This window comes from Salinibacterium sp. SWN139, from assembly GCF_015864625.1.
In the GTDB taxonomy this organism is placed as follows: domain Bacteria; phylum Actinomycetota; class Actinomycetes; order Actinomycetales; family Microbacteriaceae; genus Rhodoglobus.
The window spans coordinates 456171-513841 of sequence record NZ_JADYWV010000001.1 but is presented as its reverse complement, the minus strand read 5'-3'; the positions used below and the strand labels follow the sequence as shown (position 1 = coordinate 513841).

Sequence of the window (57671 nt, the reverse complement as noted above, 5' to 3'; positions counted from 1 at the left end):
ACGGCACGGCGCCAGTCCAGTTCGAAGGACTGTGCTGAGCGGCGATCAGCGCCCACTCACCTGACCGCGCGCTCCACTGTCGAGAATTCGGATCCCGCTGCAACGTTGGCCCCGCATCGAGCGCGATCTGTACGGTCGTGCTTGCCCCGCGCTGCACCATCACTTTCTGAAAGCCCACTAGTTGGGCGACCGGATGCTCGGCCGCCACGTCAGCAGCGTAAAGCTGTACGACTGTGGAGCCGTCGCGGTCGCCGGTGTTGGTGACGAACACACGAGCGGTACCGCCAGCATCGGCGAACGTGTGGTCGAGTAGTTCGTGCGTGATCGTCGTGTAGCCCAGGCCGAATCCGAAGGGGAAGGCGGGAGTGCTGCCGGTGACATCGAGGTGGCGTTGACCCCAGGCGTCGTCATAGACCACCGCCTTTGCTGCACTATCGAATAGAGGCAGCTGAGCGGCGTCGCGCGGGATGACGAACGGCAACCGACCTCCGGGTTCGGTGTCTCCCGTGAGCATGCTCGCGAGGGCATGCCCGCCCTCCATACCGCCGTACCAGGCGAGAACCAGCGCGGGAACGCGATCCCGCCAGGCGTCGGTCACGATCGCGCTGCCGCCGATCAGTACCACAACGGTGCGCGGGTTGGCCGCGGAGACAGCACGAATGAGGCTCGCGTCCGAAGGACGAAGTTCGAGCGAGTTCCGATCGCCGCCGCGAACGAAGCGTGCCGCGAGGTGTGCCAGGCCGGTGAAGATGCGGCGAGATAACCCCGAGGTGAACGCGCGCCCGAGGATGCCCACATCGACTCCCCCGGTGACCACCGACTCCCCCTCGTCGTGCTGGTCGAGCCCGACGACGACGATAGCGATCTCTGCCTGCGCAGCGAGCGTCGCGGCAGCGCTCTCGTTTTGCCCGGTGGCGGTCGTGATGTGGGCCGCAGGGAACGCTTCGCGTACTCCTTGCAGCGGGGAAACGGTCGACGGCGGACGAACGCGCGAGGAGCCATGGTCGCCCAGGTTCGCTTCGTCAGCGAGCCGCCCGATGACGGCGAGCCGGCGTGTGGTGCGCGGCAACGGCAGCAGGGGCGTCTCATCAACAGCATCGTTCTTGAGCAGCACGATGGACTCGGCGGCAGCCTGAAGCGCGAGAGCCCGGTGCGCGGGAGACGCGATGACGGTCGCGCTCGGCTCCTGCTGCTCGCGCGTGGCCGCATGCAGAATGCTGGTGCGCAGGATGCGGTGGGCCGACTGCAGCACGGTCGCGCGGTCGAGCTCGCCGCTACGGAGAGCCGCGGGCAGGGCGCGAGCCCGCAGCATCCGCAACGGCATCTCGATATCCATGCCGGCTTTGAGGCTGGCGACGGCGTCGTGAGTGCCGAACACCCAGTCGCTCGTGACGAAGCCCGTGAAGCCCCACTCGTCGCGCAGTATGTCTGTCAGTAGCGCGCGATTGACATCCATATACTCGCCGCGCACCCGGTTGTAGGCGCTCATGATTGAGTCGGCTCCGGCATCCACCGTCGCTTTGAAATGGGGCAAGTACACTTCGTGCAGCGCGTGGTCGTCGACGGCGACATCCACTTCGAAGCGTTCGTTCTCCATAGAGTTGAGCGCAAAATGTTTCACGCAGGCCATCGTGTGCACCCGAACGCCGCGGGTGAGGGCCGAGCCCATCTGGCCGACGAGTACCGGGTCTTCGCCGTAGCATTCCTGCGCGCGACCCCAGGCCGGATGCCGCAGCAGGTTCACGCACACCGATGCCGAGTAGTTGGCGCCCCGCGCGCGGGTCTCAGCACCAATCGCTTCGCCGACTCGCTGCTCAAGTTCTGGGTTCCACGTTGCTGCCCGCGCCATAGTCACGGGGAACGCTGTGGCCGCGCCGATCACGACGCCCCGAGCGCCGTCGCTGAACCGGATGCCGGGGATGCCGAGCCGCGCTACCGCACCGGCCACGAATGGCCGCCGCCCGAGAAGGGCCGGGATGAAGGGGAGGAGTCGCCGGGGAGAGTCGCCGTCGAGCAGTCCAAGCAGCTCTTTGTCGGTCAGCAGTCTGATGAGTTGGGCTGAGGCCTCATCCGCATCGATTGTGCCGGCGCGAACAGCAGCCACCGCTTCCTCGAAGGCGTGGACTGAAGCCCTCAATGCGACGGGTTCGGCTACGTCACTGATCAGTTCTTCGCCACCGCGCTGCCCACCGCCGTTCGCATTCATCATGCTTCGAATTCTGCACCCTGTAGCTGTGTTCACCCACCATGGCAGGCAGGCAGAACGCCCGCTGCACCCCCATACTGGGGGCCGAGACCACTTGGGTTAACTGAGAGAACTTCGTTATGTTTGTATCAACCCGTGACGCATTACTGCGCTTCTCCTATGTCTGGATCTCCTCTTTGCCTTCAGCCTCCCGTACGCCGTCCCGTTCACTTCGACTGTTTGCAGGAGCAGCCGTCGCAGCCGTCATGCTTGCCGGCTGCACGAGCCAGGGCAGTTCTGCGGATGCACTGCAGAAGGCCTGCGTCGACACCACCGCCTCGGCTATCAAGCTCATTGACGCCGGCGACTCGTGCGGTGCCGGTTTTGTCGAAGCAGTCTTCATGACCGACGCTGCCGCGGACGGCGAAGACGGGAAAAACGGCACTGATGGTAGCGACGGAGCTGATGGCGCCGACGGTCTCAATGGCGCAACAGGACTCACCGGGGCGAACGGAGGCACCGCGCTCAGAGGACCGACGGGAGCCACTGGCGCCGCGGGTGCAGACGGCACTGATGGTACCGATGGTACTGACGGCACTACAGGACTCACCGGAGCGACCGGCCCCATCGGCCTCACCGGCGCCACAGGCCTCACCGGCGCAACGGGCACCAACGGCGCTGACGGCCCGGCCGGCCCGCAGGGGCCTCAGGGCGACGCGGGCCCAATAGGCGAAACGGGAGCTGCCGGCGCAACTGGCGCGACCGGTAATTCCGCTCTCTCCAACAGCTTCGGAAGTAGCGTTAATCGCGCGGGTGACGGCGGAACCTACGAATGCTATCTGGGCACCCTCTCATTGACAGCATCAAGCTACGCCGGTGAAGGCATCGTGGCCGATGGGCGTGAACTGTCAATTGCAAACAACACTGCACTCTTCTCGCTTCTAGGGACCACCTACGGCGGTGATGGTCGCACCACCTTCAACATTCCCGACATGAGCGCGGTCACGCCTAACAACATGACGTGGACACTCTGCCACCTAGGAATCTTCCCGAGTCGCAACTAATCACCGCCAACAGCGTCGTCGACACTTGGCGAGCTCCGTGTGACACGCAGACTAGAATTCTGACGTGGAAGACACTTACGAACTCGAACTCCGTAGCGTTCCCTTTGAGCACGCCGACTCGGTCATGCTGCGTTCAGCGCAGCGCGCTGAGCTCACAGCACGGTACGGAACCGAAGACAGCGAACCCGGCGTCAAGCCGAACGCGGATTCGGTTGTCGTCTTCTTGATCGCCTACGTCGATGGTGTTCCGGCTGGGTGCGGCGGGCTCCGCCAGCTCAGCGAAGAGATCTTTGAAGTGAAGCGGATGTACGTCACACCCGCCCAGCGCGGCACCGGCATTGCGGTCGCTGTGCTTAAGGGACTCGAGGAGTGGGCTCGCGCCCAGTCGGCGACGACCCTCGCCCTCGAAACCGGAACCGCCCAACCCGATGCCATGCGCTTCTACGAGCGCGAGGGCTACACCCCCATCGAGAACTTCGGCGACTATGTGGGCGAAGAACTAAGCGTCTGCTACGCCAAAAACCTGTAGCCGGGCCAGCATCGCCACTGTCTCGCGGCAGCGAGCCGCACTCTGAGCCTGCTCCGGTCTGGCGCAACCCCGGCATCCGCTTAGGCTAGGGCGGTGCTCGCTCTTGTCGCTCTCGCCGTCGTTATAGGAGCACTCTCCCAACGCATCACCGGCATGGGGTTCGCGCTCGTAGCGTCGCCGCTGATCGTGATTTTGCTCGGCCCCTTCGACGGCGTGCTCGTCGTGAACCTGTGCGGTGTCGTCTCATCGCTGCTCATCATCCCCCGCGTCTGGCGTCACATCGAGTGGCGCACCCTGGCGTGGCTGGCGATCCCGGCCGTCGCGGCCATCATCCCGGGCTCACTGCTCGTTACCCGCCTTCCCGGCTCCGTGCTGCAGCTCAGCGTTGGCGTGCTCGTGATCGTGGCTCTCACCGCGACGTTGCTCATCACGCGCGCGGAACATATCGTTCCGGCCCGCCCGGCGGCAATTGTGGCGGGGGCAGCATCAGGTTTCATGAATACGGCGGCGGGCGTCGGCGGCCCGGCCCTCAGCATCTACGCGGTGCTGATGCGCTGGCCTCAAGTGAACTTCGCGGCCACGCTGCAGCCCTACTTCGTGATCGTGGGTACGGCATCCCTCGTCACGAAGGCGTTCTTCTCGGGCGGCGTGCTTCCTGATCTAGATGTCGCCAGCTGGATCCTCATCATCGGCTCACTGCTAGTCGGGCTCGCGCTGGGCGAAGTGCTCACTCGCCATGTCAGCCACCGGGCTGCTCGCATCGCGGTGATTATCGTGGCCTATGTCGGAGGTACGGTCGCTGTGATCGACGGGGCACTCGGTCTCTCGGTTTAACGAACGGATGCCCGGCCCCAAGGTTCTGGGGCCGGGCATCCGTTGTTCGACGCCGCGTTAGCGCTGCCGCTTCAGCTCAGTGTTACTCGGCGGGGCCGACTCCGACGGGGTCAGCTTCCTCGTTGGCGGTGTCGCCATTGCCGGGAACCGTCTTGCGCAGGGTGGCGCCGAGTTCGGCATCCACGCTGCCCCAGTACCAGTAGAAACGCTCGAGGATCTCGGGAACGGTGATGCCGCGGCCCTGTCCGGTGAGGGTTTCGATGAAGCGAGCCTTCGACTCTGCCGAGAAGACATCGCGGTAGAGCGTTCCGGCCTGGCCGAAGTCGTCGTCTTCGGAGTGCAGGGTCTGAGCGCTGCGCATGAGTTCGCCGTCGCTTGCCCAGCCGCCTTCGCCAGCCAGCTCGGGCTGAGCTGCCGGTCCACCGAACGAGTTCGGCGTGTACGTGCGTGCTGCAGCGTCACCGATCTTGTAGTTCATGGCGCCTTCGTGCTGGTAATTGCGCGCTTCGGAGGCGTGAGGCTGGTTGACGGGGAGCTGGTTGTAGTTGGCTCCGATGCGGTTGCGCTGGGCATCCGGGTAGGAGAACACACGAGCCATCAGCATCTTGTCGGGGCTGATGTCGGTGCCGGGAACCATGTTCGACGGCGAGAACGCTGACTGCTCGATCTGCGCGAAGAAGTTCTCCGGGTTGCGGTTGAGCGTGAAGTGGCCAACCGGAATCAGCGGGTAGTCATCGTGAGACCAAGTCTTGGTCATGTCGAAGGGGTTGAAGCGGTAGGTCTTGGCTTCTTCGTAGGGCATGACCTGAACCGAGACATCCCACGTGGGGAAGTCGCCCTTGGCGATGGAATCGAAGAGGTCGCGACGGTAGTAGTCGGCGTCTTCTCCGGCGATGCGCTCGGCATCCGCGGCTTCCATCAGCTCTACGCCCTGGCGGGAGTGGAAGTGGTACTGCACCCAGAAGCGCTCACCGGCGGCGTTGATCCACTGGTAGGTGTGCGATCCGTAGCCGTTGATGTGGCGCCACGACTTGCTGAGACCGCGGTCGCCCATGAGGTACGTGACCTGGTGGGCGCTTTCGGGCGAGAGGGTCCAGAAGTCCCACTGCATGTCGGCGTTGCGCAGACCCGAGTCGCCCATGCGCTTCTGCGAGTGGATGAAGTCGGGGAACTTCATGGCATCACGCAAGAAGAAGATGGGGGTGTTGTTTCCGACAATGTCGTAGTTGCCCTCGGTGCTGTAGAAACGCAGTGCGAATCCACGAACGTCGCGCCAGGTGTCGGGCGAGCCCTGTTCACCGGCTACCGACGAAATGCGGAGGATGGTTTCGCTCTTAGTGCCCTTTTGGAAGACGGCGGCCTTCGTGAACTGCGACACGTCTTCGGTGACGACGAACTCTCCGAATGCTCCACCACCCTTGGCGTGGGGGTTGCGCTCCGGCACACGCTCGCGGTTGAACGCGGCGAGCTTCTCGACCAAGAAGCGGTCGTGAAGTGCGGTTACGCCATCGGGACCCGTGGTGAGCGAATGTTCGTCGCTCGCAATGGGTGCGCCGGCCTGGGTTGTCGTGGGTTCAGTCACGATGTCTCCTTTATGTGGGGGTGATTAGTGGCGAATTGAAGATGGGGCGACAGCGTAGACGGCTCTGTCTGTGTTGTTCAGTCTGCGCTCTTTTGGGTGAGAGCGTTCTGGCAATCGGGGCAAACGCCCCAGAAGTTCACTTCGGCGGTGTGCACGGTGAACCCGCCGGCATCGGATGGTGTGAGGCACGGCGCGTAACCAACAACACAGTCCACGTCGCGCACAGCACTGCATTCGGTGCACACGATGTGGTGATGGTTGTCGCCAATGCGGCGTTCATAGAGAGCGGATGACCCTGCCGGTTCGATCTTGCGCAGCAAGCCCGCCGCAGTGAGCGCCGCCAGCACTCCGTACACGGCTTGGAGGGAGGTACCGGGCACACTCGGCAGTACAGCCCCGAAGATCGTGTCGGCATCGGAGTGCGGGATGTCGGTGAGGGCGGTCAGCACAGCGACGCGGGGCTCGGTCACTTTGAGACCGGCCTCTCGCAGAGTGTCGGCGAGCGCCGCATCCGTCACTGTTTCCATGGGTACGACGGTATCAGTTGTTTTGAATAACTCAAGACAACTTGCGGTGAATTCGTAGCTCTCGTCGCGACCGAAGACCCCAAGAATCGATGACAAACTTTGCCATCGTGCGTACAGTGAAGGAATGGCAACGATGAATGTGTCCCTCCCTGACGCTTTGAAGCAGTTCGTTGAAGAACAGGTAAGTGAGCACGGGTACGGCACGAGTAGCGAGTTCGTGCGCAACTTGATCCGGCATGAGCATGCTCGCACGCAACTGCGTGCACTCGTCGTGGAGGGGATGACGTCGGGGCCAGGATCCGAACTCGATGATGCGTACTTCCACCAGCTTCGTGAGCGAATCAACAACCACGGCGTCGACACCCTGTGACGTCCCGCCGCGTCGTCACGACCAGACGCGCCAATGAGGATATCGACTCTGCCGTGGAGCACTATCTGGCAGAGGGCGCCGCTGACGCCGCAATGGCGTTTGTTGATGCGCTGGAGAAGGCACGCGACCTACTCGGGTCGCAACCGTCGATCGGGTCGCCGCGGTTCGCAGTCGAGCTAGGCATGCCGGAGCTTCGAGGGCTTGCGTTGCAAAAGTTCCCCTACGTCGCGTTCTACACAGATGACTCCGATGCAGTGCGCATCCACCGCATCCTTCATACTCGGCGCGATATCCCCATGGAACTCTCCGATCTATGACGCGACGCGTATGCAGTGGCGGGAGAACAGGCACGAAACGGTCGAAGTTTTCACTCTGACGACCTCCACTCGACCAGCGGCGCATCTTTGCGCACGTAGAGCGGATGCCGCGGGTGACCATCCTTGGTGAGTCCGAGTGTGTGCAACTGCGGCAGAACAGCCATCGCCTGAGCTACACGCTTCGGGGACGCGTTGGCGCCCCATCCCGCGACGACGGTTCCCGTCAGGTTGCCGAGCACGCTGTCATTTTCGGGGCCAACGGGATCAGCCGCCGCGAGCATCACCTTCGGGTCCTTGGTGCGGAACGCATAGAGGTTGAGAATCACCATCCCGCCATATCCGTCGCGTTTGGCAAAGCCAACGCAGCGTCGCAGCGTCGGATCGAGGTGCTCGGCATCGGCAGTGCTCGGATTGAGCAGCACGAACGTGATCGTCGGAAGCGTCGGATCCCAGACGCGAGTCAACGAATAACGGTAGTCGCCACGGATATCTGCAGTCGCAGAGACAAACTCGGTCATCGGGTCTCCTTCGGCCAATTCATCCTGTCACACCGCACTCTCCGGCCAGGCGCACTCACCGTCCGAGCCAACGCTGCGAACCCAACTTGTCTGAGGTGTAGAGTTTTGAGGCAGACAAAAACAGCGATCGGAGCACCTGCATGGCATCAGCAGTGCAACACGGTCGGCTTGCAGCGCAGGCAGCCGAAGTGCTACTCGGGCGCATCCGTGCTGGCGAATGGGCCCTGGGGCACAAGCTGCCGGGCGAGACAACGCTGGCCCTCGAGATCGGGGTCGGTCGCTCCACGCTGCGGGAGGCCATCCGTGAACTTGCCGGCAAAGGCGTGCTCGAAAGCCGTCAAGGCTCCGGCGTCTTTGTGATCTCGACCGACATCGCCGAGGACTGGGATGTCGTGCTGCGCCGAGTCTCCGTCGCATCCGTCCTCGAAGCTCGGGTTGCCATCGAGGCCGAAGCTGCCGCCCTCGCGGCACATCGACGCACTCCCTCAGACTTGCGTGCGATGCGCCGAGCACTCGCTCGTCGCTCGGGCTCGCACCACACGGCCGAAGAGTTTGCGGGCGTCGACATGGCGCTTCACCGGGAAGTCGTCGCGGCATCCCACAATGAAGTGCTGCTCGAACTGTTCGACGGCTTCGTGCCGCGAGTGCGGGAAGCGATGATCGAGATGCTGAAGCTGCGGCCCATCCACGACTACGAAGCAGACCAAGCCGCCCACAGCGCGCTGGTCGAAGCGATCGCTAAACGCAACCCGGCCGCCGCGGCCGAGCGCAGCCGGGCGCACCTCACCGGCGCGCATCGAGCCCTCTCATGAACAACAGCACCCTGATCAGCGAAAGCACCCTCGTGAACGAAAGCACCCCCGTGAGTCCCAACGACTCCGCGAGCGGCAACCCCATCGTCGTCGAGCTGCGCGGCGTCACGTTCCGCCGCGGCGAGCGCACCATCCTCCGCGAGGTCGACCTCACCGTGCGCGCGGGCGAGCACTGGGCACTCCTCGGGCCCAACGGCGCCGGCAAGAGCACCATTCTCGGCTTCGTCGGCGCCTCAGCGCACCCCACCTCCGGAACCGTGGACATCCTCGGGCAACGCCTCGGGCGGGTCGAACTGCAGGCGCTGCGTCGCTCGATCGGGCACGTCAACCCGCGTCATCCGCTTCACGCTCCCCTCACGATTCGGGATGTCGTGCTCACCGGCCTCACCGGGTCTCTCGAGATTCCCGCGCGCTGGGATCCCACCGCGCAGCAGGCAAACCGCGCGACAGAGCTCATCGAACAGATGGGCCTGGCCGGCAAGGAAGCCCACCGTTGGCCGACCCTGTCGCAAGGAGAACGCGGCCGAGCCCTCATCGCGCGCGCACTGATCGCCGAACCTGACCTGCTGCTCCTCGACGAACCCAGCACTGGGTTGGATGTCGCGGCGCGTGAGCAACTCCTCGAAACCGTCGATGGGCTCACCGCCAATTTTCCGCGACTGGCCTCGATTCTGGTGACGCATCACCTCGAAGAACTGCCCTCCACGACATCCCATGCCGCCTTGATTGCAGACGGCCGGATCTCACAGGCCGGGCCAGCCGAACAGGTGCTGACCACCGAAAACGTCACGACCGCGTTCGCGCATCCGATTCGCGTCGGCCAACACGACGGGCGCTGGTTCGCGCTGCCAGGCCGTAAGCGCTCGATCGATCTCGCCGCGGTCTAATCCGGCGATCATCTAGTCAGAATCACCGTCACGACGTAAGGTGAGCAAATGCCACGTCTACGCAGTGTCTTCGGCTTGTCGGTCATCGCCGTGCTTGTGGCGGGATGCGCAGCGGTAGCGAATGACAGCGTTGCCGCTCCGGAACCATCGCTATCCACCTCCCCGTCTCCCGCCGCCACGAAGGTGGATGCTGCCGCCGTCGCGAAGGCAGACTCGTGGCTAGATGGCGCGGTCCTGCCGCCCGACGCGGTCCCCTCCGAAAGCGCCCCGGCAACCACACCGCCGTTCGCCTACTCGTACTATGCGTGGCCGTGCTCGCCCATGGAGACGCGGACGGGATACTGGATAATCACGGGGGCCGACGTTGTCGATACCGCGAACTGGCTCAAGGAGCATCCGACCGCTGGGCTGATCGACCCCGGGGCGCTAGCGCTATCCGGCGGGCCGGAAATAGACAGCGCGACCCTCGGCAACGTTCCGGAACAAGACTCCCTCGAAGGCATCGCCTACACCGTGAACCGCACCGCAGACGGCGTCGCCGTGCGCGCGGAAATCGGAGTCTTCACGGAAGATACCGTCTACCCAGAACCTCCCGACGGTGGGCGCTGGGGCGGGCCTGGCCAGGGCTAACTGCTCGAACTGCGCACGCAGCACTCGACCGTCATCTACTTTCATCCACTCGCGGAGGACCCAACTATGCGAAACCGAATCTGGGCCGTGACAAGCGGCCTGTTGGGCGCGGCCATTCTTGTGGTGCTGTTTTTCTACGGCATCCAGTACGGCACCTGGATTGATGAAGCGGGGCCACTTAATGCGGCGCCTCCCTCATTCCTACTCCCCTTCATCGTTGGGGGCATTGCCGGAGTCATCATGATCGGGGGCTTCGTCGTCAGCTTGGCTGGGCTCAACAACGAGTCGCGCTCCGCTGAGTGACGCTTATGGTTTCCCCATGAAGACGCGAAAGCTACTGCCGGTCGCTGGCGTGATCATTGCGGTCATCGCCGTGGCGACCCTTTCGGGGCGTTGGCTCGACACCGCCATCTGGGGCGCCGACGGCGCTCGCGTCATCGACACGACGAAGCAGCTCATCCGCGCTGCAGCCTCGGGTGATCAAGATGCGCTCGCTTGCGAAGACTTTGCAGGGGATTTTGGCGACCCGAAAGCCTGGAACGGATTGAGTGCCGGAGAGCCCGAAAAGTTCGATGCGGCCACGTCCCTCGACCGACCGTCGCTCGACGCCTCGTGGAGCATCAACCTCGAAGGATCGAGCGAGACTAGCGACGTCAGCCCAAGTTTTGTCTTCTACCGCGAGGTCGAAGACGGTCTGTGCGTAGCGGACGTCAGATGGTGAACGACGGGCCTGAGCCACTTGAAGAGGAGTGGGGCACCGCCCTTGAGCCCGAAAGCGGAGATTCCCCTAAGGTATGAGACGGACGATCACTCAACTTATGGCAGGGGACTCATATGGCCTACATCCGTCAGTACGGCTTCTTCCGACACCTCCGCAGCACGCCAACGGCACATATCGTTCACCTCAAGAAGGGCGCAGTGGCCCACGAAGGCGTAGGCACTGCCTTCTACTTTCGCGCGTTGACCGCCGCCATTAGCGAGGTTCCGACCGCTGAGAGCGAGCTGCCGCTCGTGTTCCATGCGCGCACCGTTGACTTTCAGGATGTCGCCGTCGGCGCCACCATCACCTATCGGTATGCCGACCCCAGCCTTGCTGCGCGCAGCATCGACTTCGCCATCGACACCGAGACCGGACAGTGGATCTCCGATCCGCTCGCGCAGGTGTCCTCCCGCATCACTGAGCTTGCTCAGCAGTACGCGTTGGAGAGCATCGCCACGATGAAACTCCTCGACCTGTTGGCGGCCGGGTTGCCGACGGTGCGCCAAGCGATGACTGATGGGCTTGCCTCAGATCAGCGTCTCGCCAAGACATCCATTCTCGTCATCGGCGTTCGCGTGGTGAGCATCAAACCGCAAGCTGAACTCGCTTCGGCTCTCGAAACTCCAGTACGCGAACAAGTGCAGCAGAATGCCGACAAAGCGACTTTCGAGCGCCGCGCCGTCGCCGTCGAGCGCGAGCGTGCGATCGCCGAGAACGAGCTGCAGAGCAAGATCGAGCTGGCCAAGCGCGAGGAGCTGCTCGTCGGCCAAGAGGGTGCCAACGCGCTCAAGCGTGCGAAAGAGGCGGCTGCCTCCGAGAAAGTGAGATCGGAGAGCGCTGCGGAAAACGTCCGAGTCATGGGCGCCGCCACAGCTGACGCAGAGAAGGCGCGGCTTGCAGCATTTGAGGGGATCGAATCCGAGGTACTGCTTGCACTCGCCGCGAATTCGCTCGCAGAAAACCTCCCCGAGATCGGCACCCTGAACCTGTCCCCTGACGTTCTGAGCCAAGCGTTGAGTCGCATCGCAGGCACGCAGAAGAGCTAGCGATGGCGCTCGCGCCTCGGGTCGTGCTCGTTCATCGACGCACGGAATTCACCGAACTACTTCAGCGGCATTCCACGGTCGGGCAAGCCGAATTCTTTCTTGCCTCCCGCGGTCGCAGCATCGAGGAGGTCCGCGAGCGGCACGAAGTGCTCGCTTCCGCACTGGCCTCGGTCTCGAACGCGCTGCCGGCCGAGCTGCGGCAAGCGAGAGTCGAACGCGCTGATCTCGACCGTTACCCGTTTTCGCCGGAAGACATCGTGGTGATCATCGGGCAGGATGGGCTCGTCGCGAACGTCGCCAAATACCTCACCGGGCAACCAGTGATCGGCATCGACCCCGAACCGGCACGCAACTCGGGCGCGCTCTCAAGGTTCGCCCCCTCGGATGCCGTGGAACTCATCCAAGCGACAATCCATCGCCGTCTGCAGTTCAGTCAGCGCACCATGGTCGAAGGCGTGCTCGACGACGGGCAGCGGCTCGTGGCGCTCAACGAGTTGTACTTTGGCAACCGCGGCCACCAGTCGGCGCGCTATGCGATCACCCTCCCCAACGGTGCACGCGAGGAGCAATCCTCCTCCGGCATCATCATCGCCACCGGCACAGGAAGTACCGGATGGTCAACCTCCATCGCCTCGGACCGCGACTTGACTGCAGAGCTTCCGTCGGCGGCCTCTGACCACCTGCGTTGGTACATCCGCGAAGCGTGGCCATCGCCATCCACCGGCCGTTACCTCACCGACGGGACTCTCACCAGCAACGAGCACCTCGAAGTCGTCGTCCAGTCAGACTCCCTCGTGCTGTTCGGAGACGGCATCGAAGCAGACCATCTCTCCATCGGGTGGGGTCAGAAGCTCACCATCGGTAGGAGCAGCCGCACTCTCACCCTCGCGTAGCCGGTGCCTTCGATCTCCGTGATCTCCGTGTTTTCCGCAGTGAGCAGCCGATAATATTGCACGATGATAGGACCTGAGGGCGCGTGGGGAGCGGTGCTCGAAACGATGTCCTGGGTCGGACTCGTCCCCGGCGTCCCGCTGCTCATCTTCGGGTGGTTTCTCACTCTGCGGGCATGCAAGTGGATCGCGACCACTGCCGAAGTATTCGAAGCCGGCGGCTTCCAGGGCTTTCGCTGGTCCGATGGCGACGGCAGGCAGTACTCCATCCTTCACGAGCCGTCAGAAGTTCCCATCATGGATGTCGGCGCTCAAGTCGCTCTGTATTACGACCAGTGCCATCGCTCGCGATGGAGTCTCACGCGGCCCCGCCGCACGAACGCCGCCATCCTCATCGGCTCAATCCTCACCGCAATCGGCCTCCTGAGCATCGTTGCGGGATTTGCGCTGATGGGCTTCTGAGCCAGAGATCTAGCCGCCCCCTCAGCGTCGAGTCGGTGAGCTCACGCGCTGGCCGTTCGAATGCTATCAATGCTAGCATTGTAACTATCTAACGAGAGGGGCACTGATGGCTACCCTAATGATTCGCGATCTGGACGACGACGTGAAGGCCCGCCTACGCGTCCAAGCTGCCGAGAACGGCCGCTCCATGGAGGCCGAAGCTCGAGCGCTTCTCGCAGTCGGAGTAAATGGGCGGCGACCTTCGCGTGGCCTCGGCTCATTCATCCGGGATCAATTCGCTGAGATCGGCGGGGTCGATTTGGAAACCCCGGTGCGGGATGAGCCCGCGCGCGCGGCGGACTTCAGCGCGTGATCGTTCTCGACACGAATGTCATCTCCGAATTGGTGAAACCAGCGCCAAGCCAGCAGGTCATCGAGTGGATTGATGCCCAAGATTCGGCAGGCTTAGTCATTACAGCGCTGACTGCAGCCGAGGTGCGAGCGGGCGTTGCGCTCCTACCCGATGGCCGCAGAAAGCAAGATGTTGGCGTGCGGATGGAGTCGCTACTCACCGAGACGTTCGCTGGCTTCGTTCTTGCCTTCGACATCGACTCTTCGGACCACTATGCGGACATCGTCGCCAGCCGAAGCCGTGCGGGCCGACCGATCAGCACCTTCGACGCACAAATCGCCGCCGTCTGCCGCCAGCACGATGCCGTCTTGGCAACCCGCAACACCGCAGACTTCACCGACACCGGCGTCTCTCTGCTCAACCCTTGGAAGAGGCACTGATCGCACGTGACGCGCGGGGAAAGCCAGGAAACCGCTACTTTCCGTCGACCACAGCGTTGCGGCGACGCTTGCGTGCAGTCACGTCGCGCAGACCGACCGTTAGCAGCGTGACTGCGAGGGCTGTTGCAATGAAGGCCGTCGCGAACTCCCACCATTCTGCGGCACCAGCGAGCAACCAAATCGCGAGAATTCCCACTGGGACGCTGAACACTACTTTGAGCCAAGCGTAAACCTGTGAGTAGCTCTCATTTCTATTGGTCATGCGCCAACTATAAGCACTGCCGCCGTAGAGATCTAGCCCGCGCTCCCGAGGGCCGCTCACTGCATCCGCGGAAACCGCAAATCACCTCTTCGTCCGGGTGATCGACCACGGTAGCGGTCGTCGGGAAGCCGAGACCACCGGCGAAGACCCACTGGCCCTCAGCCTGCAGCCGTTCGTTGAAAACGTCGATGGCGGCCATCTCGGATGGGGTGGCCAGGCTGGCCGAATCATGGATCACTGACAACAAATAGTGCATTTCGAAGCCGCTCCCTAGTCAACGGGGCGCCCTTCTGGGCTGCCTCTCATCTCTACTACGAACAACTCTGCCCCGATCCGACCCCCAGCGCCAGATAACTTCACCATCGCGCAGAGCGCTCATCGGATTAGGGGCCTGGCCTGCTGGGGCTCGTCGAGCCCTCGCCTAGGTAGACTGGAGGCGGCCGGCGTGAGCACCCCGGCATCCACAATCTTCTGGGAGAAGCCCCTCGTGACTGACGTCTCAACCAATTCCCGCCAGCATGTTGCCGACACGGTATCGAACGCGATGGCTACGCCCGAGAAAGAGCAGCCCTACGGCGCCCTCGGCCTCAAGCCAGACGAGTACGCGAAGATCCGTGAAATTCTGGGCCGCCGCCCCACGAGCGGCGAGCTTGCCATGTACTCCGTCATGTGGAGTGAGCACTGCTCCTACAAGTCCTCGAAGAACTACCTTCGCCAGTTCGGCAAGAAGGTCAGCGAGAACATGACCAAGAACCTCATGGTCGGCATGGGCGAAAACGCCGGCGTCATTGACGTTGGCGAAGGTTGGGCTGTGACCTTCAAGATCGAAAGCCACAACCACCCCAGCTACATCGAACCCTTCCAGGGTGCTGCAACCGGCGTCGGCGGCATCGTTCGCGACATCATCTCGATGGGTGCTCGCCCCGTTGCTGTGATGGATGCGCTCCGCTTCGGCGCCATCGACAATCCAGACACCGCTCGCGTCGCCAAGGGCGTCGTCTCAGGCATCAGCTTTTACGGCAACTGCCTCGGCCTGCCCAACATCGGCGGCGAAACGTACTTCGACTCCGTCTACCAAGCGAACCCGCTCGTCAACGCACTAGCCGTGGGAGTGCTGCGCCACGAAGACCTGCACCTGGCCAACGCTCGCGGCGTGGGCAACAAGGTTGTGCTGTTCGGTGCCCGCACCGGTGGCGATGGCATCGGCGGAGCATCCATCCTCGCTTCGGATTCCTTCTCCGAAGGCGGGCCCACCAAGCGTCCCGCCGTTCAGGTCGGCGACCCCTTCGCCGAGAAGGTGCTGATTGAGTGCTGCCTCGAACTCTTCCAGGGCGACCTCGTGGAGGGCATCCAAGACCTCGGTGCTGCCGGCATCAGCTGCGCGACGAGCGAGCTCGCCTCCAACGGTGACGGTGGAATGTTCATCGAACTCGAGAAGGTTCTGCTGCGCGACCCCACGCTCACGGCAGAAGAAATTCTGATGTCCGAGAGCCAAGAACGCATGATGGCGATCGTGAAGCCCGAGAAGCTCGAAGGCTTCCTCAAGGTTGTTGAGAAGTGGGATGTCGAAACCAGCGTGCTCGGTGAAGTCACCGACACCGGCCGCCTCATCATCAACTGGCACGACGAAGAGATCGTGAACGTCGAGCCGCGCACCGTCGCCATCGATGGCCCCGTCTACGACCGCCCCGTCGCGTACCCGAAGTGGATCGACAAGCTTCAGGCCGACAGCGCCTCCGGCCTCGCTCGCCCCAAGGACGGCACCGAACTGCGCGACCAGATGCTGCAGCTACTCGCGAGCCCCAACCTCGCCGACAAGAGCTGGATCACCGACCAATACGACCGCTACGTTCTCGGCAACACCGCCCTAAGCTTCCCGGATGACGCCGGCATGGTGCGCATCGACGAAGAGAGCGGTCTCGGCTTCTCTGTCGCGACCGACGCCAACGGTCGCTTCTGCCAGCTCGACCCTTACGCCGGAGCCCAGCTTGCTCTTGCGGAAGCGTTCCGCAACGTGGCCGCCACCGGCGCCAACCCCGTCGCCGTCAGTGACTGCCTCAACTTCGGCAGCCCCGAGAACCCCGAAGTGATGTGGCAGTTCAGCAAGGCCGTTGAAGGTCTCGCGGATGCCTGCCTCGAGATGGAAATCCCCGTCACCGGCGGGAACGTCTCGTTCTACAACCAGACCGGCGATGTGCCCATCCACCCGACCCCCGTGGTCGCGGTGCTCGGCCTGATCCGTGACGTTGCTGAGCGCATCCCGAGCGGCTGGCAAGACGAAGGCAACAACATCTACCTGCTTGGCACCACCGCGCTTGAGCTAGACGGCTCGGCCTGGGCCGGCACAATTCACGACCACCTCGGTGGCCTGCCGCCCAAGGTTGACCTCGCTGCCGAGCGTCGCCTCGCTGACCTCATCAAGGCCGGCAACGAGCAGAACATCATCGCCAGCGCGCACGACCTCGCCGACGGTGGGCTCGCTCAGACTCTCGCCGAATCCGTCATGCGCTTTGGCGTTGGCGCACGCGTCTGGTTGGGCGAACTGCTCGAGCGTGACGACATCGATGCCGCAACCGCCCTCTTCAGCGAATCAACCGGCCGCATGGTCGTCTCGATCCCGCGCGAAGACGACGTGAAATTCCGCGGACTCTGCGAAGGCCGCGGCTACCCTGCCGTGCGCATCGGAGTCACGGATGCCGCCTCCCCCGCCCTCGAAATCCAGGACCAGTTCACCCTGACCCTCGAAGAGCTGCTCACCGCACACCGCGGAACGCTCGCGGAGGCTTTCGGCGCCTAACGTGCAACTGATCAAGAGGGTCTACGGCGAGGTCACGGCCGCGCTCGCCCTCGGGGTGATCGCACTCGTCGTCGTGCGCGCCATCGCGGAATCACAACCGTGGTGGCTCGCCGCTGCCCTGCCGTGGGCTGCGTATGCGCTCTATTTGGCGCTGCTGATGCCCGGCCTTGTTGTTGCTCAGCGCCGGCATCCGTGGGTTCAACTCTCGGTGGCGGTCGTCGGCGTTCTCGCGTCGTTCGCGGCCGGGCCGTTCGCGGTGCTCGTTGCCGTTCTCGGCCTGGCCGTGATTCTCGGATACAACTACTGGTACTCGGTGCAGCACGTCTCGACCAAGCCTGTGCGCGTCGACGAGCCCCTGCCGCTGTTTCCGCTCACCACCGTGGATGGCGCTGCCGTCGACAGCAGCGTCTTCACCCAGCAACCGCACGTGCTCATGTTCATTCGCGGCAACTGGTGCCCGTTCTGCATGGCTCAGGTAGCCCAGATCGCCGACCAGTATCGCGAGCTCGATCGCCGCGGAGTCGCCGTCGCGATCATCAGCCCCCAAAAGCCCGCCGACACCGTCGAGCTCTCGCACCGCTTCGACATCCCCGTCAGCTTCTACATCGATACGGATGCCGCCGCCGCCGCAGCCCTCGACCTCGTGCAACCCGGCGGAACGCCCGTCATCTTCAGCGCGGGAGGACCCGCGGATGGCGATACCGTCGTGCCAACCGTGATCATCACCGACGCGACCGGCACAGTGCTCTGGGCCGAGCAGACCGACAACCACCGGGTGCGGCCCGAGCCGACAACGTTCCTCGACGTGCTCGATCAGCACGGCATCCGCGCGCGCTAGCCTGCTGCGTGCCTACTTGGCGGAATCGGGCTCGCTGCCCGACGCGATCTGCTCGTGGTGGTGAATGACCTCGGCGACGACGAAGTTGAACCACTTCTCGGCGAAGGCCGGGTCGAGGTGCGACTCTTCGGCGAGTGACTTGAGGCGGGCGATCTGGTCGCGCTCACGATTGGGGTCTGACGCGGGCAGGCCTTTGGTGGCTTTGAGATGACCGACTTGCTGCGTGTATTTGAAGCGCTCGGCCAGCAAATGGATGAGCGCCGCGTCGATGTTGTCGATGCTTCGGCGGGCGCCCAGAAGTTGCTCGCGCACTTCGGGGTCGACGTTGTCGTTGTGGGCCTGATCTCCTGCTGCCATACAACGACTTTAGGGGTTCTGAAGGCTGCGTGTTTGCCACATGACGCGCCCACCGCCGAGCGAAGGTGGAAGACTGGTTTTCATGAACGATCGCGCAGGCACGACAGCCCAGGCATCCGACCTCATTGATGCGACCGAGTTGGTGGCGGCGTATTACGCGCTGGTTCCGGATGTTTCGGTGCCCGAGCAGCGGGTGGTGTTCGGCACGAGCGGCCACCGTGGCTCCGCGCTCGACACTGCTTTCAATGAAGTGCACATCGCCGCCATCACGCAGGCGATCGTGGAATATCGTGCCAGCCAGGGCATCACGGGCCCGCTGTTCATCGGGCGCGATACCCATGCGCTCTCGCAGCCCGCCGAGACCACCGCTCTCGACGTGCTCGCCGCTAACGGCGTGCTGGCGCTGAAGGATGAGTTCGACGACTACGTTCCGACGCCCGCGCTGAGCCACGCGATCATCGCCTACAACGCAGCAGGCAACGACGACATGGCCGACGGCATCATCATCACCCCCAGCCACAACCCGCCCCGCGATGGTGGCTTCAAGTACAACCCGCCGCACGGTGGCCCCGCCGATAGCGACGCGACCGGCTGGATCGCAGACCGCGCGAACACGATCATTGCCGACGGCAATACGGCTGTGAAGCACGTGGGCGACGCCGGGGCTGAGAACACGGCAGCGGGCAGCTACGACTTCCGCGGGCGCTACGTTGACGACCTCGAGAACATCATTGACATCGACGCCATTCGCACGGCCGGCATCCGCATCGGCGCGGATCCACTGGGCGGTGCGAGCGTCAACTATTGGAAGTTGATCGCCGAGAAGTACGACCTCAACCTCACGGTCGTGAACCCCGACGTTGACCCGACCTGGGCGTTTATGACGCTCGACTGGGACGGCAAAATTCGCATGGACCCGTCGTCGAAGTCGGCCATGGCCTCTGTGGTCGCCCGCCGTGACGAGTTCGACATTCTCACCGGCAACGACGCTGACGCCGACCGCCACGGCATCGTCACGCCCGACGCCGGCCTTATGAACCCCAACCACTACTTGGCCGTGGCCATCCAGTACCTCTACACGCACCGCGAAGGCTGGAACCCGGATGCCGCCGTCGGCAAGACCCTCGTCTCCAGTTCCATGATCGACCGGGTTGCTGCCGCGATGGGCCGCGACCTGATCGAGGTGCCCGTCGGTTTCAAGTGGTTTGTGCCAGGACTCGTCGATGGCTCGGTCGCCTTCGGCGGCGAAGAGAGCGCGGGCGCAAGCTTCCTGCGCAAAGACGGCTCCGTGTGGACCACCGACAAAGACGGCATCCTGCTGGCCCTGTTGGCCGCCGAGATTCTGGCGGTCACCGGCAAGACGCCATCCGTTCTGTACGCAGAGCTCGTAGAAGAGTTCGGTGACCCGGCCTACGAACGCGTGGATGCCGTGGCCAGCAAGGAGCAGAAGGCCAAGCTGGGCAAGTTGAGTGGGGCTGCAATCACGGCCACCGAATTGGCGGGCGACCCCATCACGGCGAAGCTCTCGGAGGCTCCCGGAAACGGCGCCGCGATCGGCGGCGTGAAAGTGACGACGGAGTTTGCGTGGTTCGCTGCACGCCCCAGCGGCACCGAAGACGTCTACAAGATCTACGCCGAGTCGTTCAAGGGCGCCGAGCACTTGCGGCTCGTGCAGGCCGAAGCAAAGGCGATCGTCGACGCTGCGCTCAACGGCTAGCCTTCCGGGCCCCCAGCGCGGGGAGCTTAAGCCGCCCCTGCGCCAACAGCACGCCCAGAATCACGAGTAGTGCGCCGACGGGCTCGTGCCACGACATGGTCTCTTTGAGGATGACGGTGCCGAGGATCACGCCGATCACGGGCGTGATGTAGGTGACGGTCGAGGTGCGGGTCGGGCCCCATTCGGCGAGCACCCGGTAGTTCCAGACGTAGGCCATGCCGGTGCCGAGTACTCCGAGCGCGAGCAGGCTGGCGACGACCGGGAGGGTGAGGTTGACTGGGCCGGTCGCGATGATCGGGGTGAGCATCAGGTAGATGACGGCGGCGATGCCGATGTTCATGGTCGCGGAAGTGACACCGGGCACCTTGTACGGTGCCACGAATTTGCGCTGATAACTCATCGCGGCGCCGTAGCAGAGCGCTGCGCCGAGGCACGCAAGCTGGCCCAGCAGGCTGCCGCTGATGTCGCCGGCTTGCCACGGGGCGATGATCACGAGCACCCCAAAGATGCCGAGCGTGACGCCCGCAATCTGCGAGCGCGACAGCTTCTCGACTCGAAATACGAGAGTCGCAAAGATCGCCGTCATGATGGGCGTTGTCGCGTTGTAGATGCTCGCGAGGCCCGAACTCACGTATTGCTCCGCCCACGCGAAGAGCAGGTACGGGAACACTGCAAAGAGGAACGCGAGCACCGTGAAGTGCGCCCACACGATGGGCTTGCGCGGCAGCTTGCGGCGGCTAACCGCAAACACCACGACAAGCGCGAGCGCGCCGAGCACCGCCCGACTCCAAGCGACCTGGCCGAAGCTCACGCCATCCAGCGCCACCTTGATGAAGAGAAAGCTCGAGCCCCACACGAGCCCTGCCCCGGCAAAGCGCAACCAGGTTCCGAGCGGGGATGCCGTGTCATGCTTCTCGACCCGGCCTGCGGGGGCAACGGGGGCGCTCACGAGCGCGGCTCCTGCTCGGCAGCATCACGGGAGGTCGCGCTGGGCTTCGAAGCCCCGTCAAGGCGCGCGAGCAGCCCGGCCTTCACGCCCGGCCAGTCGCTCTCGATCACGGAGTACACGGCGGTGTCGCGCCACGAGCCGTCGGCCCGCAGCAGGTGTCGGCGCAGGATGCCCTCGAAGGTGGCGCCGAGCTTGAGGATGGCGGCGCGCGAACGGGCGTTGATGGAGTCCGCTTGGAGGCGCACCCGGTTATAGCCGTTGTCGAAGGCGAAACCCAGCAGCAGAAGTTTCGTTTCAGGGTTCACCGTGGTTCCCCAGACGTTCGGTGCGTAGGCGGTCCATCCGATGTGCGCGTTGGCGTTGGCCTCGTCGAGGTCCCCGAGGGTGCTGACGCCCACGATACGGCCGGCATCGGGGCCAGAGTTCAAGCGGATAGCGAACGGCAGCCGGTCGGCGTAACCGAGGTAGCCAGCGCGCAACCATTCCACGAAGGATGCTTCGTCGGCGGGCAATCCAGCCGGGCCACCACCATAGCCACCGGCAAAGACCGCGGGCACACCGAGGGCAGACCAGAGGTCAGCGAGGTGCTCTTCGGTCAGGGGTTCAACGGAGACGAAGGATCCCTGAAGGATGCGAGGTTGCGGGCGCGTTACGGTCACTCACAAATACTCCCACCCTGCGGAGCCCCCACACCCGCGCTTTTCGGACTTTCACCCACCGATTACGGCCTTTCAGTCCAGCAATCCCCGATTGGCTCCCCCTCGGCACGTCATCCGCTCCATCCGCCAACGCAGAAGCGGCACGCCCCGGATCTCTCCGATGCGTGCCGCTTGCGTGCGAGCTAACTGCAGAAGTGCTTAGTCAACGAGGTCGTGACGAACGATGATTTCGTCGCGGCCGGGGCCAACGCCGATCGCTGACATGCGGGCGCCGCTCATTGCTTCAATGGCAAGCACGTAGTCTTGCGCGTTCTTGGGCAGGTCTTCGAAGGTGCGTGCGCCGGTGATGTCTTCGTCCCAGCCGGGGAACTCTTCGTAGATCGGCACCGAGTGGTGGAAGTCGGACTGCGATACCGGCATCTCGTCGAAGCGCACACCGTCAACGTCATACGCGACACAGACAGGAATCGTCTTGAGGCCAGTGAGCACGTCGAGCTTAGTGAGCACGAAGTCGGTGACACCGTTCACGCGCGCCGTGTAGCGGGCGATGGGAGCGTCGTACCAACCACAGCGACGCGGACGTCCGGTGGTGGTTCCGAACTCAAAACCGTGGGAACGCAAGAACTCGCCAGACTCATCGTGCAGTTCGGTCGGGAACGGGCCAGCGCCGACACGGGTTGTGTAGGCCTTGACGATTCCGATGATGCGCTCGAGGCGGTTGGGGGCAACGCCCGAACCGGTAGCCGCGCCACCGGAGGTGGAGTTGGACGACGTGACGAACGGGTATGTGCCGTGGTCAACATCCAGCATCGTGGCCTGGCCACCCTCGAAGAGCACAATCTCGCCGTCGTCGAGTGCCTTGTTCAGCAGCAGACCGGTGTCGGCGACCATGGGGCGCAAACGGTCGGCATAGCTGAGCAGTTCGGTGACGATCTCTTCAACCTCGATTGCGCGACGATTGTAGACCTTCACGAGCAGGTGGTTCTTCTGGTCGAGAGCGCCCTCGACCTTTTGACGAAGAATGTTCTCGTCAAAGAGGTCTTGAATCCGGATGCCGACACGGTTGATCTTGTCGGCATACGCCGGACCAATTCCGCGACCGGTCGTACCGATCTGACGCTTGCCGAGGAAGCGTTCCGTCACCTTGTCGAGGGTGCGGTGGTAGTTGGTGATCACGTGCGCGTTGGCGCTCACCAGCAGCTTCGACACGTCAACGCCGCGGGCGATGAGAGCGTCGAGCTCTTCGAACAGCACCTCGACGTCGATGACGACACCGTTGGAGATGATCGGGGTGACGCCTTCAGTGAGGATGCCCGACGGCAGAAGGTGAAGAGCGTACTTTTCATCACCGATCACGACCGTGTGTCCGGCGTTGTTTCCGCCGTTGAATTTGACGACATAGTCGATGCGGCTACCGAGGAGGTCGGTTGCTTTTCCCTTGCCCTCGTCGCCCCATTGGGCGCCGATGATGACGATTGCTGGCATGGTGGATCCCTTCGAAGAAGTGGGGGGATTACACCTCAGTCTACCCGAGAGCAGTCTTGTGCTTGTCGTAGCGATTTCTTGCGTGGCGGCGTTGCTGGGGACTCCGTGAGAATCGTGAGTGTTCGTCGCCAGCGTCGGTGGTTCGTGTCAGCATGAAGCATGTTCCGGATGCCGAACTCCCCCGTTTCCCCCGCTGAATCGCCTCGCGCCCGGTGCGCGATCGTGCCCCCGTTTTTGCTGTCGCGAATCGCGACGCTCGACGACCCCCGCTTTGAGCGCGCCGCTCATGCTGCGCGCCGATCGCTGACCGATATCGGTCACGATCACCTTGATCATGGGCGCCACGAGCACACGCTGCCGCCGCGATCGCTCCGCCCCGACGAGACTGCGGTTGCGCGCGGCACGGTCAGCCGGGCAATCTCGGATGCACAAACGGGCGAGACGCTACCGGGCGTGCTCGTGCGGTCAGAGGGCGAGCCCGAGACGGGCGACTCCTCTGTCTCAGAAGCGTACGACGGTCTTGGCCACACCTTCGCCCTGTTCTGGGAGGTGTTCGAGCGCGATTCGATCGACGACCGCTCGGCGCCGCTCGAAGCGACCGTGCACTTCGGTAAGGAGTACGACAACGCCTTCTGGGATGGCAGCCGTATGGTCTTCGGTGATGGTGATGGCGAGGTCTTCACCGGCTTCACTCGCTCGCTCAGCGTCATTGGCCACGAACTCGCGCACGGAGTCACCGAGTTCACCGCTGGCCTCGTCTACCGGGGGCAGAGTGGTGCTCTCAACGAGCACGTCTCCGATGTCTTTGGCGCCCTCGTGGAGCAGTACGCCTGGGGCCAGACCGCGGGCGAGGCATCGTGGCTCGTCGGCGAAGGCATCTTCACTGACGAGGTCGAGGGCAATGCCCTGCGCTCGCTCAAAGAGCCAGGCACCGCTTATGACGACGATGTGCTGGGCAAAGACCCGCAGCCGTCACACTGGGATGACTTCATCGTGACGCAAGAAGACAACGGTGGCGTGCACCTCAACTCGGGCATCCCCAACCGCGCCTTCTGGAGCGCCGCCGATACGCTCGGCGGCTTCGCGTGGGAACGTGCCGGTCAGATCTGGTTCGACACCCTCACGAACGGCTCGCTCACACCTCGCAGCGAGTTCTCCGAGTTCTCCGCCGCCACGATTGCGGCAGCAGCAGCCCGCTTTGGCGATGGCTCTGAGGAGCAGCGCGCGGTCGTTTCAGGCTGGGCGCTCGTTGGAGTGGTGCCGACCGCGGCCTGAGCCGCTGCGAGCTGAGCCCCCACGGTGTCAGCACTCGTCGGGTTCAGCGCTGTTCGCTCCACCCGCCTTTCGCCTCTGGAGGCCTACGATCTCGGGTACCGCACCCTGTTCGCCCGCACGACAACCGGATAGCATGCACGTGTGAAGGTACAGGTGTGGCGAAGCGGAGGGCTCCTCGGCCGACGCGTGGAGTGGGCTGTCGTTGTCGACGAGCAGCCGGACCCCGACCAGTGGTATCTGCTCATCTCCGAAATCCCGTGGAACGAGCATCCGACCGAGAACACGATGCCCGACCGCTACACCTATGAAATCCACTGCGAACCGCACGAAGCCGTCATCCCCGAGCAGCAGCTCGTCGGCCCGTGGCGAGAGCTGGTCGATCGGGTGCGTGAAGCCGACGCCAGCCCGCGACGTCCACAGCCCGAGTCGCCGCCCGGGCCCGAGTGCGACGCTGAAGCTTCACCGGCGACAGAGACCGAACGGGGACCTGACACGGTGCACGGTACTGAGAAGCAGCGCAGCCCCGACGAGCTCGACGGCGAACGTTAGCGCAGCGGGTCGAAAGCGTCGAGCAGCGGGTGCTTGTCGCCACCGGTGATCGAGTCGGCGAGAATCCGGCCCGTCAACGGTCCGAGGGTGACTCCCCACATGCCGTGACCGCCGGCGACGTGCACCCGCGGCGAGCGCGTTCCGCCCACGAGCGGCAGTCCGTCGGGAGTGCAGGGGCGTGAGCCGACCCATTCTTCTTCGCGGGCGTCCCAGTCGACGCCGTCAAACATGGGGCTGGCCGCGTTAACGATGGTCTGGATGCGGCGAGAGTCGGCGGGCGCTTCGGCCGACCGAAATTCCATCATGCCTCCCACGCGCAACCGGTCGCCGAGGGGAGTGCAGGCCACGCGCTGGGCGGGCAGGTAGATCGGGTGCGTCGGAATCACGGGTGGCTTCACGCTGAAGCTGTAGCCGCGACCTGACTGCACGACTTGGCGCACGCCAAACTGGCGGGCGAGGTCGCCAAGCCAGGTTCCGGTAGCGATGACGACCTCGTTGCTGAGCACAGCGTTCTGGCCCTCGACATCAACGGCAACTCCGGCAGCACCGAGGTCGCGGATGCCGGTCGCTTTCGCGCCTTCCACGATCGTGGCTCCGCGAGCGCGCACTGATGCCGCCAGCACCTCCATGAACGAGGGAGGGTTGATGAAACGCTGGCCATCCACGCGCAGCCCATGCGTCACGAGCTTGGAGACGCTCGGCTCAAACTCGCGCAGCTCGTCGCCGGTGATCTTCTCAAAGCTCACGTGACCGCCGCCGGCCGCGACCTCATCGAATTCGTGGGTGATGACACGGCGGTCGGATTCATTAGTGAAAGCAGCAAGGAAGGGGTCGGCGTGTTTGAGGGCTGCAGAGACTCCGCCGTCTTCCATCCGGTCGAAGGATTCGAGACTCCACTTGTTGATCTCGGCGAACGTGACCATGTTGCGGCGCCACATCTTGGGCGTCGAGTGACGCGCAAAGCCGGCGAGGAAGCGCAGCAGCGTCGAGTTGGCGGCGACCGGAACGTACACGGGCGAGGTGGGGTCGATAACCGCTTTGATGCCGACCTTGAAGATCGAGGGCTCCGGCAGCGGAAGTGTCAGTGCGGGAGCAACCCAGCCGGCGTTACCGAGCGAAGCACCAGCGGCAACGCCCGTGCGGTCGAGCACGGTGACCTCCACGCCACGCTCCTGCAAGAACCAGGCCGTTGACAGCCCTACGATTCCGGCGCCAATAATGGTGACTTTCGCGGGCTGTGTCATAGTTCCCTACTTCGTGAAGCTGACGTGCTGATTACTCCATTGTGCATCGCGACGGCCGCCGAGAGAGCAGCGTTAGTAGAAATGCACCGTGTCGACGACGTTGCGCAGGGGACGACCATCCAGGAAAGCGCTGGCATTTCGAGCGAAGAGTCGCGCAATCTGCTCTTCCTGCGCGTAGCTCAGCGCTGCAGTGTGCGGGCTCAGCAGCACGTTGTCCATCTCCCAGAGCGGGCTCGACTTCACCAGAGGTTCTGTTTCTACGACGTCGAGCGCCGCAAAGCCGACACGACCGTCTTCGAGCGCAGCGATGAGAGCCTGTTCGTCGATCACGCTGCCGCGCCCCACGTTGACCACAGTGACACCGGGCTTAACCATTGTGAAAAATTCGGCGTCGACGAGCTTTTCGGTGTGGGGCGTGCCTGGCAACGACACCACGATTCCGTCGGCGCGTTGGATCGCCGCGGGCAGGTTGTGCGGTTCGATGATCTCGGCGACTCCGGGAACCATCTCGCCGCGGCGGCTCATCCCGATGACATGGACGCCGAGCGCACTCAACTTTTCGGCGAGCGCCGATCCGATCCCGCCGAGTCCGAGCAGCAGTATCGTGTGGTCGCTGAGCTGCGCCATCGGCCACCGCTCGCTCCACTCGTGTGCCTGGCTCTGCCGAAGCAGCCGAGGGAGCGACTTGCTCGCGGCCAGCAACCCGAATAACGCAAATTCCGCGAGCGGCCCGCCATGCACTCCCGCGGAGGTGGTGAACGCCACCCGATCGAGCTCGTGCCGCGTGAAGCCCGCTTCTCGAATCTGAGCTCCACCGCCCGCCGCCATCGTCTGAACCCAGCGAAGACGGTCATTCTGCTGCACGACCTCTTTCAGCAGAGGCGTCGACAGATCGGGGATTCCGTAGAGGGCGTCGGCAGAGTTGAGCAGTTGCATAAACTGCGACTGCTGCTGCGCTGTGCGACGAAAGTCAGGATCGCCCGCGTAGTCCGCCGTAAATCGCATCGGAGGCAACAACGACTGGTCGCGAATCAGTTGCACGCGCGGTTCCAACGATTCGATCAGCGCACACAGTTCTTCGCTGAGGGGCGTGGCCACCCCGACCGTTAATCTCGTTGCTGCGATTCCCACTCGAACCGACTCCTTTAGTTGTGCCGCCGAGCCCGGGAGGCGAGTGGCGGATGTGCGGGAAACCGCTAATCAGACAGAGGGACGCAGTTCGTAGCGTTCGATCTCTGCGACCTTTTCGGCGGAGGCACTCGACGAGTCGAAGGTGTAGCCGAGCCATTCCCGCGCCAGGCGTCGTGCGAGTTCAAGCCCGACAACGCGCTGACCGAAGCACAGCACTTGGGCATTATTCGACAAAACGCTTCGCTCCACAGAGAAAGAATCGTGGGCAGTCACCGCACGGATCCCTTCCACTTTGTTGGCGGCGATCGCGACGCCAAGACCAGTGCCGCACACGAGGAGAGCGCGATCGGCTTCGCCAGCGGCAACTAGGCGAGCGGCATCCACTGCAATGTGCGGATACGCCGTGGATTCGCTTTCGGAGACTCCGACGTCGACGACGGAGGCTACACGCGGATCGGCTTCGAGATCCGCCTTCAATATCTCTTTGTACTCGAATCCGGCGTCGTCGCTACCGATAACGACGCGGATCAGCGGGGTCGTAGTGCTCATGAATCTGCCTTCCAGGCTGTGCGGGGTTGAGCGAGTGCTCCAACGATCAACGCGAATGAGGTTGCGCCAGCGTCGGGTGTTCCGATGCTGCGCTCGGCGAGTGGTCGAGCCCGGCCCTTCTTGGGCGTCAGGCTCTCTGTGGCTGCTGCTGCTAGTGCTGCAGCATCGGCCGCGTTACTCCAGGCAGCGCTGAGCTCCTCACCGCGGTCTACGTCGCGCTTGAGAGTGTGGATGAACGGCACGAGCGCGTCGACGAATGTCTTGTCGCCCACCTCAGCTCCGCCTAATTGCTGAATAGCCTCGAGGAATGCCTCGGCAGCGTCCGTTACGACAGTGGCGTCGTACTCAAGACGGTCATCGCGAATCGCTTCCGCTGCGGCTTCAAGGCCGGCACCCCAGAGAACTCCGGAGGTTCCGCCGGCGCGTGTGGCCCACTCGCGCCCGGCTTGGCGGAGGTTCCCGGCAACGCCTCCCGACGTTGAGTTGTCGACGATTCCTGCAGCGGCGTCAATACCCTTGACCATTCCGCGGCCGTGATCCCCGTCACCTGCGACCGCATCGATGTCGCCCAACTCGACAGCGTTGTCGTGCAGGACAGCGCGAACGGTCGAGACTGCAGCCACCAGCAGGGGCATCAGCGCCCGCGATGCTTCCGTAGATTCTGGGGCGGAGGCCTGAGCGATCGATGCTGCTCCCGGCTCGACCGGGGTCAGCTTGTCGAGGCCCGCGCTGATCTTTCGGTACGCCGGAGTGTAAGCGTCAGCAGTCCAGGTGCGCTCGAGTTCTTCATCGAGCCACATCAGGGTGAGCGAACAGCCGCCCATGTCGAGGCTCGTTACGAGTTCTCCGACCTCAACTCCTACTGCCGCTAAACCAGCATCCTTCAGCAATCGCGAAAGCGCCTTCCACACGACGAAGAGTTCTTCATACTTCGTCGTTCCCAACCCGTTGAGGATGACAGCGACGCGGGTCGAGTCTCCGACAGGCCGTTCGCTCAGAACACCATCGAGAAGCAATCGAGCAAGTTCATCGGCGGTGAGCCGCGGAACGTCGCGCACCCCTGGTTCGCCATGGATTCCGAGCCCAACGCTCATCGAGCCGGACGGGATGGAGAACAGCGGCTCGGCTGAACCCGGCATCGTGCATCCAGAGAATGCAACACCGAGTGAGCGAGTGGAGTCGTTCGCAGCCCGGCCAAGACGCTCAACCTCGTCGAGTGAGAGTCCTTCCGCTGCGGCAGCACCCATCACTTTGAAGACCGTAAAGTCGCCGGCAATTCCACGGCGTTGATCCGCGTCGGGCGATGAGCCCACGTCATCCGTCACGAGCACAACCCGCGTATCGATTCCTTCGCTGCGCAGACGCTCAGCCGCGATTCCAAAGTTCATCACGTCTCCGGCGTAGTTGCCGAAGCTCAAAACCACACCACGGCCCTCATTCGCAGCCTTCGCTACCGAATACACCTGTGCGGCCGACGGGGAGGTGAAGATGTTGCCGACAACGGCACCGGTCGCAAAGCCGGGGCCAACAAGACCGGCGAATGCCGGGTAGTGGCCCGATCCGCCACCGATAACAACAGCAACCTTGGGCTCACCGCGGCGATGCGCGACCACACCACCGGGTACTCCTGACAGGCGATCGGCATAGAGCTCTACAAAGCCGTCGAGAGCATCCTCGGCAAAGTCTGAAGGGTCGTTGAAAAGAACGGTCATTTGTCGCTCGCAGCAAAAAGAGTGCTGATGATCGAGTCGTCTTCTGCAGCAAGTCCCGCTGCTTCGCCCATGCGATACAGCTGCTCCGCCGCGCTCGCCAACGGAACGCTGACTTTCCGCTCGCGGGCAACGTCGCCGACAATACCCATGTCTTTGCCGATCACGTCGAGTCGCGAACGCAACGGCGGGGTTTCCCCGCGTAGCTGCTGCGCAATACGCGGACCACGGTCGGCGAACATGAACGAGGCGGCAGCGCCCGCGCCAAGAACGTCAATAACCATGTCGAGGTCAAGACCGAGCTGATGCGCCAGGGCAAGGGCTTCTGCCGCAGCGGCAGTGTGGATGCCGCACAAAAGCTGATTGACGGCCTTAAGCTGCTGGCCTTGGCCAACTTTGTCGCCCACGACGCACACGGTCGAACCGAGCGCATCGAGTACCGGCTGGGTTACCGACCGTGCCTCAGGCGAGCCACCGACCATGATCAGGAGGTCGCCGGTTTCTGCCCGAACCGGGCCACCGGAAAGGGCGGCGTCTACGCAGAGGATGCCCCGTGCGTGCAGAAGGTCGGCAGCGCGCACTAGGGCGGTTTCGCCGACAGTCGATGTGATGACTACGACTGATCCGGGCGCTAGCCCGTCCACAACTCCGCCGGTTCCAAACAATGCGGACTGAAGCTGTGCTGCATCGCGAACGATCAGTACGACGACGTCGGCACCATCCGCTGCCTGTTCGAGTGACGACGCCGGTGTAGCCCCGGCCGCTGCGGCTTTGTTGAGCGCAACAGGGTTGATGTCGTACACCTTCACGTCGAAGGATTTAGTCAAGTGGGTTGCCATCGGCAGCCCCATCGCGCCGAGTCCGATTACCGTCACGTTTGTCATTGTCAGCTCTCCAATCCGCGCACGGCGGTGCGTGCTTCTCCGAGTGCGACCGCAATCATGCGGCGCACGTAGTCTGCGTTGCGGGCCGCGACAGACAGGCCATCACCGCCGTAGTGCTCGACACAGAACGGTGCCGCGAAACCCGCAGCGATCGCCGCAGCGATGGCGGCCCGGTAGTTCATCGAGCCGAACTCCATGGGCGCGGGCACCGTGGTGACGAAGCCACGCTCGCGATCTTCGTCTCGAAAATAGTTCTTGACGTGCCAGTAGTTAGACACCGGGGCGCAGCGCGCGCTTGCTTCGAGAAAGTCCTCGATATCGCGATGCAGTCGGTACATGTTGCCAAGGTCGGGGTTAAGGCCGACGTTGGAGAGGCCTACCGACTCGACGAGTCGAAGGCCGCCATCGACAGTGCCGATCAGCGTGTCTTCATACATCTCCAGCGAGACTGCGATTCCGAGGTCGGCGGCGTGCGTGCCGAGTTCGCGGATGCGCGTGGTCGCGAGATCCCAGGTCGCGTCGTCTTGATCGTCAACCGGCCCGGGTTCGGTCCAGAACCACTGCGAAGTCTTTTGTCCTGGCAAGAGTGGTCGGTGCAGCCCGAAACTCACCAGCGGGATGCCAAGCTTGGCAGCAGCGTCGAGGGTGCGATGGCTGTAGGCGAGGTTGTCGTCGCCAGCCACCGGGTCGATCACGCTTCGTCGTATTGCTGAGATTGCAATCGGTCGAAGGTGAGCTTCTGCAATAACGGCCGACAGTTCCTCGAGTCGTGCCGACGAAAGATCGCCCGCCTGCACCCAGTTGTCGGTGACGTCGACGCTATCGATACCTTCGAATGCCACCTGGGCGAGCTGATCGAACCACGCCTCGGGGCTAGCATCCTGACTCGCTGCGAAGGGGAGCATCGCAGCGGCAATGGGCCACGATGCGCTCGAGGCGTACGTTGAATCTGTTGATGAATTGTCGCTCATTTTCCGAATCCCGCCGTCAAGCCTGCAACGAGCTGTCGACGCCCGAAGATGTACAAGGTCAAGATCGGGATCATCGACATGACCACTGCGGCCATAATCCCGGGAACGTCCACCGTGAGTTCGCTCTGAAAGCTCCAGAGCGCAAGCGGAAGAACCCGCACGGATGGGCTTTGAGTGAGCACGAGCGGAAAGAGAAATCCGTTCCAGACACCCAGAGCGTTATAGATGCCGACCGTAATCAAGGCCGGACGCGACAGCGGAAGCACAAGCTTCCACAGCATCGTCCAGTCGGTGGCGCCATCGAGACGCATCGACTCGAACAGCTCACCGGGGATATCCCGGAGAAAGTTCACCAGGATGACCACGGTGATCGGAATTGCGAAGGCGGCTGACGGAATGATCAGGGCCAGCAAAGTGTCGTAAAGCCCCATCTGAGAAAGCATGTAGAAGATAGGGATGATTGCCGCTTGGAGCGGAACGGCGAGGCCGAGCAATACCAGCGAAAATGCAGTCCGTGACACGACGTGGGTATTTCGCGCAATTGTGTACGCCGCCAGGAGCGAGACGAACACGGCGATAATGACGGCTGCAATCGTCACGATGACCGAGTTCGTAAAGTACCCGAAGAATCCCGAGTCGAAGACCTTGACATAGTTGGCGAGCGTCGGCTCGGAGGGAAGCGACAACGGTGCGTCGGAGAAGAAGGTAGTGCTGCTGCGGAAACTAGTGGTCAGAACCCAATAGAGAGGGATGACAACGATAATCAGCCAGAGCGCGCCACCCAGACCGCCAGGAATGTTGGTGTGCTTACTGAACAACGATGGCCGCCGGCGCACGGGCGCAGACTTAGTCGGCGGTGCAGTAACGGGAGGTGCAGTGACCCGCACGGGATCCACTGAAGTGGTGGTACTCATTACATTCCCTCCTGTTGACTCTTCATTTTCGAGAACCCGCTCCAGCGCGTCAGCGCAAGCGAAAGCACAAGCCCAATCAGCACGAGAACCGTGGCAATCACGCTTGCCTTGCCCATCTCTGCCGAGCGGAACCCGGTGAGGTACATGTGCAGCGGCAGCACGCGTGTCGCGTATCCCGGCCCACCGGCTGTCATCACGAAGATGAGGTCGAAGTAGGTCAACGATCCCACCACGATCAGCGTGGATGACGTCACGATGGTGTACTTCAACTGCGGAACGGTGATCGTGAAGAACTGCATGATTTTGCCGGCGCCGTCGATCGATGCCGCCTCATAAAGCGAAGCGGGGATCTGACGCACACCGCCCTGGTACAGCAGCGTGTGAAGGGGAACGAAGTGCCACGCGATCACCAGAATCACCATGATGAGCACCGTGTTTTTATCTCCGAGCCAGTTATGCGCGAGCCATCCGAAGCCGTCTTGCGTGGAGAGTCCGAAGTTAGGGTCAAGCAGGTTCTTGTAGGCGAGCGCTACCGCCGCAGACGAGAGCAGAAGCGGGACAAAGAAGATGAGTCCGGCGAAGGATCGGAACCCTCCCGAGCGCGCGATCCAGACGCCAAGAAGCATGCTGATCGGGCCCTGAACAAGCAGGCTGCCGAACATCACGGCGAACGTGATGCCGAGCGTCGTGTAGGTCACTGGGTCTGTGACGAACCAGAGCCAGTTGTCGGCTCCCAGCCACTGCGGCGTGCCGAGCCCGCTCCACTGCGTGAACGACAGAACTACTGCTCCCAGCAACGGCAGGATGGCGAAGCCACCGAACAGGAGCGCTGCGGGAAGAAGGAACCAGAGTGACGGCCCGCCCGACCGTTGTCTAGCCGCGAGCGCCGACCCACGACGGGGAGCACGGATGCCCCCCGTCGTCGTTGTTACGGTCGTCACTTGATTGTCGCGTTCATGAGCTGCATGAACTCGTCGGCGTCGATTTCCTGCAGGAACACTCGGTCGAGCTGAACCGTGAGTTCGGCGCCCTGAGCGGGTGATAGTGCTTGGTCCCAGGAGAGCTGGAAGTTCGCAGCGTCATCCGACAGATCGAAGACGAACGACTGGAAGTCGGCGTCGTCGCGCTGGTCAATCAGGTCTTTCGCGTCGCTTACCCCGGGAACGGCAGAGCGCTCAAGGACCTCACCAATGTAGGCGTCGTTCATCACTTCGGTCGCCAGGAAGTCAGTGACAGTCGCTTTATTAGCGTCTGTCGCCGCTGACGCTACCGACCAGTAGTTCGACGGGTTTCCGACGAGGTCTGTGGTGTCTCCCGAACCTGAGCCGACAGTGGGGAAGGTGACGTAGCCCAGATCGCCGCTGTCGACGAAATCAGGGGCCTTGGTCTGAATGTTTGAGTAGGCCTGAGAAAGAGCGACCATCATTGCGGCCTTGCCGGTGTAGAGCAGTGCATCCGCAGCTCCACTTCCGTAGTCGAGTGCGGCAAAGTCTGAGTTGAAGCCATCAGCCTTGACGAGGTCCTGAATCATGTCGATCGATTCCGCGATAGCGGGATCTGACCAGGCGTCGGGCTCATTAGCGACAATCGCGTCGAAGACCTCAGGGCCACCGATTCGATCGACCAGGTACGAGATGTACGGCAGCTGCGGCCATTTGCTCGCTCCAGCCAGCGCGATCGGCGCGACGCCGGCGTCGTTGAAGACCGGAACGAGATCCATCAGGTCGTCCCATGATTCGGGAGGAGTAGCTCCCACTTCTTCGAATACAGCCTTGTTGTACAGGATGACAACGGGCTGGATGTTGTTGATGGCAGCACCATAGACCGCGCCATCGAAGGTGGCGTTGTCGTTCACGGCATCGAGATAACGGTCGGTGATCTCGGGATCTTCGATGGGATCGATGTAGCCGGCGTCGACGTAGCCCTCGAGCACTCCGCCGCCCCAGCCGAACATCAAGTCGGGCCCTTGACCTGCTCCGAGAGCGATGCGGAGCTTGTCGGAGTAGCCGTCGTTTCCGAACATCTGAAGTTCGATAGGCCTGTCGGGGTTGGTTTCGTTCCAACGATCAACCGCTGCTTCGTAGGAGGCTGACTGCCCGCCCTCTACGCCCCAGACGACTGCCGTCGAAGAGCCGCCGTCGCTACCGGAGCCGCTGCATCCGGTGAGCGCGAGAACTCCCGCTGTTAGCACCGCAACGCCAGTCATAAATCTTTGTTTTTTGGCCCGCAACATATGTGTCCCAATTCTCTTCGTTGAGTTGTTTGTCGAAAATGTTTCGAAGCACTTTCGGTGTCTCGAGAGTCACACTATGGCGAGAAAGCGGGTACTGTCAAATATTTATTGCCGAGTGCAGCAAAATTATGTGAGCGAATTATTGAAAGTTTTCGAGTTCTTGGATAGTCTTTCGATCTCGGGACTAGGAGCACCATGGAAAGCACGAAAGCACAGCGGCCAACGCTGAATGACGTCGCGCAGCATGCCGGCGTTTCTATCGCTACCGCCTCAAAAGCGCTCAACGGCCGTAGCGACGTCGCGGCATCCACGCGCGCCCGAATCGAAGTCGCCATCGAAGCGACCGGGTACGGTGCCGGTCGCCCGCGCGGCGCGGCCGCAGCCCCGACGATCGAATTTCTCGTCGACAAACTCACCAGTCCGTACGCCATGGAAATTTTGCGCGGCGTCACCCTCGCTGCCGAAGAGGCTGGAATTGATGTAGTCGTTGGCCGATTTCGCCCTAGTCCCCACAAATCCGATCAGGAGGTGATTCGCCGACTCAATCGATCGGGGCGGGTGGGCGCCATCATCCTCACGGTCGATATGTCAGAGCCAACCCATCAAGCGATCTCTCGATCAGCTTTCCCGATCGTACTCATCGACCCCCTTCGCATGGATGAGTCGTCGGTCGCTTCGGTAGGCTCCACCAACTGGATCGGGGGCCGCAGCGCGACGGAGCACCTCATTGGCCTCGGCCACCGAAACATTGCGATCATTGGCGGCCCGGCTGAATCGCTCAGCGCCCGCGCCCGCGTCGATGGCTTTCGGTCCGCAGCGGATGCCGCCGGAATAGCCGTCCCGGATGATTTCATCACCCACACGAGCTTCGATCACGATGCCGCTGAACGCGTTGCTCACGAGTTGCTCAGTCGCACCGATCGCCCCACCGCCATTGTCGCCTCGAGTGATGCGCAAGCGATGGGCGTACTAGAAGCGGCGCGCCAGCTAGACATCCGCGTTCCCGAGCACCTGAGCCTTGTCGGCTATGACGACACTTATGTGGCGTCGTGGGCGAATCCCCCGCTGACCTGCGTTTATCAGCCGTTGCAGGACATCGGCAGGGTGGCTCTTCGCACCGTGCAGCAGCTCGCCGCCGGTGAGCATCTTGACTCCCACCACATCGAACTCGCTACCCGCCTCGTCGTCCGTGAATCAACGGCACCGCCTTTAGACAGGAACAACTCTTGACGACCTCCTCCGTTTCTTCCCCCACACGCTCCGCGGCTTGGCATGACACCTCGCTCTCTGATGAGCAGCGCGCAACCGCGGCACTGGAGGAAATGACGCTCGAAGAAAAGGTCGCACAACTCGTCGGCTATTGGTTTGACAAGCGTGGTGCCGGCGAAGTCGTTGCCCCGATGCAAGACACTCTCGGTGCCACCCGCCCGCCGTTCGATCAGGTTGCCCCGCTTGGGCTCGGCCACTTCACCCGCGTCATTGGCACTGAGCCGGGAACGGTTTCCGAGGTCACTCAACGGCTGAAAGAAAAGCAACAACTGGTCGTGGATGCTTCGCGGCTCGGCATCCCCGTTATTGCCCACGAAGAGTGCCTCACTGGCGTCAACTCATTGGGGGCGACGGTCTACCCGGCTCCGCTCGCCTGGGGAGCAACCTTCGATCCCGCTCTTGCCAGGAAGGTGGGCGAAACGATCGGCGCCGACCTTCGGGCTCTCGGGATACATCAGGGCCTCTCACCGGTATTGGATGTCGTGCGCGACTACCGCTGGGGTCGCGTTGAGGAAACGATCGGCGAAGACCCGGTACTCGTGGCCGCCGTCGGTTCCGCGTACACCAGCGGTTTGGAGGCCAGTGGCCTCATCGCCACGTTGAAGCACTTCGTGGCCTACTCGGCGTCAGCCTCGGGGCGCAATCACGCCCCCGTCTCGGCGGGTCCGCGTGAGATCGCGGATGTCATGCTGGTGCCGTTCGAGGTTGCGGTGCGTGACAGCGGCGTGCGCTCGGTCATGAACTCGTACAGCGATATTGACGGCGTTCCCATTGCCGCTGATCGAGCGTTACTCACCGAACTCCTTCGCGACGAGTGGGGTTTCACCGGAACGGTCATCTCTGACTACTGGGCCATCGCTTTCCTCGCCAGCGCTCACGGGGTTGCCGCTGACGCCGCTTCTGCTGGCGCGCTGTCGCTCGCGGCCGGCATGGATGTCGAGCTCCCCAACGGTATGTGCTTCCCTCCCCTCGTCGAAGCGGTGCGCTCCGGAGAGATGGACGAAGCTCTTGTCGATCGCGCGGTTCATCGCGTGCTGCTGCAGAAAGCACAGCTGGGTCTCCTTGACGAAAACCCCGAAACGGGCGGTCGGGTCATCGACCTCGACTCCGCTGACAACCGAGCCCTTGCGCGCACTGTGGCCGAAGCATCCATCGTGCTGCTGCGCAACGATGACAACCTGCTCCCCCTCGCCCCCGAGTTCTCCGGGCGCATTGCCGTGCTTGGCCCCATGGCTGCCGATCCTCGAACACTGCTCGGGTGTTACTCCTATCCCGTGCACGTACTGCCGCGCTACCCGCAGTTCGGACTGGGCATCGAGGTGCCGTCGTTCCTTGACGCCCTGAGCGCCGAGTTCCCCCACTCGACCGTCACCCACGAGGCTGGCGCCAGCATTCTCGGCCCGGAGACGGGCAACCTCGAGCGAGCCGTTGAACTGGCACGGGACGCAGACGTGGTCATTCTGACGGTGGGCGACCTGCCCGGAATGTTTGGGCGCGGAACCTCTGGTGAGGGATGCGACGCCGTCGATCTCGCGCTCCCCGGCACGCAGGCAGCACTCGTGAATGCGGTGCTCGACACCGGAGCTTCAGTAATTCTAGTCACCAACAGCGGGCGCCCCTACGCCTTCACGTACGGTGATCGCGTGCGCACTGCGGTTCAATCCTTCATCCCGGGCGAAGAAGGTGCCGGCGCAATTGTTGGCGTGCTCAGCGGTCGCGTGAACCCCGGGGGAAAGCTCCCCGTTCAGATTCCCCTCACGACGGGCGGCGGACAACACCTCTACCTGGGAGCGCCACTCACCCGCACTATCGACAAGATCTCCAACCAGTCCACCTCACCGGCATTCGCGTTCGGTCACGGGCTCAGCTACACCACGTTTTCGCTCTCCCCGGCTGTGCTCGCCGATGAGACGGTCGACATCGACGGCGCGACCACAGTGTCCGTCGACGTGAAGAACACGGGCGCGTCCGCCGGCTCCGAGACCGTTCAGGTCTACCTTTCCGACCCCGTTGCTACCGTGGCTCGACCGGTTCAGAAGCTCGTCGGTTTCGCGCGCGTTTCCCTCGAACCGGGCGAAACGGCGCACGTCTCGTTCACGATCAGCCCTGAGCTCAGCGCCTACACCGGCATCGAGATGAAGCGCATTGTCGAGCCGGGCGAGCTGATCTTCAGCGTCGGAACGTCAAGCGACACCGCAACGGACGGGCTATCGCTCACGGTGACCGGTGAATCACGAGTTGCCGGACACCACCGAATGATCATCGCGCCCGTCGCGGTAGTCGTAAGGGACTAACGGCAAAGCGAAGTGGGCCCGATCGAGTCGCGCGGGCCTACTTCGTGAAGCTGACGTGCTGGGTAATCCAGTTATGCATCGCTACGGCAGCCGCGGCTGACGCATTGATGGATCGGGTTGAACCGAACTGGCTGATCTCCACGACATCCGTGGCAGCGTCGATTGCTTCGGGAGAGAGCCCGGGGCCCTCTTGGCCGAACAGCAGCACGCAGCGCTTGGGGATGTCAAAAGTTTCGATGATGACGCTGCCGGGCACGTTGTCGATCGCGATGATCGGCAGGTCGTTCGCTTCAGTCCACTCGACGAAGGCCGCGACATCTGGATGATGCAGCACGTGCTGGTAGCGGTCAGTGACCATGGCGCCGCGTTTGTTCCAGCGCCGCCGCCCAATGATGTGCACAGTGTCGGCACCGAACGCGTTGGCGCTGCGCACGATGGAACCGATGTTCATGTCGTGCTGCCAGTTCTCGATGGCAACGTGGAACGGATGCCGCGTCACGTCAAGATCGGCAATGATCGATTCCATGTTCCAGTAGCGATACCGGTCAATAACGTTGCGACTATCCCCGCGTTCGAGCAGCGCAGGATCGTAGTGGGCGTCAGTGGGCCATTCGCCCTGCCAGGGCCCCACGCCGTTGGTCGACAGCTCGACGCTGGGGTTCGGTTCAGTCACCATTCCACGATAGTCGTCGGCGGCCCAGCGCGAGTACCGCCTCGCAGCGGCAACGCACGCTCCGGCACTGCGGCGCCAGGCGACCCCGCGCGACTAGCCTTCGTAGCGCTCGACGCGCAGCACGCAGGTGAGCTCGTCTTCGGCGACAGGAATGACAGTCTCCCAGTCGGTGGTCGCGCCGGGCTCCGTTGCGTCGACATCCACCTGGGTGAGAGCACGAGTGTCATTGGCGCCGTTGAGGAGTGAGACATAGATGCGGTAAGTGGCGCTCGCATCAGTCGAGTTCGTTACCGACCCGTTCACAACCCACTCGTCGCCGTCGCGCTCGCACTGTTCAACCGTGGAATCAGCAAGAGCACCTTCGAGGTTTTCGCCAGTGCCAGGAGCATCCGTGATGTCAGTTACCCCGGGGGTCTGCTCTGCCGCTGCCGAGCTTTCGGCTGCGTCGGGCTGTTCCTCAGTGCCGTTGGTGCATCCCGCCAGCGTGAGCGCGAGAATCGCAAGAGGAACAGCGGTAGCGGTCAGTCGTGTGCGGAGCTTCATGAATTTTCCTGTCGTTGTCTTCTGCGGGCGAGCAGGATCAGTGCGAGGCCCAGGAGCAGGGTGCCCACGCCAGTTGCGAGGGTTCCTCGGGGGTCTGACCCAGTGTAAGAGAGCGCCTTGGTAGGTAGCTGCAAACTTGTCTGTGCGGTGGCGACGACCGGGTCACCCGAGTTGAGCTCGGTGCTGGTGACCGTTGCCGTTTCGTACAGCGTCGTGCCGGCATCGCTTTCACGGATGACGTAGGTCGCCGTTGCCGTAATCGACTCACCAGGAGCGAGTTGCCCAACCGCGCCCGGCCACGCGCCGTAGTTCATGGCCGAGAGACCGGAGCGCGGATCTGCAATCGAGACGTTCGTCAGCGGCAGCGTTCCCGTGTTGGTTGCCACGTACGTGAAGATCACGATGTCGCCGGGGAAGCCCTGCTGGCCCGCCCCGAGCACACCCGAGATCGTCAGTGCAATGTTCGGCACATTCGGGATCGCGAGAACGTCGGTCGCCTCTTCCGGCGCGATGGCGCCCGACGGGGCATCAGCGTTCACCGTTGCGACGTTGGTGGTCTGTTCGACATCCACGTCACCCTGAGTAATCACGTACGTCGCCGTGGCGGTAACCGACTCACCCGGAGCCAACTCGCCCGGAGTACCCGGCCAGTTGTAGGTGAGCGCGGAGACGCCCGGCTTGGGATCGGTGATTACGACGGCGGTGAGCGTGACGTTTCCGGTGTTGACGACCTCGATGACGTAGTTCACGGTCGCGCCCTGTTGAGCGAGAGTCGCGAACGAGCTCGTCTTCGTGATGGTCATCGATGGGTCTTCGGCGATCGGCGTTGAGCCGGTGGCCGTAGCCGTCACCACAGCGCCCACTGGCGGCGTACCCGCGGTGGAGGCGTCGGAGCTGATCGATCCAGCATCCACGTCATCCTGAGTGAGCACGTACGTTGCAGTTGCCGTGGCCGACTGCCCCGGAGCGAGAACGCCCGGAGTGCCCGGCCAGGTGATCGTCAGCGTGCTGAGATCGATCTGGTCGTCGGCAATCGTGACACCGTTCAGCGTGACATCACCGGTGTTGGTGACCTCGAAGCTGTACTCCACGGTGTCGCCGGCCATGCCGGTGGCGCCCGCTTCGAGCACCTGCGTCTTCGTGATGCCGATGTCTGGAGTGCCAGCAGCGGTCGGCACCACAACCGTGTTCGACGTGTCGATCACGTCGTCGCCCGCCGGATTCGTCGATGTCACGTTTGCGGTGTTCGACGCCGAACCGGCATCGAACTCAGCCTGCGTGACCTGGTAGCTCGCGGTTGCCGTGACCGACTCGCCCGGAGCGAGAACTCCGGTCGCTGCGGGCCAAGCGCCGTAAACGACCGCGGTCGTTCCAACCTTCGGGTCAGCGACGGTGACACCACTCAGAGTGGTTTCGCCCGTGTTTTCGACGGTGAAGGTGTAGTCGATCCACGAACCGACCACGACGGGGTCGCCCGCGGCACGCGGTTCGCCAGCCTTGGCAATGTCAACGCTCGACAGCGCCTCGATGAGCGGAACGATGGTCACCGCAGAGTCAGCATCAACGGCGGTTGCGGCCGGAGAGTTACCCTCACCGGTCGCGACGTTGCGTACTTCGCCAGCGTCGACATCCGCCTGATCAACCAGACGGGTCGCCGTGACGGTGACGCTTTCGCCCGGCGCGAGAACGCCCGGAGCGGCCGGGTCTGGCCACGTGTAGACGAAGCCGGTGAGGCCCGGGATCGTGTTCGAGAGTGTCACGCCATCGAGCGTGACGTTTCCGTCATTCGTGATGGTGAAGGTGTAGTCCATGCCATCGCCGAGCACGCCGGTTGCCCCGGCCGCGAGCGCTGCGGTGTGGGAAGTGACGATGGAGGGTGCAGCCTCGTCGGTCGGATTGAGCACGGTGTTCGAGACGCCAGTCACTTCACTGCCATCGGGCGCAGTGCCGACCGCGGTCGCCGTGTTCTCGACGGTGCCGTTATCGACGTCCGCCTGAGTGACGGTGTAGACGACGGAACCAACAGCCTGCTGGCCTGGGCCGAGAATACCGGTGGCCGAGGGGAAGGTGAGATCGGAGGGAACAACTTCAATCAGCGGATCGAGAACGCCAACGAGGCGCAGCGTGACGTTTCCGGTGTTCTTCACGATGAAGCTGTACGTGATTTCAGAACCGACTTCGCCCGAACCCGAGGTCATGACGCCCGACTTCTCGGCCGTGATGCTGGGGTCAGCTACCGCAGTGAGCTCGCGGTCGACGTTCGAGGTCGCCGTGACCGGGTCGTCGCCCGGCGTGACGCCTCGGACGGATGCCGTGTTGTCGACGTAACCGCGGTCGACGTCATCCTGTTCGAGAACGTAGGTCGCACTGGCCGTCGCCGATTCCCCCGGAGCCAGTACGCCACTGTTGGCGGGCCAGACGATCGAGTTGATCGAGACGTTGTCGATGCTGTCGGTGATGGTCACCGTGCGCAGCGTGACGTTTCCGATGTTGGTAACCACGATCGTGTAGTCGATTGTGTCGCCCGGACCGTTCTCGCCCGCAACAGCCAACTCGCTCGACTTCGTTACCTGCAGCAGACCATCCGCCGCGAGAGCGACGGTTGCCGGAGCCGTGGCACTAGCCGCGGCACCAACGGGAGGAGTTCCCTCACCGGTGACGACGCTTGAGACAGCCCCCGAGTCGATATCGGCCTGCGTCAGCGTTTGCACGCGAACTGCCGTGACCGTGTCGCCGGGAGTAAGAACGCCCACGACACCGGGCCAGGTGTAATCGCCCGCGGGCAACGAGCCGATGAAGTCGCTCAGCTCAACGCCCGAGAGCGTCACGTTGCTCGTACTCGTGAAGCTGTAGTTCCAGGTGACAGTGTCGCCTTCCACAGCCGGGCCCGGGTTCGTCAGCGCACCGGTGTTGGTGACAGAAACCACAACGCTCGGAGCCTCCGTGGGAACCTCGACCGTGTTCGAGGTGGCCGCGATCGGATCGCCGCGCACCGGAACTGCCGTAGCGCTCGCCGTGTTTTCTACGAAGCCGCGGTCAACATCCGACTGACGGATGTCGTAGCTCGCCGTTGCGGTTACCGTTTCGTTCGGTGCGAGAGTTTCTATCGCGGTCGGCCACTGCACGTCAGGGGTGGTCATTCCGGGGAGGGGATCGGTGACGACGATCGAACCGATCGTGACGTTACCGGTGTTGCGAACCTCGAATTCGAAGTCCACGGTGTCGCCAACGCCGTTCTCGCCCGTCAGCGCGATAGCGCCCGACTTCACGACCGTCATGCTCGGTTGCGGTTGAACCGTCGTGACGATGACTTCGTTGGTGGTCGCCGGAACGTCGTCATCGTTCGGGTCGGTAGCGCCGACATCCGCGATGTTCGAGATGTAGCCACGGTCGATGTCTTCTTGAGTGAGCTGAACCGATGCTTCACCGATCACGGTCTCGCCGGGCAAGAGAACGCCAGGCTGCGCGGGGTTCGGCCATGTGATCACGGGAACGCTCAATCCGGGAAGCGGATCGCGCAGTTCGCCGTCAGTCAGGGTCACGTTGCCGGTGTTGGTGGCTTCGAGGCGGTAGTCGACCCAGTCGCCGACCTGTCCGATACCGCCGGCGCGCAGTACGCCCCACTTTGTAGCTTCAAGCTCGCCGTTCGCTGCGATCGCCACGGCGGCCGGAGCCTGCTCGGTGAAGGCGACACCGGCTGGCGGCGTTGCGCTACCGGTCACGACGTTGGCCACCGAGCCCGAGTCGATATCAGCCTGAGTCAGTTCGTGGGTAGCCGTGGCCGTCACGATGGCGCCCGGCGCGAGCGTGCCCGCGGTAGCGGTCGGCCAGGAGTACACGAGAGCAGACAGACCCGGAAGCGGATCAGCCAGCGAGACTGCGGTGAGCGTCTGGTTACCGTTGTTCGTCAGCGAGAACTCGTATTCCACGAGGTCACCGGCGAAACCGGTGGAACCAGGAGCGAGGGCTCCACTCTTCGTGACGAGGATGTCGGGGGCACCCGCATCCGTCGGCGTCTGCACCGAGGCCGTGTTGCTCGGCACGGCTACGTCGGTCGGCGAGGTGCCGTTGGCGACTGCGGTGTTATCGACCGTGCCGGCATCAACATCAGCCTGAGTGATCGCGTAGGTCGCGGTTGCCGTTGCAGTCTCGCCGGGGGCGAGAACACCGTTGGCTCCGGGCCAGTCGACCACGGGAGTGCTGAGGCCGGGTAGCGGGTCGGTGATCACGATCTCATCGACCGTGACGTTTCCGGTGTTCTCCACCTCGAACGTATAGGTGATGATGTCCCCGACACCGGCGCTGGCGCCCGTGCTCGACGACTTCGTCAGCGACAGTGCCGCAGCGGCCGGAGCGACCGTCGTTTCGGTGACTGTCGTGCTCACCGTGATTGTGTCGCCGATGGGCGGCTTTCCACTCGCAGTAGCGACGTTGGAGACGCTGCCGCGGTCGACGTCATCCTGAGTGATCGTGTAGTCAGCAGTAGCCGTAACCGTCTCACCTGGTTGCAGCTCTCCGGTCGTTCCGGGCCAGGTGAAGACCGGGCTGCTAACACCGACGAGGGCATCAACGAGGTCGACCAACGTCAACGTGACGTTTCCCGTATTAGTGATGCTGAAGTCGTAGTCGATCGTGTCGCCCGCGTTACCGGCGCCATCAACAGTTCCATCCTTCGTGACGGCCATGCCCGCCTGCGGAGCCAAAACCACCGAAGCGGTTGCCGGATCGCTGACAGCATCGCCGCGCGGAGGGGTTCCAGAACCAGTCGCGTCGTTAGCAACTGTTCCCGCGTCGATCTGCTCTTGAGTAAGAGTGGATGTCGCGGTCGCGGTAACCGATTCCCCCACTTCGAGCGTGCCAGCGGTGTCCGGCCACGTGTAGGCCAGAGCCGAAAGGCCCGGCAAGGTGTCCACAATCTCGACGCCCGTGAGGGTCACGTTGCCTGAGTTGGTCAACTCGAACGACCAGTTGACGGTGTCGCCCTCGTCGGCTCGTGCCGGGTCAGCGAGAACACCACTCTTGGTGAGCTCCACTTCAGCGCGAATGGTTTCCGTCGGAACGGTGTTCGCTTCCGAGTCATCCGTGACGTCGGTGCCGTTGGGGTCAACTCCATCAGCGGTCGCGATGTTGAGAACGGCGCCAGCATCCACGTCAGCCTGAGTGATCTCGTAGTCCGCTGTCGCCGTAGCGATCTCACCGGGAGCAAGCACGCCCGGGGTTGCCGGGGTAGGCCACGTAACCGTGATCGCCGAAAGATTCGGAAGCGGATCGGTCAGCGTGACGGAATCCAGCGTGACGTTACCCGAGTTGAGAATCTCGAACGAGTAGTCGATCGTGTCGCCGAGGTCAGCCGTGCCCTGAGGTGCGCCCGACTTCGTGACGGTGATGTTGGGGGCAGGAAGAACGGTCGGAACAATGACCTCGTTGGAGGTCTCAATGACGAGAACACCGGCCGGGGTCTCTGCAGACATATCGGCAATATTCGAAATGAAGCCGCGGTCGACGTCTTCCTGCGTGAGTTGATACGTCGCTACACCGAGCACTGATTCGCCCACGGGAATCTCGCCGGGCTTCGCCGCGTCTGGCCACGTGATGACCGGAACCGAGAGGCCTGGCAACGGGTCAAGCAACTGTCCGTCGTAGAGCGTGACGTTTCCGTTGTTCGTCACAGTAAGGCGGTACTCCACGGTGTCGCCAACTTCTCCGACGCCACCGTTCAGGATGGTTCCCGACTTGAAGGGCGTCAGCACTGGTGCTGGGGTGATGGTCACGGTCTCGTCGGCAGTCTGCTCAACGGTGCCTGCGGCAGGAGTGGTTCCCTCAGCCTTGACTTGGTTGTCGACCTTGCCGGCATCAACGTCGGCCTGCGTGAGCTCGTAGGTCGCCACAGCAGTTGCGCTTTGGCCCGGAGCGAGGGTGCCGTCTGTGGCAGTCGGCCACGTATAGGTCAGCGCGCTGAGGCCCGTGAGCGGGTCGGTCAGCGTGACACCGGTGAGCGTCACGTTTCCGCTGTTGCGCACAGTGAAGGAGTACTCCACGGTGTCCCCGGCGAACCCGGTTGCGCCTGCCTCGAGCGCACCGTTCTTGGTGGTCTCGATCGCTGGAGCAGCGGCATCCGTCGGCACATCAATGGGGCCAACCGAATCCTCGACTGCACCGAGCGGTGACGTGGCATCGACATCCGCTGAGTTGCGAACATAGCCGCGGTCAATATCAGCCTGAGTAATCGCGTAGGTCGCGGTGGCGGTCGCCGTCTCGCCGGGAGCGAGCTCACCGTCAGCACCCGGCCACGAGTACACGATGGTCGAGAGTCCGACGAGCGGGTCGTCAATCGCTACGCCCGTGAGTGTCGTGTTACCGGTGTTCTGCAGTGTGAAGTCGTAGTGCACGAGGTCGCCGAGAGCCGCGCCATCCGGAGCGCTGCCGACCTTGTCAATCGTGACGGATGCCGTGCGATCAACCGTGGGGTTCACGGCCGGGTCAGAGAACTCGAAGTATTCGGTCCCCTCGGGCGTTGTGCCGAGCGCTTCGGCCGTGTTCGTCACGGAGCCCGCATCGACGTCGTCTTGAGTGATCGTGTACTCAGCGGTAGCCGTTGCAATCTCACCGGGAGCGAGCACGCGGTCGGCTCCGGGCCAGACGATCACCGGAGTGCTGACTCCAGGCATCGAGTCGATGAGCACGACACCGTTCAGGGTCACGTTTCCGGAGTTGGTGATGATGAAGGAGTAGTCGACAATATCGCCCACTTCACCCAGCTGGGTTCCCAAGTCACCCGTCTTCGTGACGGTGAAGTTCGGGGTTGCCGTGAGAGGAAGGGTTGCGGAAGCCGGCTGCGTTACAGCGGAACCCGTGGGCGGAACACCCATGGCGTTGACGCTGTTCGCGAGAGAACCAGCATCGATATCGCTCTGCAGGAGCGTGTACGTCGCTGTAGCCGTGACGTCGTCGCCGGGGTTGAGAAGCCCGTCGGTCGCCGTCGGCCACGCGCCGAACGTGACGCCCGTGAGACCCGGCAGCTGGTCAATCAGGTCGACGGATGTCAGCGAAACGTTTCCGTCGTTGGTGACGGTGAAGCTGAATTCCACGGTGTCGCCCGCGACGCCCGTAGCGCCGGCAGCAAGTGCCGCGCTCTTCGTCGCGCTCAGCGAGGGGTCAGCCTCGACGAGTTCGGCAACAACCTCGGGCGACGAGCCGGTGACCGGAGTACTTTGCGCCCCGGTTCCGCTCGCGGTTGCCGTGTTGCGAACCTCTCCCGCGTTCACGTCATCCTGAATGATTGTGTAGGTCGCTGTGGCGTCGACGCTTTCGCCGGGCGCGAGCGTTTGGGTGGTGTTCGCGACGGGCCAGTTGACCGTGAGACCGGTGAGGCCGGGCAGCGGGTCAGCCAGGGTGATGCCGTCGATCGTGACATTTCCGTCGTTCGTGATCGTGAATGAGTACGCGATCTCGTCACCGAGCTCGCCGTCGTCGGCGACAACGGCCGACTTATCGACGGTCAGGATCGGAGCAGGGCGAACCGTCGGGATCACAACAGTGTTGGTGGTCGCCGGCACGACGGCATTGTTCGGCGTGAGGGCCTGAACGTCTGCCGTGTTCTCGATGTACCCGAGATCAACATCGGCCTGAGTGAGGGTGTACTCCGCGGTACCCGTGACGGACTCCCCCACGCCAAGAACACCGGGCTGAGCCGGGTCGGGCCAAACAATGTTGGGGTCGCTAATGCCGGGAAGCGGGTCGAGCAACTGACCATCGTGCAGCGTGACGTTACCGGTGTTGGTGGCGGTAACGGAGTAGTCGATCACGTCGCCGACTTGACCGATTCCGCCGGCACGCAGTTCGCCGGTCTTGATCGCGCTCAGGCTTGCAGCGGGTTCGACAACAACGGTCGCAGCGACCTCGGTGCCATCGACATCATCGGTGTTGGGATCAACACCGGATGGCGTGGCGAGGTTTACGACGGAGCCGGAGTCCACGTCACTTTGCTTGAGCTCGTACGTTGCTACCGCTGTTGCGGTCTCGCCCGGAGCCAAGACGCCGTCGGTGGCGCTCGGCCAGGTGTAGGTGATGGCCGAAAGGTCGGTGAGGGTGTCTGTGAAAATGACACCGGTCAACGTGACGTTTCCATCGTTTGTGATCGTGAAGGACCACTCGATCAGGTCTCCCGCTTCACCCTCAGCACCGGACTCGAGAACACCGGTCTTCGTTGCTGAGATAAGAGCGGACTGGGTGACGAGCGGTGTGACCGCGGCGGGCGAGTCGTCAGTGACGGCAGCATCGTCGCGAGCGGACTCGGCGTCACCGGTCGCGATGTTGCTGACCGAGCCAGCATCGACATCCGCCTGAGTGATTGTGTAGTTCGCCGTGGCCGATACGGACTCGCCAGGAGCAAGTTCGCCATCGACGCCGGAGACCCATTCGCCGTACACGAGCGCGCTGAGCCCCGCGAGCGAGTCAGTGATCGCCGCACCCGTGAGCGTGACGTTTCCGTCGTTGAGCAGCGTGATCGTGTAGCTGATGGTGTCGCCCACAACGCCGGTGCCGTTGAGCACGGCGGCCTTCGTGGTGACAAGAACGGGAGCGGCAGCATCGGTCGTGACCGTGACGGTGTTGGAGTCCTCATCCAGGATGACGCCAGCAGGTGTCGAGGCGAGCACGCTCGAGTCGTTGTCGACGGAACCGTTATCGATGTCGTCCTGAGTGAGTTCGTAGGTCGCCGTGGCAGTGAGAACGTCGTTCGGGCCGAGCGTACCGGCAGGGTTGCCGTCCCAGTCGTCATAGCTAATCGCCGAGACACCATCGAGCTGGTCGATGATGCTGATGGAGCTCAGCGTGACGTTACCGGTGTTGGTCACGGTGAACGTGAAGGAAACCTCGTCGCCGAGCGCACGGCCAGCAGGAGTTGCGTCCTCCGCCTTGACGATCGTGATTCCGGCATCGGGAGCCAGCGGCACGGTTGCCGCGGTGGTCGCGTTCGCGACGGCACCGCGCGACGGAGTACCGGATGCAGTCACGGTGTTCACGACGGAACCCGAGTCGACATCCGCCTGAGTCACAACGTAATCATCGGCCGTTGCCAACACGCTGTCGCCGGGATCGAGCTGGCCTGCGACTCCGCTGGGGAAGGTACCGAAGACGGGAGTGACCCCCGCCAAAGCATCGTCGAGGGTCACGCCGCTGAGGGTGACGTTACCGGTGTTGGTAACAGTGAAGCTCCAGTCGATCAGGTCACCGGCGTCTTGCGCGGCGGTGCCCGACTTCGTGACGGAAATACCGGGGGCAGCAGGCTCAGTCGGAGTGGTCACCGAGGAGACCGGACTTTCGACACTCACGGGAGTGCCTCCGGTGGTGTCGCCGACGGCCTTCGCGGTGTTCGTCACCGAGCCAGCATCGACATCCGCTTGGGTGATCGTGTAGTTCGCAGTTGCCGTGGCAGATTCGCCGGGGTCGAGCGACGTCGCCGACAGCGTCGGCGTTGCTCCACCCAGCAAGGGGTCATTGAGAACGATGTTCTCGATGGTCACGTTTCCGGTGTTTTCCACGACGAAGGAGAACGTGATCGTGGTGCCTTCGGCGGCGGGGCTCGGCACAACGCTGGCAGTCTTCGTGGTGGTCAGCTCGGGCCGCTGGTCACCCGTCGCTACGACCACGGCGCCAGAGCTCGCGGAGACCTCGGGGCCACCACCGGGAGTCTGAGCAGTGACATTCGCGGTGTTCGTTACTTCACCATCGTTGAGGTCATCGAGGTCAATGGTGTACGTCGCGCTAGCGGTCGCCGTTTGACCCGGCGCAAGCTCGTTCGGAGTCCCCGGCCAGACGAAGGTCGGAGCGCTCAGCCCGGGCAAGTTATCGACGAGCGTCACCACGGTGAGCGTCTGGTTACCCGTGTTGCGAATCGTCATCGTGTACGTGATGACGTCGCCCTCTTCACCGGTTCCACCGACCGAAGCGAGCTTGCTCACCGTGATGCCGGGGGCAGCAGCAATCGACACCGTCTCCGAGTCGGTCTCCGTGAAGGGAGTACCCGACGGCGGGGTCGCGGTGAGCGTTGCGGTGTTGCTGACAGAGCCAGCATCCACATCGGACTGCTTCACCGTGTAGTTGGCGGTTGCCATGACGGTTTGACCCGGGGTGAGCACGCCAGCGGTACCCGGCCAGGTGTACGAAATCGTGCCGAGATCAGTCAGCGGATCGCTGACAGCAACGCCCGTGAGCGTCACGTTTCCGGTGTTCTTCGTCGTGAAGGTGTAGGTGATCACGTCGCCGGCAACGCCGACAGCGCCCGGAGCGAGCGCGCCAGTCTTCGAGAACGTGGCTACAGGGTTGCCAGCAACCGTCGGAGTGATGACCTCATCAGAGGGATCCGTGATGACGCCGGCGGAGGGCGACGTGCCCTGACCCGTTGCCGTGTTTGTGACCGCGCCGGCGTTCACATCGGACTGCTTGATCGTGTATTTCGCGGTGGCGACAACCTGCGTGTTCGGCTGCAGCGTTCCCGTCACTCCGCCTGGCCACGCGCCGTAGGTGAGCGTGCTGAGGCCCGTTAGCGGGTCACTCGCCGACACCGACGTGAGGGTCGTGTTTCCCGTGTTGCGCACGGTGATCGTGTACGTGATGACGTCGCCAACGGCGCCGGTTCCGGCAACGCTCGAAGTCTTGGTGGTGAGGATGCCGGGAACGCGCGTGGCGGTCGGGGTCGCGACTGCAGCCGACGACGCTGTGGTGTTCGGGCCAGCGGGCGGCTTGCCCGAAACGGAGGCCGTGTTGTTAACAACGCCAGCGTTCTGGTCGGCCTGGCGGATCACATAATCAGCCGTTGCCGTGATGGTCTGGCCGGGAGCGAGGCGGCCAACAGTGCCGCTTGTCCAGGTGCCGTAGGTGAGTGCGCTGAGACCGGGGCGCGGGTCGGCGATGATCACGTTGGTCAGCGTGACGTTACCGGTGTTCTCCGCGGTGAAGGTGTAGCGGATGGTGTCGCCCACAACGCCCGTGCCGGGAGCCACAATGGCCGCGGTTTTGTCGAGCGTGATGGTGGAGTTCGAGGCAAGCGGAAGGGTTGACGGAGCAGTGGCCGTGGCCGGTGAACCACGCGGAGGCGTACCCGAACCATTAGCGGTGTTCGAGACAGCGCCGGCGTCGATGTCAGCCTGAGTGAGAACGTACGTTGCCGTCGCCGAAACGCTCTGGCCCGGAGCCAAAGTTCCTGCCGTCGAGGGCCAGGTGCCGTACGTCACGGCGGAAACGCCGGGGAGCGAGTCAGTAACCGCAACCGAGGTCAGCGTTACATTGCCCGAGTTCGTGAGTGAGAGGCTCCACGTCACAACGTCACCAGCAACACCCTGCGCGCCCGGCGCGAGAGCGCCCGACTTGGTCACACCGATTGTCGGTGCAGACGCGATCGTCGGCGTGACGAGCTGCGGCGACGGAGCGGTCACGGCGGCACCACTCGGAGGCGTACCCGTTGCGGTCGCAATGTTCTTGACCGAACCGGCGTCGACATCCGCCTGCGTGATTGTGTACGTGGCAGTTCCGGTGACAGTGCCGTTGGGGTTGAGCTGGCCGCTGACGCCACCCGACCATACGTAGGTGGGCGTGGAGAGTCCGGAGAGCGGGTCGGTCAGAGTGACGCCCGTGAGCGTGACGTTACCGGTGTTCTTCGCGGTGAAGGTGTACGTAATCGTGTCGCCGATCACGCCAGTTCCGGTGCCGCCCACGACAGCGCTCTTGGTGGTGACAAGTGCGGGCGATGCTGCAACCGTCGGCACCACTGCCTGCGTCGAGGTTGCCGTCGCAACGGGGCCCGACGGCGGTGTTCCGGATGCCGTAGCCGTGTTCTTCACGGAGCCCGCGTTCACATCGGACTGCTTGATCGTGTACGTCGCGGTAGCGGTTATCTGGGCGTTGGGAGCGAGAACTCCTGTCGTGCCGCCCGGCCAGGTACCGAAGGTCACGGCCGAGAGGTCGGCGAGAGTGTCGGTGATGCCCACGCTCGAGAGCGTGACGTTACCGGTGTTCTTCACAACGAACGAGAAGGTGACGGTATCGCCCACCTTGTTCGCTCCCGCAGCCGTGGCACCGGTCTTGGAGACGGTGAGCTTGGCGGTCGTCGCGAGAGGCACTGTGGCGCTGCTCGTCTTCGGAGCAGCCGCGCCGCCGATAACTCCCGTGCCCGTTGCCGTCGCGGTGTTCGCGATCGAACCCGCATCGACATCCGATTGCTTCACCGTGTACGTCGCGGTCGCGGTTACCTGAGTGTTCGGCGCGAGCGTTCCCGTGGTGCCCGAAGGCCACGTTCCGTACGTGATGGCGGAGAGACCCGAAAGCGGGTCGGTTACCGCAGCATCCGTGATCGTGACATTGCCGGTGTTACGAATGACGAAGCTGTACGTGACGACCTCGCCAGCAACCGACGTGGAACCAGCCGGCAGCGTGCCCGACTTCGCGAGCGAAATCGTAGGCGCTGCTGTGACGGTGGTCGTGACTACGGGGCTGGACGCTGAGGTTACCGGGGTCGCGCCGGGCGCAGTTCCAGCAGCCGAGGCCGTGTTCGTGATCGAACCGGAGTCGACATCCGACTGCTTGACGGTGTAGGTCGCGAGAGCTGTAGCGGTCTGGCCGGGAGCGAGGGTTCCCGCAACCCCAGGCCACGTCACCACCGGAGTAGAGAGACCCGCGAGCGAGTCGGTCAGAGTGACGCCGGTGACGGTCTGGTTGCCCGTATTAGAAATCGCGATGGAGTACGTGATCGAGTCGCCGACCTTGGCACCCGACGTCACATTCGCTGACTTCGTGGTGGTGAGCTGAGGCGCACCGGTGATCGTGGGAACGGTGGCAGTTGACGACGCAGAAGTCACCGTTGCGTTGGTCGGAGTCGTGCCCGAGACAGTAGCCGTGTTCGCGACCGAACCAGCGTTGACGTCAGCCTGCTTCACCGTATAGGTGGCCGTTGCTGTCGCCGTCTCGCCCGGAGCAATGCGCCCGGCAGTCGCGGTGGGCCAGGTGTAGACGGGTGCCGAGAGCCCCACGAGCGAGTCCGCAATGGCGACCCCCGTCATCGTGACGTTTCCGGGGTTCGTGATCGTGAACGAGAAGGTCATCGTGCTGCCGACTCCACCGGTGCCCGACGTGACGGCACCCGTCTTCGCCACAGCGAGAGCGCCGTTCGCTGCAACAGGAACGGTGGCCGGAGTCGTAGCCGACACAGCTGCGCCGGTCGGAGGAGTACCACGCGTCGTTGCCGTGTTCGCTACCGAACCGGCATCGACATCCGATTGCTTGAGAACGTAGCTCGCCGTGGCGGTGACCTGCGTATTGGGCAGCAGGCGACCCGCGGTTCCGCTCGGCCACGTACCGAAGGTGACAGCGGAGAGGCCGGGCAGCGGGTCGGTCAGCCCCACGCTCGTGAGCGTGACGTTACCCGTGTTGCGAACGACGAAGGTGTAGTTGACAGTGTCGCCCGCGACGCCCGTAGCGCCGGCAGCGAGAACGCCGGTCTTCGCGAGAGAGATCGTGCGAACGGAGGCGATCGTCGGAGTCGTCACCTGAGGCGAAGGACCGCTCACGGCAGTGGTGCCAAATTTGCCCGTCGAGGTTGCGATGTTCTTGACCGAGCCCGCATCAACATCGGACTGCACGATTGTGTAGGTCGCCGTAGCGGTGACCTCCCAGCCGGGCTGCAACGTTCCCGTCGTGGAACCCGGCCACGTGCCGTAGGTCAGCGCCGAAAGACCAGTGAGCGGGTCAGCGATCGTCACGTCCTTCAGTGTGACGTTACCGGTGTTGTTGGTGGTGAAGGTGTACGTGATGACATCGCCAACCGCACCCGTGCCAGACACGCTTGCCGTTTTCGTGGTCGTAATGGCCGGCGACGATGCCACCGTCGGAACGACTGCCTGTGGCGACGTTGCTGACACGGTACCGCCCGACGGCGTGCTGCCGGATGCCGTAGCGGTGTTCCGGACAGAGCCAAAGTTGACGTCGAGCTGTTCAATCTCGTAAGTCGCGGTAGCAGTGACCTGAGTGTTCGGAGCGAGCGTGCCGGCTGTGCCACTCGGCCAGGTGCCAAAGGTAACGGCCGAGAGACCGGCGAGGGTGTCGGTAATACCGACGCCGGTGGCGGTGACATTACCAGTGTTGCGAACGACGAACGAGAAGGTGATGATGTCGCCAACGGAACCGTTGCCCGTGGTGACCGCACCCGACTTCGAGACGGTGAGCGCGGGGCCCGCCGTGATCGGAACCGTGGCGGGGCTGACGCTGGTCACTGCGGCACCGGTCGGCGGTGTTCCTGAACCAGTCGCGGTATTCGAGACCGAGCCGGCATCCACATCGCTCTGCTTGAGCGTGTAAGTTGCCGTCGCGGTGACGGACTGGCCCGGCGCGAGCGTACCGGCGGTGCCCGACGGCCACGTGCCGTAAGTGAGCGCCGAGAGACCGGGGAGTGTGTCGGTTGCCGACACCGAGGTCAGGGTGACGTTGCCCGAGTTGGTGAGCTTGATCGAGAAGTTCACGGTGTCGCCAGCGCGGCCGGTAGAGCCGGCGGCGAGCGCCCCCGACTTGAGCGTGGTGATGACGGGGCTCGCGGCCACTGTCGGAACGGTGACCTCGTCCGAGGGGTCAGTCACGGCTGTGCCGCCGTGGGTTCCGCTACCGGTTGCCGTGTTCTTGACCGAGCCGGCATTCACATCAGACTGCTTGATCGTGTAGTTCGCTACCGCGGTGACGGTCTGGCCTGGCGCGAGCACTCCGGTGGCGCCCGGCCACGTGTAGGTGAGCGCTGAGAGTCCCGTCAGCGGGTCAGCGATGGTCACACCCGAGAGCGTGACGTTTCCGTCGTTCTTCGCGCTGAACGAGTAGGTGATGACGTCGCCGACCTTGCCGGTCGCGCCACCGGCGATAACGGCAGACTTCGTGGTGGTGATCGCTCGGGTCGGCGTGACCGTAGGCACCACAGACTCGGCTGAGGGCTGGGTTACGGTAGCGCCGGTGGGAGTCTTAGCCGTGGCGGTTGCCGTGTTCTTGACCGAGCCGGCATCCACGTCGGACTGCTTCACCGTGTAGGTCGCGGTTCCGGTGGCCGTCTGCCCTGGTGTGAGCACTCCGGATGCACCGGGCCACGTTACCGAGATCGGGCTGAGGCCCGAGAGTGGGTCGGCGAGAACGACCTGGCTGAGAGTAACGTTTCCGTCGTTCTTCACGCTGAACGTGTAGGTGACGACCGAGCCGACTGCGCCGGAGCCTGTCGTGTAGGCGCCCGACTTGGTGACGATCATCTTGGCGTCGGCGGTGATCGGCACGGTGGCGGGAGTCGTACGCGTGACGTCAGCACCGGTCGGAGGCGTGCCCTTTGCGGTCGCGCTGTTGGCGATCGCGCCAGCATCGACATCCGACTGCTTCACCGTGTAGGTGGCGGTTGCGGTGACGGACTGGCCGGGAGCAAGGGTGCCGACGGTTCCGGGCCATGTGCCGTAGGTGATGGCCGAGAGACCGGAGAGCGGGTCAGTGATTCCCGCGTTCGTGAGCGTCACGTTGCCCGAGTTAGTGAGAACGAAAGAGTAGTTCACGGTGCTGCCCGCGGTCGAGCTACCGGCGAGCGCTCCCGACTTCGTCAGCGAGACGGCGGGAGTACGAGTTTGCAGCGCCACATCTACGCGAGGGGATGCCGCAGCAACGGCGGTGCCGCTGGGTGATGTTCCCGAGCTGGTGGCGGTGTTGCGCACGAGACCGGCATCAACATCGGACTGTTTTACGGTGTACGTCGCGGTGGCGGTCACGGTCTGGCCCGGAGCCAGAGTTCCGGCGGTTCCCGGCCACGAGTAGGTCAGGGCGGAGAGCCCGACGAGCGGGTCGGCAATGGCGACACCGGTGAGCGTCACGTTTCCGGTGTTCTTGGCGCTGAAGGTATAGGTGACGACGCTGCCAACGCCCTTGGGGTTGGCTACTGTTCCCGACTTCGTGGTGGTGAGCCCGGGAGCTGCAGGCGCGGTAGCCAGCGTGACCTCGTTGCTCAGGCCCGTGACAGCGACGTTCTTGGGGGTGCGGCCAGCCGACGTCGCTTGGTTCACGATCTTGCCGGCGTTAACGTCGGCCTGCTTCACCGTATACGTCGCGGTTCCCGTGGCGGTCTGACCCGGTGCGAGACGACCCGCGGTTCCCGGCCAGGTGACCGCGATCGCGGACAGCCCGGTGAGAGGGTCGGTCAGGGTGACCGAGGTGAGCGTGACGTTACCCGTGTTTTTTACGGAGAACGAATAGTTCACGACGTCGCCGACATTGCCGACTCCGGCACCGGCATAGGCGGCCGTCTTCTTGGTTTCGAGAACAGCATTCACCGGGATGGGGGTGGTGCGGTTTGCTGTCGCGACCGGCTTGATGCCGCCGTCAGCATCCGTTCCGGTGGCGGTCGCGGTGTTCGCGATCGAACCGGCATCCACATCGGCCTGGGTGAGCGTGTAGGTCGCCGTACCGGTGGCGGAGGCACCAGCCGCGAGCGCACCCGCGGTGGCCGTCGGCCACGTGTAAGTGATAGCCGACAGCCCGGTCATCGGGTCAGTGACCGCGACGCCGGTGAGGGGCGAGTCACCGTTGTTCTTGATGGTGAAGGTGTAGTTGAGGGTGTCACCAGCGCGGCCCGTGGCCCCACCGGCGAGCGAGCTCGTCTTAGCGAGCGTGAGCGAGGAGAGCAGAACGCGGGTGGAGTCGGTGCCCGTCGCAGAGTTGTTTCCCACGACGGTGTTCGCTGTGGCGGTGGCGGTGGAGTCATAGCTGGCGGTGGTGAGCCCATTCGCCGTACATGTATAGGTATACGACTGAAGCGGGGCGAGCGTGATCCCGGTGAGAGTGCGGGCACAGTTCGTTTGGTCGTCCGCGACAACAATGTTTTGAAGAACGCCGACACCGGAGTTCGTCACCGTGATCGTGAACGTGGCCGGTTCCGTTGACGTTCGAGATTGCTGATCGAGCGTTCCGTTATACGTCTTGGAGACATTGATCCCGGCGCTCGGCACCGAAAGGATGGCATTCTGCAGCAAGTAGGAGTCACCGCTGGTGCTCATCCGGAGATTCACCGAGGTGTCGCCGGTCTGCACATTGGGCAAATCGACGGTAGCGACGTCCACGCTCTGGTTGGTGAATGGCCCCGTATCGGCGAGGGATGTGTAGCGAACGGAGCCCTCTCCTCGACCGATACCGATGTTGCCGGTATTGCCGGCGCTGTTCGGCAGTTGGGTATAGCCGCCGTTGCCGCGCGAGTACTCAGCGATATCACCCTGAATGATGCGGTCGCCCTCATAGAGCGAGAAACCGGCGCGGGTTCCGGTGTCAACGGCACTAAAGCCGTTGAAAGTAACCGTCAGCGGAGCCTCAGCGGCGGTCATGCGCACGTGACCTTCGTAGAAGATGATGCGGTGCGGGGCCGAATTGAGGTTGCTGGGGATGTAGATGCCGTAGTCATAAATGACAGTGAGTGTCCACCCGGCGTAGCAGCCAGCGCCCTGTGGAGCCCAAATGTCACCAGCGGAGACCGTGAGCGGTGTTCCCGTCGCGGCACCGGCGAACGCGTTCGTGACGTCGGCGCTCGCGCTGTAGTAGATCGCCGAGGGCGTTCCCACCGGATCTTGCAGCATCGTTGTCGGCGTCACGGAGGTAATCGCGCCCGTGCCGACCTTGAGTTTGGCCGGAGCGGTGGTGTAGCCAGTGGGAGACCCGGCGGGCATGAGCGCGGTTCCTCGGCTGGCGTTGGGGGTCGTGCACGCATTCGCAGTTTCGCCGGTGAAAGCTCCGGTGTTCGCGCTCCAGCTCAGAAACGCCTTTTTGACGGCGGCGCCTGCAGGGATCGTGATGTTCGCCGAGCTCGAGTTGGTCGAAAAGCCTGCGACGGTGTTGGAGTTCTGGAGGTAGAAGTTGTCGTTGGCCGTGTTTCCGTTGCCACCGTTTGCAGAGTGCAGATCCGCACACGTGCCGATGTTGAACTGAGGGTAGAGCGATCGGTCACAGGCGAGAACACCGTTGCCGGCCATGAGGAAGTCACCGTTGACGGTGGTCTGGTAGCTGGGAGACGTACCGGCGTTGGTACCCCACTGCACAACTGCAGCTTCGGCCGAAGTCGTCGGCATGACGGTGAGACCGGTAACGAGAAGACCGAAGGCGACGAGAGACGCCACGCCACGCATTAACGCGCTTCGAGC

General features: G+C 63.4%; 44 protein-coding genes (2 of these 44 cut by a window edge). 23 read left to right on the top strand and 21 right to left on the bottom strand.

The features are described from left to right. A protein-coding gene (locus I6E74_RS02395) for a beta-glucosidase (protein WP_197122676.1) crosses the window boundary here: on the bottom strand, positions 1-2209 show its 5' portion. Its footprint begins 20 nt before the window's first position; the window shows 2209 of its 2229 coding nt (coding positions 1-2209); its start codon is at positions 2207-2209; the stop codon falls past the left edge of the window. Between the two features lie 116 nt (positions 2210-2325). Between I6E74_RS02395 and I6E74_RS14640 the strand changes: the two genes are divergently transcribed. The 3 genes from I6E74_RS14640 to I6E74_RS02380 all read left to right on the top strand — a co-directional run bounded on the left by I6E74_RS14640 (position 2326) and on the right by I6E74_RS02380 (position 4612). After that, complete coding sequence (locus I6E74_RS14640; RefSeq protein WP_197122674.1) at positions 2326-3249, top strand: phage tail protein; 924 nt, start codon at positions 2326-2328, stop codon at positions 3247-3249. Between the two features lie 64 nt (positions 3250-3313). Then, positions 3314-3778: a GNAT family N-acetyltransferase gene (locus I6E74_RS02385; RefSeq protein ID WP_197122672.1), complete on the top strand. Its 465-nt coding sequence runs from the start codon at positions 3314-3316 to the stop codon at positions 3776-3778. A 93-nt stretch (positions 3779-3871) separates the two neighbouring features. Continuing rightward, on the top strand, positions 3872-4612 hold the full coding sequence (locus I6E74_RS02380) for a sulfite exporter TauE/SafE family protein (protein ID WP_197122670.1): 741 nt from the start codon (positions 3872-3874) through the stop codon (positions 4610-4612). A gap of 82 nt (positions 4613-4694) precedes the next feature. Here I6E74_RS02380 and I6E74_RS02375 read toward each other — a convergent pair whose 3' ends face one another. Together I6E74_RS02375 and I6E74_RS02370 are read right to left on the bottom strand one after the other, a co-directional pair. Then, positions 4695-6194 carry a catalase gene (locus I6E74_RS02375; protein ID WP_197122668.1) on the bottom strand — a complete coding sequence of 500 codons (1500 nt, stop codon included), beginning with the start codon at positions 6192-6194 and terminating at the stop codon, positions 4695-4697. A 77-nt stretch (positions 6195-6271) separates the two neighbouring features. Further along, positions 6272-6721 carry a Fur family transcriptional regulator gene (locus I6E74_RS02370; protein ID WP_197122666.1) on the bottom strand — a complete coding sequence of 150 codons (450 nt, stop codon included), beginning with the start codon at positions 6719-6721 and terminating at the stop codon, positions 6272-6274. A gap of 124 nt (positions 6722-6845) precedes the next feature. On the opposite strand from I6E74_RS02370, the gene I6E74_RS02365 reads away from it, so the two are divergent. Both I6E74_RS02365 and I6E74_RS02360 read left to right on the top strand, forming a co-directional pair. After that, positions 6846-7091 (top strand): type II toxin-antitoxin system ParD family antitoxin, encoded by a 246-nt coding sequence (locus I6E74_RS02365; protein WP_231604453.1) that lies wholly within the window; start codon positions 6846-6848, stop codon positions 7089-7091. Beyond that, entirely contained in the window at positions 7088-7408 is a 321-nt protein-coding gene (locus tag I6E74_RS02360) for a type II toxin-antitoxin system RelE/ParE family toxin (protein WP_197122664.1), read from the top strand. The genes I6E74_RS02365 and I6E74_RS02360 overlap by 4 nt, the downstream gene beginning before the upstream one ends. Positions 7409-7458: 50 nt before the next feature. On the opposite strand, the gene I6E74_RS02355 is transcribed toward I6E74_RS02360, so the two are convergent. After that, a complete protein-coding gene (locus I6E74_RS02355; protein ID WP_197122662.1) occupies positions 7459-7926 on the bottom strand; it encodes a DUF1643 domain-containing protein in 468 nt (155 codons plus the stop codon). 140 nt (positions 7927-8066) lie between these two features. On the opposite strand from I6E74_RS02355, the gene I6E74_RS02350 reads away from it, so the two are divergent. The 10 genes from I6E74_RS02350 to I6E74_RS02305 all read left to right on the top strand — a co-directional run bounded on the left by I6E74_RS02350 (position 8067) and on the right by I6E74_RS02305 (position 14184). After that, positions 8067-8738 (top strand): FadR/GntR family transcriptional regulator, encoded by a 672-nt coding sequence (locus I6E74_RS02350; RefSeq protein ID WP_197122660.1) that lies wholly within the window; start codon positions 8067-8069, stop codon positions 8736-8738. Then, complete coding sequence (locus I6E74_RS02345; RefSeq protein ID WP_231604452.1) at positions 8735-9625, top strand: ABC transporter ATP-binding protein; 891 nt, start codon at positions 8735-8737, stop codon at positions 9623-9625. The genes I6E74_RS02350 and I6E74_RS02345 overlap by 4 nt, the downstream gene beginning before the upstream one ends. Before the next feature lie 48 nt (positions 9626-9673). Next, complete coding sequence (locus I6E74_RS02340) at positions 9674-10255, top strand: hypothetical protein (RefSeq protein ID WP_197122658.1); 582 nt, start codon at positions 9674-9676, stop codon at positions 10253-10255. A gap of 66 nt (positions 10256-10321) precedes the next feature. Beyond that, the gene (locus I6E74_RS02335; RefSeq protein WP_197122656.1) at positions 10322-10558 is read left to right on the top strand and encodes a hypothetical protein; all 237 of its coding nucleotides are present in this window, start codon (positions 10322-10324) and stop codon (positions 10556-10558) included. 16 nt (positions 10559-10574) lie between these two features. After that, the gene (locus I6E74_RS02330; RefSeq protein WP_197122655.1) at positions 10575-10976 is read left to right on the top strand and encodes a hypothetical protein; all 402 of its coding nucleotides are present in this window, start codon (positions 10575-10577) and stop codon (positions 10974-10976) included. 113 nt (positions 10977-11089) lie between these two features. Continuing rightward, positions 11090-12061, top strand: coding sequence for an SPFH domain-containing protein (locus I6E74_RS02325; RefSeq protein WP_197122654.1), 972 nt, complete (start codon positions 11090-11092; stop codon positions 12059-12061). Positions 12062-12063: 2 nt separating this feature from the next. Further along, entirely contained in the window at positions 12064-12954 is an 891-nt protein-coding gene (locus tag I6E74_RS02320) for an NAD(+)/NADH kinase (protein ID WP_197122653.1), read from the top strand. A 63-nt stretch (positions 12955-13017) separates the two neighbouring features. Further along, the gene (locus tag I6E74_RS02315) at positions 13018-13413 is read left to right on the top strand and encodes a hypothetical protein (RefSeq protein ID WP_231604451.1); all 396 of its coding nucleotides are present in this window, start codon (positions 13018-13020) and stop codon (positions 13411-13413) included. Between the two features lie 106 nt (positions 13414-13519). Beyond that, on the top strand, positions 13520-13765 hold the full coding sequence (locus I6E74_RS02310; protein WP_197122652.1) for a toxin-antitoxin system: 246 nt from the start codon (positions 13520-13522) through the stop codon (positions 13763-13765). Further along, positions 13762-14184, top strand: coding sequence for a type II toxin-antitoxin system VapC family toxin (locus I6E74_RS02305; RefSeq protein ID WP_197122651.1), 423 nt, complete (start codon positions 13762-13764; stop codon positions 14182-14184). The genes I6E74_RS02310 and I6E74_RS02305 overlap by 4 nt, the downstream gene beginning before the upstream one ends. A gap of 34 nt (positions 14185-14218) precedes the next feature. On the opposite strand, the gene I6E74_RS02300 is transcribed toward I6E74_RS02305, so the two are convergent. After that, positions 14219-14446, bottom strand: coding sequence for a hypothetical protein (locus I6E74_RS02300; RefSeq protein ID WP_197122650.1), 228 nt, complete (start codon positions 14444-14446; stop codon positions 14219-14221). A 97-nt stretch (positions 14447-14543) separates the two neighbouring features. Here I6E74_RS02300 and I6E74_RS02295 point away from each other — a divergent pair, with 97 nt between their 5' ends. From I6E74_RS02295 to I6E74_RS02285, 3 genes are all read left to right on the top strand, one after another. Beyond that, entirely contained in the window at positions 14544-14687 is a 144-nt protein-coding gene (locus I6E74_RS02295; RefSeq protein ID WP_197122649.1) for a hypothetical protein, read from the top strand. Between the two features lie 303 nt (positions 14688-14990). Beyond that, the gene (purL, locus tag I6E74_RS02290; protein ID WP_197123608.1) at positions 14991-17243 is read left to right on the top strand and encodes a phosphoribosylformylglycinamidine synthase subunit PurL; all 2253 of its coding nucleotides are present in this window, start codon (positions 14991-14993) and stop codon (positions 17241-17243) included. A gap of 1 nt (position 17244) precedes the next feature. After that, entirely contained in the window at positions 17245-18081 is an 837-nt protein-coding gene (locus I6E74_RS02285) for a redoxin domain-containing protein (protein ID WP_197122647.1), read from the top strand. Between the two features lie 12 nt (positions 18082-18093). Here I6E74_RS02285 and I6E74_RS02280 read toward each other — a convergent pair whose 3' ends face one another. Further along, positions 18094-18438, bottom strand: a complete 345-nt coding sequence (locus I6E74_RS02280) for a chorismate mutase (RefSeq protein ID WP_197122645.1) — start codon at positions 18436-18438, stop codon at positions 18094-18096. Positions 18439-18520: 82 nt separating this feature from the next. On the opposite strand from I6E74_RS02280, the gene pgm reads away from it, so the two are divergent. Next, positions 18521-20155 carry a phosphoglucomutase (alpha-D-glucose-1,6-bisphosphate-dependent) gene (gene pgm, locus I6E74_RS02275; RefSeq protein WP_197122642.1) on the top strand — a complete coding sequence of 545 codons (1635 nt, stop codon included), beginning with the start codon at positions 18521-18523 and terminating at the stop codon, positions 20153-20155. On the opposite strand, the gene I6E74_RS02270 is transcribed toward pgm, so the two are convergent. The 3 genes from I6E74_RS02270 to I6E74_RS02260 all read right to left on the bottom strand — a co-directional run bounded on the left by I6E74_RS02270 (position 20145) and on the right by I6E74_RS02260 (position 23248). After that, on the bottom strand, positions 20145-21104 hold the full coding sequence (locus tag I6E74_RS02270) for a DMT family transporter (protein WP_197122640.1): 960 nt from the start codon (positions 21102-21104) through the stop codon (positions 20145-20147). The genes pgm and I6E74_RS02270 overlap by 11 nt on opposite strands. Continuing rightward, positions 21101-21763: a GNAT family N-acetyltransferase gene (locus tag I6E74_RS02265; RefSeq protein ID WP_197122638.1), complete on the bottom strand. Its 663-nt coding sequence runs from the start codon at positions 21761-21763 to the stop codon at positions 21101-21103. Before I6E74_RS02265 ends, I6E74_RS02270 begins: the two co-directional genes overlap by 4 nt. Before the next feature lie 198 nt (positions 21764-21961). After that, positions 21962-23248, bottom strand: coding sequence for an adenylosuccinate synthase (locus tag I6E74_RS02260; RefSeq protein ID WP_197122636.1), 1287 nt, complete (start codon positions 23246-23248; stop codon positions 21962-21964). Between the two features lie 168 nt (positions 23249-23416). Between I6E74_RS02260 and I6E74_RS02255 the strand changes: the two genes are divergently transcribed. Together I6E74_RS02255 and I6E74_RS02250 are read left to right on the top strand one after the other, a co-directional pair. Continuing rightward, positions 23417-24523 carry a M4 family metallopeptidase gene (locus tag I6E74_RS02255; protein ID WP_197122634.1) on the top strand — a complete coding sequence of 369 codons (1107 nt, stop codon included), beginning with the start codon at positions 23417-23419 and terminating at the stop codon, positions 24521-24523. A 141-nt stretch (positions 24524-24664) separates the two neighbouring features. After that, complete coding sequence (locus I6E74_RS02250) at positions 24665-25072, top strand: protealysin inhibitor emfourin (RefSeq protein WP_197122632.1); 408 nt, start codon at positions 24665-24667, stop codon at positions 25070-25072. Here I6E74_RS02250 and I6E74_RS02245 read toward each other — a convergent pair. The 9 genes from I6E74_RS02245 to I6E74_RS02205 form a co-directional block, all read right to left on the bottom strand. Next, positions 25069-26316 (bottom strand): FAD-binding oxidoreductase, encoded by a 1248-nt coding sequence (locus tag I6E74_RS02245; RefSeq protein WP_197122630.1) that lies wholly within the window; start codon positions 26314-26316, stop codon positions 25069-25071. The two genes, I6E74_RS02250 and I6E74_RS02245, sit on opposite strands and share 4 nt — an antisense overlap. 72 nt (positions 26317-26388) lie before the next feature. Beyond that, on the bottom strand, positions 26389-27447 hold the full coding sequence (locus tag I6E74_RS02240; RefSeq protein ID WP_307784199.1) for a D-2-hydroxyacid dehydrogenase: 1059 nt from the start codon (positions 27445-27447) through the stop codon (positions 26389-26391). Positions 27448-27516: 69 nt separating this feature from the next. Then, complete coding sequence (locus I6E74_RS02235; protein ID WP_197122628.1) at positions 27517-27996, bottom strand: ribose-5-phosphate isomerase; 480 nt, start codon at positions 27994-27996, stop codon at positions 27517-27519. After that, positions 27993-29708, bottom strand: coding sequence for a dihydroxyacetone kinase family protein (locus I6E74_RS02230; protein WP_197122626.1), 1716 nt, complete (start codon positions 29706-29708; stop codon positions 27993-27995). The genes I6E74_RS02235 and I6E74_RS02230 overlap by 4 nt, the downstream gene beginning before the upstream one ends. Further along, on the bottom strand, positions 29705-30589 hold the full coding sequence (locus tag I6E74_RS02225; RefSeq protein ID WP_231600515.1) for an NAD(P)-dependent oxidoreductase: 885 nt from the start codon (positions 30587-30589) through the stop codon (positions 29705-29707). The genes I6E74_RS02230 and I6E74_RS02225 overlap by 4 nt, the downstream gene beginning before the upstream one ends. A 2-nt stretch (positions 30590-30591) precedes the next feature. Next, complete coding sequence (locus tag I6E74_RS02220) at positions 30592-31560, bottom strand: sugar phosphate isomerase/epimerase (protein ID WP_197122624.1); 969 nt, start codon at positions 31558-31560, stop codon at positions 30592-30594. Further along, positions 31557-32474 carry a carbohydrate ABC transporter permease gene (locus I6E74_RS02215; RefSeq protein WP_197122622.1) on the bottom strand — a complete coding sequence of 306 codons (918 nt, stop codon included), beginning with the start codon at positions 32472-32474 and terminating at the stop codon, positions 31557-31559. The genes I6E74_RS02220 and I6E74_RS02215 overlap by 4 nt, the downstream gene beginning before the upstream one ends. Then, positions 32474-33415 carry a carbohydrate ABC transporter permease gene (locus I6E74_RS02210; protein ID WP_197122620.1) on the bottom strand — a complete coding sequence of 314 codons (942 nt, stop codon included), beginning with the start codon at positions 33413-33415 and terminating at the stop codon, positions 32474-32476. Before I6E74_RS02210 ends, I6E74_RS02215 begins: the two co-directional genes overlap by 1 nt. Next, positions 33412-34680 carry an extracellular solute-binding protein gene (locus I6E74_RS02205; RefSeq protein WP_197122618.1) on the bottom strand — a complete coding sequence of 423 codons (1269 nt, stop codon included), beginning with the start codon at positions 34678-34680 and terminating at the stop codon, positions 33412-33414. The genes I6E74_RS02210 and I6E74_RS02205 overlap by 4 nt, the downstream gene beginning before the upstream one ends. A 222-nt stretch (positions 34681-34902) precedes the next feature. On the opposite strand from I6E74_RS02205, the gene I6E74_RS02200 reads away from it, so the two are divergent. Both I6E74_RS02200 and I6E74_RS02195 read left to right on the top strand, forming a co-directional pair. After that, on the top strand, positions 34903-35937 hold the full coding sequence (locus tag I6E74_RS02200; protein ID WP_197122616.1) for a LacI family DNA-binding transcriptional regulator: 1035 nt from the start codon (positions 34903-34905) through the stop codon (positions 35935-35937). Further along, a complete protein-coding gene (locus I6E74_RS02195; RefSeq protein ID WP_197122614.1) occupies positions 35934-38270 on the top strand; it encodes a beta-glucosidase in 2337 nt (778 codons plus the stop codon). Before I6E74_RS02200 ends, I6E74_RS02195 begins: the two co-directional genes overlap by 4 nt. Positions 38271-38307: 37 nt before the next feature. Here the strand turns inward: I6E74_RS02195 and I6E74_RS02190 are convergent, their stop codons facing one another. The 3 genes from I6E74_RS02190 to I6E74_RS02180 form a co-directional block, all read right to left on the bottom strand. Then, on the bottom strand, positions 38308-38946 hold the full coding sequence (locus I6E74_RS02190) for a TrmH family RNA methyltransferase (RefSeq protein WP_197122612.1): 639 nt from the start codon (positions 38944-38946) through the stop codon (positions 38308-38310). Between the two features lie 90 nt (positions 38947-39036). Further along, positions 39037-39486 (bottom strand): hypothetical protein, encoded by a 450-nt coding sequence (locus I6E74_RS02185; RefSeq protein WP_197122610.1) that lies wholly within the window; start codon positions 39484-39486, stop codon positions 39037-39039. Further along, positions 39483-57671: the 3' portion of a DUF11 domain-containing protein gene (locus tag I6E74_RS02180; protein ID WP_197122608.1), read on the bottom strand. The gene runs 120 nt beyond the window's last position; the window shows 18189 of its 18309 coding nt (coding positions 121-18309); the start codon falls outside the window, past its right edge; the stop codon is at positions 39483-39485. The genes I6E74_RS02185 and I6E74_RS02180 overlap by 4 nt, the downstream gene beginning before the upstream one ends.

Bases quoted from the DNA above. Each gene is read 5' to 3' on its own strand.
- I6E74_RS14640 (WP_197122674.1), top strand. From the start codon at position 2,326: ATGTTTGTATCAACCCGTGACGCATTACTGCGCTTCTCCTATGTCTGG.
- I6E74_RS02370 (WP_197122666.1), bottom strand. From the start codon at position 6,721: ATGGAAACAGTGACGGATGCGGCGCTCGCCGACACTCTGCGAGAGGCC.
- I6E74_RS02365 (WP_231604453.1), top strand. From the start codon at position 6,846: ATGGCAACGATGAATGTGTCCCTCCCTGACGCTTTGAAGCAGTTCGTT.
- I6E74_RS02355 (WP_197122662.1), bottom strand. From the start codon at position 7,926: ATGACCGAGTTTGTCTCTGCGACTGCAGATATCCGTGGCGACTACCGT.
- I6E74_RS02350 (WP_197122660.1), top strand. From the start codon at position 8,067: ATGGCATCAGCAGTGCAACACGGTCGGCTTGCAGCGCAGGCAGCCGAA.
- I6E74_RS02345 (WP_231604452.1), top strand. From the start codon at position 8,735: ATGAACAACAGCACCCTGATCAGCGAAAGCACCCTCGTGAACGAAAGC.
- I6E74_RS02340 (WP_197122658.1), top strand. From the start codon at position 9,674: ATGCCACGTCTACGCAGTGTCTTCGGCTTGTCGGTCATCGCCGTGCTT.
- I6E74_RS02335 (WP_197122656.1), top strand. From the start codon at position 10,322: ATGCGAAACCGAATCTGGGCCGTGACAAGCGGCCTGTTGGGCGCGGCC.
- I6E74_RS02330 (WP_197122655.1), top strand. From the start codon at position 10,575: ATGAAGACGCGAAAGCTACTGCCGGTCGCTGGCGTGATCATTGCGGTC.
- I6E74_RS02325 (WP_197122654.1), top strand. From the start codon at position 11,090: ATGGCCTACATCCGTCAGTACGGCTTCTTCCGACACCTCCGCAGCACG.
- I6E74_RS02320 (WP_197122653.1), top strand. From the start codon at position 12,064: ATGGCGCTCGCGCCTCGGGTCGTGCTCGTTCATCGACGCACGGAATTC.
- I6E74_RS02315 (WP_231604451.1), top strand. From the start codon at position 13,018: ATGATAGGACCTGAGGGCGCGTGGGGAGCGGTGCTCGAAACGATGTCC.
- I6E74_RS02310 (WP_197122652.1), top strand. From the start codon at position 13,520: ATGGCTACCCTAATGATTCGCGATCTGGACGACGACGTGAAGGCCCGC.
- I6E74_RS02300 (WP_197122650.1), bottom strand. From the start codon at position 14,446: ATGACCAATAGAAATGAGAGCTACTCACAGGTTTACGCTTGGCTCAAA.
- purL (WP_197123608.1), top strand. From the start codon at position 14,991: ATGGCTACGCCCGAGAAAGAGCAGCCCTACGGCGCCCTCGGCCTCAAG.
- I6E74_RS02280 (WP_197122645.1), bottom strand. From the start codon at position 18,438: ATGGCAGCAGGAGATCAGGCCCACAACGACAACGTCGACCCCGAAGTG.
- pgm (WP_197122642.1), top strand. From the start codon at position 18,521: ATGAACGATCGCGCAGGCACGACAGCCCAGGCATCCGACCTCATTGAT.
- I6E74_RS02260 (WP_197122636.1), bottom strand. From the start codon at position 23,248: ATGCCAGCAATCGTCATCATCGGCGCCCAATGGGGCGACGAGGGCAAG.
- I6E74_RS02255 (WP_197122634.1), top strand. From the start codon at position 23,417: ATGCCGAACTCCCCCGTTTCCCCCGCTGAATCGCCTCGCGCCCGGTGC.
- I6E74_RS02245 (WP_197122630.1), bottom strand. From the start codon at position 26,316: ATGACACAGCCCGCGAAAGTCACCATTATTGGCGCCGGAATCGTAGGG.
- I6E74_RS02235 (WP_197122628.1), bottom strand. From the start codon at position 27,996: ATGAGCACTACGACCCCGCTGATCCGCGTCGTTATCGGTAGCGACGAC.
- I6E74_RS02230 (WP_197122626.1), bottom strand. From the start codon at position 29,708: ATGACCGTTCTTTTCAACGACCCTTCAGACTTTGCCGAGGATGCTCTC.
- I6E74_RS02225 (WP_231600515.1), bottom strand. From the start codon at position 30,589: ATGACAAACGTGACGGTAATCGGACTCGGCGCGATGGGGCTGCCGATG.
- I6E74_RS02220 (WP_197122624.1), bottom strand. From the start codon at position 31,560: ATGAGCGACAATTCATCAACAGATTCAACGTACGCCTCGAGCGCATCG.
- I6E74_RS02215 (WP_197122622.1), bottom strand. From the start codon at position 32,474: ATGAGTACCACCACTTCAGTGGATCCCGTGCGGGTCACTGCACCTCCC.
- I6E74_RS02205 (WP_197122618.1), bottom strand. From the start codon at position 34,680: ATGACTGGCGTTGCGGTGCTAACAGCGGGAGTTCTCGCGCTCACCGGA.
- I6E74_RS02200 (WP_197122616.1), top strand. From the start codon at position 34,903: ATGGAAAGCACGAAAGCACAGCGGCCAACGCTGAATGACGTCGCGCAG.
- I6E74_RS02190 (WP_197122612.1), bottom strand. From the start codon at position 38,946: ATGGTGACTGAACCGAACCCCAGCGTCGAGCTGTCGACCAACGGCGTG.
- I6E74_RS02185 (WP_197122610.1), bottom strand. From the start codon at position 39,486: ATGAAGCTCCGCACACGACTGACCGCTACCGCTGTTCCTCTTGCGATT.